The sequence below is a fragment of the Pseudomonas sp. Colony2 genome, from assembly GCF_019382755.1.
Taxonomy (GTDB): Bacteria; Pseudomonadota; Gammaproteobacteria; order Pseudomonadales; family Pseudomonadaceae; genus Aquipseudomonas.
The window spans coordinates 6,773,429-6,829,475 of sequence record NZ_CP080030.1; the positions used below are offsets into that span (position 1 = coordinate 6,773,429).

Genomic DNA, 56,047 nt, shown 5'->3' on the forward strand with positions numbered 1-56,047 from the left:
GGTCAACTGTGGGAGCTGGCTTGCCTGCGATGCTCTTAGGCTTTTTCCCAAACTTCGAAGTTGTACGCCGGCTTGTCACCCTCAGCCGCATTCTCGACATTCGACACCAGCTTCCACTGGTTCAAATCAAACTCGGGAAACCACGCATCCCCGTCCGGGCTCAACGCCACCCGCGTCAAATACAGGCGATCCGCCTGCTCCAGCCCCTGGGCATACAACTGCGCGCCGCCGATCAGCATCAGCTCATCCACGCCCTGCGCCTTGGCCCATTCCTCAGCCCGCTCCACGGCCGCGTCCAGTGACGGAAAAACTTCCGCACCTTCCAGCGCCAGATCGGTCTGACGGCTGACCACAATGTTCAACCGGCCCGGCAACGGTCGCCCCAGGGAATCCCAGGTCTTGCGCCCCATGATGATCGGCTTGCCCAAGGTGGTGGCCTTGAAATATTTGAAATCCCCCGGCAAATGCCAGGGCATGCTGTTGTCGACGCCGATCACACGGTTTTCACCGAGGGCTGCGATCAGGCTTAAAGGGAGAGTTTTTTTCATGGCGACGAGAATACCAGAGCCGCGCGCGGCATACCCCAACCGGCGTTCCAGCGGTTATGCTCCAGACTCACTGGCTCAACAGGACGGCGCGTGACAGCTCTGAACCCCCTGCAAACACTCTGGCTGACCGAGACCGTGCGCCTGCGCGAGGAACACGCGGGCGCCCTGGAAGACCAGGAAGCCAATCGCCTGGCCCGCAGCACCGGCGGCGACCTGCCCACGCGCATTCAAAACCGCGCGCTGTGGCTGGCCGAACGCGATGGCCTGACCGCCGCCCTGACCCGCTGGCTGCAAGGCGCGCGCCTGGCGCTGATCCTGCTGGCGGTAGTCGCCATTATCAGCGGCGCCGGCCTGGCGTTTGCCGCGCTGGGCAACGGGTTGGCGCCGGTTAATGTGTTCTGGGCCCTGGGCAGCCTGCTGGGTTTGAACCTGATCCTGTTGTTGAGCTGGGCCCTGGGCCTGCTGTTTGCCGGTGAACACGGCGCCAGTCTTGGCCGCCTGTGGTTATGGCTCAGCGAAAAACTCGCCCGCGACGCCAAGGCCGCGCAACTGGCGCCCGCCCTGCTGCTGTTGCTGCAACGGCGCAAGCTCAATCGCTGGGCCGTCGGTGTGCTGGTCAACAGCCTGTGGCTGCTGGCCCTGCTCAGCGCCCTGGTGATCCTGCTGACGCTGTTGGCCACCCGGCGCTACGGTTTTGTGTGGGAAACCACCATCCTGCGGGCGGACACCTTTGTCGCCGTGACCCAAACCCTCGGCGCCCTGCCCGCCTTGCTCGGCTTCAATGTGCCCACTGTCGAGATGATCCGCGCCAGCGGCGATGCCGCCCTGAATATCGAAAGCGCCCGCCAGGCCTGGGCCGCCTGGCTGGTGGGCGTGCTGCTGGTGTACGGCATCCTGCCGCGGCTGATCCTTGCGTTGCTGTGCCTGTGGCGTTGGAAACGTGGGCGCGCCGCCTTGAGCCTCGACCTTAACCTGCCCGGCTACAGCCAACTGCGTGAACGGCTGATGCCCAGCAGCGAACGGCTTGGGGTCAACGATGCGGCGCCCGAACAGTTGCACCACGTAACCGGCGGCGTCAGTGAACTGGAAAGCGACGGCGCCCTGCTGGTGGCCATCGAGCTGGACGACCAGCGCCCATGGCCGCCGAAGCTCCCGGCCAGCGTCAAGGACGCCGGCATCCTCGACAGCCGTGAATCCCGCAACAAGCTGCTGGAGCAACTCACCCGCTTCCCGCCCGCGCGCCTGGCCATCGCCTGCGACCCACGCCGCTCGCCGGATCGCGGCAGCCTTGCGCTGATTGCCGAACTGGCCCGCAGCGCCACCGCCACTCGGGTCTGGCTGCTGCAAGCGCCCGCCGGCCAAGCCCTGGATGCTGAGCGCCTGGGTGATTGGCACACGGCCTTGCAACAACTGGAGATACCGTTCGCCGATTGCGCGCCGCTCACCTGGCTGGAGACCGGTCATGACTAAGCCCCTGAAACTTGCGGTGGTCGGCCACACCAACGTCGGCAAGACCTCGTTGCTGCGCACGCTCACGCGAGACGTCGGCTTTGGTGAAGTCTCCCATCGTCCCAGCACCACCCGGCATGTCGAAGGTGCGCGCTTGTCGGTGGACGGCGAAGCCTTGCTGGAGCTGTACGACACGCCGGGCCTGGAAGATGCCATCGCCCTGCTCGATTACCTCGAACGCCTGGACCGCCCCGGCGAACGCCTCGACGGCCCGGCACGGCTGGCGCGTTTTCTGGAAGGCAGCGAGGCCCGGCAACGCTTCGAACAGGAAGCCAAGGTGCTGCGCCAACTGCTCGCCTCCGACGCCGGGCTGTATGTGATAGACGCCCGGGAGCCGGTGCTGGCCAAGTACCGCGATGAGCTGCAAGTGCTGGCCAGCTGTGGCAAGCCGTTGCTGCCGGTGCTCAATTTTGTCAGCAGCGCCGACCACCGCGAGCCGGACTGGCGCGAAGCCCTCGCCCGCCTCGGCCTGCACGCGCTGGTGCGTTTCGACAGCGTCGCGCCGCCGGAAGACGGCGAGCGCCGGCTCTATGAAAGCCTCGCCCTGCTGCTGGAAAACTCCCGTGGGCAACTGGAACGGCTGATCCTTGATCAGGAAGCCCAGCGCCAGGCCCGCCAGCAAAGTGCGGCGCGGCTGATCGCCGAACTGCTGATCGACTGCGCCGCCTGCCGCCGCAGCGTGGTCAGCGAAGCCGAGGTAGAACAGCAAGCCATCAGCGAACTGCGCAAAGCCGTGCGCCAGCGCGAACAGCGTTGCGTGGAAGCCTTGCTCAAGCTGTTCGGCTTCCGCCCGCAGGACGCCGCCGCCAGCGATTTACCGCTGCTGGACGGGCGCTGGGGCGATGACCTGTTCAACCCCGAGACCCTCAAGCAACTGGGCGTGCGGGTCGGTGGCGGTATCGCAGCCGGCGCGGCGGCCGGTGCAGGTGTGGATCTACTCGTAGGCGGCCTGACCCTCGGCGCCGCCGCCCTCGCCGGAGCCATCGCGGGAGGCGCGCTGCAAACTGCCCGCAGTTATGGCAGCCGCCTGCTGGGCAAGATCAAGGGCCAGCGCGAGCTGACCGTCGACGACAGCGTGCTGCGCCTGTTGGCCCTGCGCCAGCGGCAACTGCTCAAGGCCCTGAACCTGCGGGGGCATGCGGCGATCCACAGCATCAAGGTCGACACACCCCAGGACAAGACCTGGCGCGAAGGCAAATTGCCCGAAGCCCTGAACAAGGCCCGCGCCCATCCGCAATGGTCGTCCCTCAACCCGCACCCCAGGTTGAGCCAGGCCGAACGCCAGGAACAGATCGAAGCCCTGGCCCAGCGCCTGGACGAGACCTAAGCCGCCAACAACTGCCGGGCCTTGGATTTCAACACTTCAAGGTCCAGCACCGGCACGTGCATTTCCTTGGCTTGTTCATCCCAGTGACGCATGCGCAGGCTGACGGCACACAACGGGTCCTGCTCAAACGCCCGGGCTTCCTCGGCGGTCATCACGCCGCCCTGGTAACCCAGGGTGCGGCGGCTGGCCTCGCTCAACCGCGCATAGTAGTCCGGCTGGCTGAAGGTCAGGTAACGCTTGGCCTGCACGTGGTATTCCACCAGTTTTGCCAGGCGCTCGCTGAAGCCCGCCCGGCGCAGATAATCGGCGCCCAGCCGTTCATGGCTGACCACACCATAACCGCCCATGTTCTCGCCACCTTGGCCGCAGATATGCCCGATATCGTGGAAGAACGCTGCCAGCACCACTTCATCATCGAAGCCCTCAGCCATGGCCAACTGCGCGGCCTGGGACATGTGTTCGATCTGCGAGACCGGCTCGCCAATGTAATCGGCGGTGCCGTGTTGTTCGTACAGGCCAAAGACCTCGGCGATTGCCTGCTCTGCTGTCATCACGCACTCCCCCACAGCTCATTGATATTGCGCTCGGCCATCGCCGGCCCGACGCTCATGCCCACGCCGGTGTGCATCAACGCCGCGCTCACCCCCGGCGCCGCCCGCAGGAACGAGAACGGCCCCGGCCCACGGGAACCATAGACGCCCTGCCAGCGCTCCACGACCTGGATCTTGCAGCCCAGGGTATGTTCGGCCAGTTCGATCATCCAGTTGTCCACCTGTTCGGCGTTGAACGGTGAAGGATCGCTGCCGTAATGGTGGGAATCTCCGATGATCAGTTCGCCATAGGGTGTCGGGCTGATCAGCAGGTGAATACCGTTTTCATGCAGGTGCGGCACGTCCCGCAGGATTTCGGCCTGTACCGGCGCGGCTTCCGGCAAGTCGGCGAAGGCGCCGTAGTGCACGCAGCTGAGGCCGGTCAGCAGCGCGTGTTGCAGGTTCAACTCCACCACTGGCCGGGCGCGCAGCATTTGCAGGCGGCAGATTTGCGGGTTGAGTTCGGCAATCTCCTCGGCCAGCAGCGTCTGGTAGTCGTGACCGGAGCAGACAATGATCTGCTCGCCGCGAAAGGAGCCGGCCGTGGTGTGTACCTGGCCGGGCTCGATGTCGCGGACCAGCGTAGAGAAATGAAACTCCACGTTCAGTTCGCGGCTCAGGTAGTTGATCAGCGCCGGGATGGCTTCGCGGGAATACAGTTGTTGATCATCCAGGCCGTGAAGCGCAGCGCGGTGATGGGCGAACTGGCCACCGTACAGCTCGTGCAGGGCGGCGCCTTGCAGCAACTTGACGCGATAACCGTGTTCTTGCGCGCGACCGGCGCAGAAGGCTTCAAGCAAGTGTTCTTCGGCTTCGGTGCGGGCGAACAAATAAGAGCCGTTGCGCTTGAGCTGGATGCCGGCGAGTTGCGCCCACTGGCCCCAGATTTCGCGGCTTTCCCGCGCCAGGTCGAGCATCGGCCCCGGCGGCTGGCCGGTGACCAGTGCCTGGCCGAAGTTGCGCACGGAAGCACCTAGCGGTGTGGCGCTGCGCTCGAAGACCTTGACCTTGAGGCCGCGTTTGGCGGCCGCATAAGCGTGGGACAGGCCGAGGATGCCGGCGCCGATGATCAGCAGTTGTGTCATGAAGACCTCTCGTTCCCACGCTCCGCGTGGGAATGCATCCTGTGACGCTCCGCGTCACGACTACAAAAGCGGACGCAGAGCGTCCAGAGCAGCGTTCCCACGCAGAGCGTGGGAACGATCGATGGTTATTGTTTTTCCGACTTGCCGTCATAGCGCTTGCGCCATTCGGTCAGGATGCTGTCGCGGTTTTTCGACGCCCAGGCAAAGTCATTCTTGATCAACCGCTGCTCGTAGTCCGCCGGCAACTCGGTCTGCGGCTTGGCGATGCCCGGCTGGGCCAGTACCGCGAAGTTTTCCTTGTACAGCTCCATCGCCGCGGGGCTGGCGGAGAAGTCGGCGAGTTTCTGTGCCGCGTCTGCGTGGGCAGTGCCCTTGATCACGGCAGTGGCCTCGATATCCCAGCCCAGGCCTTCTTTCGGCAGGATGATGTCCAGCGGTGCGCCCTGGCGCTTCAGCTGAACGGCCGGGTATTCGAAGGAAATGCCGATCGGGAATTCACCCGAGGCCGCCAGCTTGCAGGGTTTGGAACCGGAGTGAACGTACTGGCCGATGTTCTGGTGCAGGTCGTCCATGTACTGCCAGCCCTGCTTCTCGCCGAAGGTCTGCAACCAGGCACTCACATCCAGGAAACCGGTGCCGGACGAGGCCGGGTTGGGCATCACGATCTTGCCCTTGTATTCAGGCTTGGTCAGGTCCTGCCAGCTCACCGGCTTGCTCAGGCCCTGCTTTTCGGCTTCGACGGTGTTGAAGCAGATGGTCGCAGCCCACACGTCCATGCCGACCCAGGCCGGCGGGTTGGCGGCGTCGCGGTAGTTCGCACCGATCTTGCTCAAATCTGCCGGTGCGTAGTTTTGCAGCATGCCCTGCTGATCGAGAATCGCCAGGCTGGAAGCGGCCAGGCCCCAGACCACATCAGCCTGCGGGCGGGCTTTTTCGGCAAGCAGCTTGGCGGTGATGATGCCGGTGGAATCGCGCACCCATTTGATCTCGATGTCCGGGTTAACCTTTTCAAAGGCCTGTTTGTAGGTCTTCAATTGCTCGGCTTCGAGGGCCGTGTACACGGTCAACTCGGTCTTGGCGGCAAAGGCATTCAGGCTGAACGCAGTGAGCACAGCAGCGGCTAACGCCAGGGGCTTGAACATGGTGCAGTTCCTTTATGGATGATTTATTGACCGGGCGCGGTTTGGCGCCAGGCCTGGGAGCGGCGCAACAAGCCGCGTGAGGCCCACGCCAGCAGCAAGGACACGCCCGCCGAGGTGAACAGGATCAGGGTCGACATGGCCGCCGCACCGCCGACGTTGCCGGCGTCGTCCATGTTCAGCACGGCGACGGCGGCGAGAATGGTGTCGGGGCTGTAAAGGAAGATCGCGGCGGAAACGGTGGTCATCGCCGAGACGAACAGGTAGCGCACGATGTCCAGCAGCGCCGGCAGGCAGATCGGCACGGTGACCCGCAGGTAATGGCGGTACAGCGGCGCCTTCAGCGACAGCGCGGCGGCTTCGAATTCCGCGTCCAGTTGGCGCAGGGCCGTGGTGGCGGTCATTTGGGCGGTGGTCAAATAGTGAGCAATGGTGCACACCACCAGCAACGTCATGGTGCCGTAGAGCACATGCAGCGGGTTGCCGTTGAGGTTGAAAAAGAACACGTAGCCCAGGCCGAGCACCAACCCCGGCACCGCCATCGGCACGAAGCTGAGCATGCGCAGCGCCAGGTTCAGGCCCTTCTGGCCCCTGGTCTTTTCCATCAGGTAGGCGCCGGTGAAGATCAGCACGCTGCCGATCAACGCGGTGCACAGGGCCATGGTGATGCTGTTGCGGTAGGCCAGCCAGCCGCCGCCGGCCGTGTCTTCAAACTGGTAGTGGGCCAGGGACAGCGACAGGTTGTAGGGCCAGAATTTCACCAGGGATGAGTAGACCGCCATGCCGAACACCAGCAGCAGGATCGCGCAGATCAGCAGGACGATGGCCAGGTAGCAGCCGTCCCGCAGCTTCGACGGTGCCGGCTGGAACACCTGGGCGCGGCCGCTCATGGAGTCGCCGTGACGACGGCGTAGCCAGGCGTCGACACCGAAGCTGAACAGTGCCGGCAGCAGCAGGACCATGCCGATCAAGGCACCGCGGCCGAATTGCTGCTGGCCGACCACAGCTTTGTAGGCTTCCAGCGCCAGTACTTGATAGTCGCCACCGACTACCACGGGCACGCCAAAGTCAGTGATGGTCAGAGTGAACACCAGGCAAAACGCGGCAAACACGGCCTGGCGCGTCGCCGGCCAGGTGATGCTGCGAAACGCCCGGGCGGGACTCGCGCCCATGCTCGATGCGGCGTCAAACAAACGTGCATCCGCCAGGGAAAGCGCCGACAACAGGATCATCAAGGCATGGGGAAAGGTGTAGATCACTTCACCAAGGACAATGCCCCAGAAGCCATAGATGTTGTCCGACAGCAGCCCGCGCAGCATGCCCTGGTTACCGAACAGGTAGACCAGCGCAATCCCGGGCAACATCGACGGCGCCATCAACGGCAGCAGCGACATGCCGCGCCAGATCGCCTTGCCCGGAATAAGCGTGCGTTGCAAAGCGTAGGCAAACAGATAAGCCAGTGGTACGACGATGGCGGCAACGCTGCCGGAAACCTTCAGGCTGTTACCGAGCAACCAGTGGAAATTGTCGCTGGTGACCAACTCCCGCGCCGCCACCAGGCCACCGCCCTGCCCGGCTTCACTGCTGAAGCCGCGCCAGAAGATCGCCAGCAGCGGCAGCAGTACCGCAACGCCCAGTAGGCACAGCCATAACAGCTTGCCGCCGACCACAAAAATACGGTCGCCGACTTCGGCACGGGAAACCTGACGAGCCACGTTATCGGGTATCGGCAGAGTCATATCGCGGGCCATCTCAGGCAAACACCTGCAGGCTGCGCGGGGGCAGCGCGACCCAGATGTCCTGGGCGCCGAGGCGCGGCATGGCTTCCGGGGCCAGCTCGGCCAGCAGCGGATGGCCGGGCAGTTGGTCCAGCTCGAAGCTCATGCGGCAGCGGTTGCCGAGGAAAGTGATCTCGCGGACCTTGGCCGGGAACAGGTTTTCTTCATGCACCGGCGGGTTGACGCTGATGGCTTCCGGGCGGCAGAACAGACGGCCCGATTTCGCGACGCCTGCGTTGTCCGCCAGGCGCATATTCATGCCGCCAACCTGGGCGTGGCTGGCGCTGTTGCGACTGAACGGCAGCCAGTTGCCCTGGCCGACAAACTCGGCCACGAACGGTGTGGCCGGGCGGTCGTAGATTTCCTGGGGCGTGGCGTACTGCTCGACCTTGCCGTTGTTCATCACGGCAATGCGGTCGGCCATCAGCATGGCCTCGTCCTGGTTGTGGGTGACCATCAGGGTGGTGATGCCCAGGCGACGTTGCAGTTGGCGCAGCTCGGTGCACAGATGCTCGCGTACCCGGGCGTCGAGGGCCGACATGGGTTCGTCCAGCAACAACAAGGACGGCGCCGGCGCCAGGGCGCGAGCCAGTGCCACACGCTGTTGTTGGCCGCCGGAAAGTTGGCCGGGGTATTTCTTTTCGCTGCCCACCAGGCCTACGAGTTCCAGCATCTGCCCGACGCGCTTGCGCACTTCATCGCGGCCACTGCCGGTGAGGCCGTAGCCGATGTTCGCTTCCACGGTGAGATTGGGAAACAGCGCGTAGGACTGGAACAGAATGCCGTAGTCCCGAGCCTGGGGTGCCAGTAGGGAAACATCGCGGTCGCCGAGGTACAACTCGCCGCTGTCCTGGCGCTCCAGGCCGGCGATGCAGCGTAGCAAGGTGGTCTTGCCGCAGCCCGACGGGCCCAGCAGGCACACCAGTTCGCCAGCGGCGACGTCCAGGGACACGTTATCCAGCGCGGTGAAGGCGCCGAAGCGTTTCTGTACACCGCGCACCTTCATTGGCGCGCCGGGGTTTGTCATGGCGGTGTTCATGGAGGCACCTCATCAAACTGATGAAGGTCATCCTAGGCAGGCAATGCGTCCCTCTTGTGGCAGAAAGGCAAAACGTGGCGATAGTGGTATTGGTGGATTTGGGTTGTGCCGACAGATTGTTCCTACGCTCTGCGTGGGAATACATCCTGTGACGCTCCGCGTCACGACCTTAAGAGCGGACGCGGAGCGTCCAGGCCAGCATTCCCACGCAGAGCGTGGGAACGATCAGCTTTAGAGCGGCGACATTTCCTGCGCCAACCCCAGGAACGCCGCCGGCAATCGGGCGCCCTTTCGCTCTTTGAGGCAGTACAAATACTCGGGAATCTGCGGCGCATTTTCGATGGTCAGCACGCGCAATTGCGGGTCGTGGGGCACTTCCTGGCGGGCAATGATGCTGATGCCGATATTGCGCAGCACTGCCTCACGGATCGATTCCCGGCTGCCGATCTCCAGCAACGGCCCGTAACTCACGCCGGCGCCCTGCAACATCTCTTCGGTCAATCGACGGGTGGTCGACCCCGGCTCGCGCATCAGCAAGGTATGCCCGGCCAGCGCGGTCAGCGGTACATGTTCAAGTACCGCCAGCGGATGATTGCGATGCACCGCCAGCACCAGCGGGTCCATGCCCAGTACCCGCCGGATCAGGCGCGGGTCTTCAAGCAATTGGGACGAGGCGGCGACGTCGACGCGGTAGTCATCCAGCGCTTCCAGCACCTGCTGGGAGTTGCCGATCTCCACCGAAACCTCGACCTGCGGCAGCCGCTCGCGGAAGGTCTTGACCAGGTCGAGGATGTAATAAGGTGCCGTCGCGGCAATCCTCAAGGCCCCTTGTACCTGGCCACTGTTGCGCAGGAAAAACTCGATGTCCGCTTCCTGCTGCAGCAGCGCCTTGACCATCGGCAACAGCCGCGCGCCTTCGTCGCTGACGGTCAGGCGGCGCCCGCCACGGTAGAACAATTCCACCGAGTACTGGCTTTCCAGGTGACGAATCTGGGTGGTCACCGTGGGCTGGCTGAGCCCGAGCTTTTTCGCCGCCTGGGTAATGCTGCCCAGGCGGGCGACCATGTAAAACGCCTTCAGCTCGGCACTCAGCACACCACCCTCTCATCGACTATTTGCGCAGCAGGCGCAGACCATTGAATACCACCAGCAGGCTCACGCCCATGTCGGCGAACACCGCCATCCACATGGTGGCCATCCCAAGGAAGGTCACCGCGAGGAAGATCGCCTTGATCACCAGGGCCAGGGCGATGTTCTGCTTGAGGATACTCGACGTTTGCCGCGACAGCCGAATGAATGCTGGAATCTTGCGCAGGTCGTCGTCCATCAGGGCCACGTCGGCGGTCTCGATGGCGGTATCGGTACCCGCAGCAGCCATGGCAAACCCGATCTCGGAACGGGCCAGCGCCGGGGCGTCGTTGATGCCGTCGCCGACCATGCCGACCCGGTGGCCCTTGGCGTAGAGCGCTTCGATGGCTTGCAGTTTGTCGGTGGGCAACAAGTCGCCCTGGGCCTGGTCGATGCCCACCTGATCGGCGATCGCCTTGGCCGTGTGGGTGTTGTCGCCGGTCAGCATCAGGGTCTTGATGCCCAGGTCATGCAACTGCTGGATGGCTTCGCGGCTGGTGTCCTTCACGGTGTCGGCCACGGCGAACAGCGCCAGCGGGCCGGACTTGTCCAGCAGCAGGACCACGGACTTGCCTTGTTTTTCCAGGGCGAAGAGCTTCTTCTCCAGGGCCGGCGAGCACAGGTTCAGCTCTTCCACCAGACGGTGGTTGCCCAGGTAATAGACCTCTCCATTGATCTCGCCCTTCACACCGCGCCCGGTCAGGGCCTCGAAGTTATCCACAGTGTGCACGGTGAGGTTTTTGTCCACAGCCGCGTTCGCGATGGCCAGGGACACCGGGTGATCGGAGCGCCCGGCCAGGCTTGCAGCCAAAGCCGGTGCGCTGTCTTCCATGTTCGGGAACAGCGCCAGGTAATCGGTTTGCACCGGCTTGCCGTGGGTGATGGTGCCCGTCTTGTCGAGGGCCAGGTAGTCGAGTTTGTAGCCACCCTCCAGGTACACACCGCCCTTGATCAGGATGCCTTTGCGCGCCGCGGCGGCCAGGCCGCTGACGATGGTCACCGGGGTGGAAATCACCAGTGCACATGGGCACGCGACCACCAGCAATACCAGTGCGCGGTAGACCCATTCAAACCACACACCGCCCATGAACAGCGGCGGGATCAACGCCACACCCAGGGCAAAGATGAACACCGCCGGGGTGTAGACCTTGGCGAAGGTGTCGACAAAACGCTGGGTTGGCGCGCGGGCGCCCTGGGCCTGTTCCACGGCGTGGATGATCCGCGCCAGGGTGGAGTTGTTGGCGGCTGCAGTGACTTTGTATTCCAGGGAGCCGGCCTGGTTGATGGTGCCGGCGAAGACTTTGTCGCCCACGGTCTTTTCGATTGGCAGGCTTTCACCGGTAATCGGCGCCTGGTCGATGGTGGACTGGCCGGAGGTGACTTCACCGTCCAGGCCAATGCGCTCGCCGGGACGAACCCGCACGATGGCGCCCAGTTCAATGACTTTAACCTCCTGTTCAACCCAACTGCCATCTGCCTGACGGACCGTGGCCTGTTCCGGCGTCATCTGCATCAAGCCGCTGATGGCGTTACGTGCGCGGTCCAGGGACTTGGCCTCGATCAACTCGGCCACGGTGAACAGGAACATCACCATCGCCGCTTCCGGCCACTGGCCGATCAGGATCGCGCCGGTGACGGCGATGCTCATCAGGGCGTTGATGTTCAGGTTGAGGTTTTTCAGGGCGATCCAGCCCTTTTTGTAGGTGGTGAGGCCGCCGCTGAAGATCGAGATCAGCGCGACCAGGGCAATCACCCACGTCGGGGCTGCATTGGTGAAGTGCAGCACTTCAGCACCTAGCGCACCCACGCCGGACACAGCCAGCGGCCACCAGTGCTTCTTCGCCGGCGGCTCAGCCGGGGCGACGCCTTCTTCAATGGGGTCCGCCTGCATGCCCAGGGACTTGATGGCGTCGATGATCGGCGCGGTCGTCGGCAGGTCGTGAGTGACGCCGAGAATGCGGTTGATCAGGTTGAATTCCAGCTGCTGCACACCCGCAAGCTTGCCCAGTTTGTTCTGGATCAGCGTCTGCTCGGTGGGGCAGTCCATGGCTTCGATGCGGAAGGTGCTCAGCCGCGAGCCCGCTGTCGGGGCTTCGGTCAGCTTCACCAGCGCCGGCGCGGCCTTGCTGGAACAGCAGGAATCGCCACGGCTGCCATGGTCGTGCTTCTGCACAGGTTTGAGCTTGGGGCCGTGATCGTGCGCGTGGTCATGATCATGGTCGTGCTTGTGCGGGGTGTGGAGGGAATCGCTCATTCTGTCGCGTCCGTAAAGGTGCCTGTTGCCAAGTAAAGACCCTGTAGCCACTATAGGGTCAAGCATCCTTTTGGAGATTGCTGCGATGAAGATCGGCGAATTGGCAAAATTGACGGATTGCCAGGTGGAAACCATCCGTTATTACGAGAAAGAAGGCCTGCTGCCGCCGCCTGCGCGCAGTGACGGTAATTACCGGCTGTACACCCAGGCGCACACCGAACGGCTGGTGTTTATCCGCAACTGCCGTAGCCTGGACATGACCCTTGAGGAAATTCGCAGCCTGCTGGGCCTGCGTGACAGTCCTCAGGACCAGTGCGAAAGCGTGAACGCATTGATCGACGAGCATATCCACCACGTCAAGGCGCGGATCGACGGGCTGCTGGCGTTGCAGGAACAGTTGCTCGACCTGCGCCAGCGCTGTGGCGGCGGGCCGGATCTGGATCAGTGCGGGATTTTGCAGCGGTTGGAAGTCAGCGGGAGTGTCGCGGCCAGCGAGGCTGAGCCCTCACATGTGGGCAGAAGCCACGGGCATTGAATGTGTACACAAAAAAATGTGGGAGCGGGCTTGCTCGCGAAAGCGGAGTGTCAGYCACTKAATGTGTTTCTGAKACACCGTATTCGCGAGCAAGCCCGCTCCCACATTTGGACCGAGATCGCTTTTAGATCGCTACATCGGCCTTGATGCTTGGATCAGCGTCATAGCCCACGATTTCAAAATCTTCGAATTTGTAATCGTAGATCGACGCGGGTTTGCGCTTGATCACCAGTTCCGGCAGCTTCTTCGGCGTGCGCGCCAGCTGGGTCTGGATCTGTTCCATGTGGTTGCTGTAGGCGTGGGTGTCGCCCGTGGTGACGATGATCTCGTGAGGGATCAGGTCGCACTGCTGGGCCAGCATATGGGTGAGCAACGCCAGGGCCGCGGTGTTGTACGGCAGGCCGAGGAATACATCTGAGCTGCGGATGTACAACTGCATCGACAGATGACCGTCATGCACAAACGCCTGGTACAGCAGGTGGCAAGGTGGCAGCGCTTGCTTGCCGTCCCGGGCGTTCTGCTGCGGGCTTTTGGTCTCGTCCGGCAGGTACTCGACGTTCCAGCCGTGAAACAGGATGCGGCGGCTGTTGGGGTTGGTCTTCAACGTCTCGACCATGTAGTCGATCTGGTTGATCTTGCCGCCGTCCTTGGTGGGCCACGCGGTCCACTGCTCGCCGTAAACCGGGCCCAGGTCGCCGTCTTCGGTGGCCCATTCGTCCCAGATACGCACGCCATTTTCGTTCAGCCACTTGATGTTGGTGTTGCCACTCAACATCCAGATCAATTCGTTGGCGATGCTTTTGAAGTGAAGCTTCTTGGTGGTCAGCAGCGGGAAGCCGTCGGCCAAGCTATGCCGAAACTGACGGGCAAACACGGCCTTGGTGCCGGTGCCGGTGCGGTCGCCCTTGGTCAGGCCATTGGTCACGACATCGTTCAGTAGTTCGAGATATTGCTTCATGTGTATACCTGTATCGTTGAAGCCGGGACCCTCGGGCCCCGGCGTTCGAATTTAAAGCGCGGTGTTCTTGATGCCTTGCGGGCGATTGTAAGCCCACCACAGCAGGCCCAGGCCGGCGATGATCATCGGCAGGCTGAGAATCTGACCCATGGTCACCCAGCCCCACGCCAGGTAGCCCAGTTGCGCATCCGGCACCCGTACGAACTCGACGATAAAGCGGAAGATCCCGTAGAACAACGCGAACATCCCCGAAACGGCCATGGTTGGGCGTGGCTTGCGCGAGAAGATGTAGAGGATCAGGAACAGCGCCACGCCTTCCAGGGCGAACTGGTACAGCTGCGACGGGTGGCGCGGCAATTGCGCCGGGTCGCTGAACGGCGGGAACACCATGGCCCACGGCACGTCAGTCGGCTTGCCCCACAATTCAGCGTTGATGAAGTTGCCGATGCGCCCGGCACCCAGGCCAATCGGCACGAACGGCGCGACGAAGTCCATCAACTGGAAGAACGACTTGCCGTTACGCCGGCCAAACCACCAGGCGGCGATCATCACCCCCACAAACCCGCCGTGGAACGCCATGCCGCCCTTCCACACCTCGAAGATCAGCGTCGGGTTGGCGATGTAGGCTGGCAGGTCGTAGAACAGCACATACCCCAGGCGTCCGCCGACGATGACCCCCATCGACATCCAGAACACCATGTCGGAGAGCTTCTCCTTGGTCCAGGTCGGGTCGAAACGGTTCAGGCGCCGGGAAGCCAGCAGCCAGGCACCGCCGATGCCGATCAGGTACATCAACCCGTACCAGTGGATTTGCAGCGGACCGATGGCCACGGCCACCGGGTTGATCTGCGGGTAAGGCAGCATTGCGACTCCTCGTTAAATCAATAGTCATGGCGCATCGGACCATGCCGGTGCGCGATTAAGCCTGCGTTACAGCAAAAAATTCAGCCCTACGCAAAACAGCAGCCCGGCGAACAGCCGCTTGAGCAAGCGCGGCGACAACCGGTGCGCCAGGCGCGCGCCGAAACGGGCCGCCACCATGCTGGTCAGGGCGATGCCCAGCAGCGCCGGCAAGTACACAAAGCCGAGACTATGATCGGGCAGCAGCGGATCATGCCAGCCCAGAATCATGAAACTTAACGCACTGGCCAGGGCGATCGGCAAGCCGCAGGCCGACGAAGTGGCCACTGCCTGCTGCATCGGCACGCTGCGCCAGGTCAGGAACGGCACGGTCAACGAACCGCCGCCGGTGCCGAAAATTGCCGACGACCAGCCGATCACGCCACCCGCCAGGGTCAGGCCAAGCTTGCCCGGCACCTGGCGGCTGGCCTTGGGCTTGAGCTCCAGAGTCATCTGCACGGCGATCACCAGGGCGAACACACCGATGATCTTCTGTAGATGCGGCCCGGAGATCGCCTCGGCGGTCAGCGCGCCAACGCCCGCGCCCAGCAGGATACCCACGGCCATCCATACGAAGATCGGCCAGCGCACGGCGCCGCGCCGATGATGCTCACGCACCGCATTCACCGACGTGAAGATAATAGACGCCAGGGACGTGCCGACAGCGAGGTGGGTCAGCACCGCGGGATCGAAGCCCTGCAAGGTGAAGCTGAACACCAGCACCGGCACAATAATGATGCCGCCGCCCACGCCGAACAGCCCGGCGAGCATGCCCGCGCAGGATCCCAGCAGCAAATACAGCAGAAATTCCATGGGAGCCCCCGAAAACAGACCGGCATGTTAACGGATGCAAAGCACAGGGTTCTATGGGTAGAGTGGGCAAAACACAAAGGGATCGCCTTATGTGCCTGATTGTTTTCGCCTGGCGGCCGGGCCACGCCCAGCCGCTGATCGTCGCGGCCAACCGTGATGAATTTTATGCCCGGCCCAGTTTGCCGTTGGCCCAGTGGCTGGATGCGCCCCATGTTTACGCGGGCAGGGACCAGGAAGCGGGCGGGACCTGGCTGGGAGTTGGCGCAGACGGGCGCTTTGCGGCGCTGACCAATATCCGTGACCCGCACCAGCCGCCGGCGCGCAAGTCGCGGGGTGAGTTGGTGGCGCGCTTTCTCAGCGGTTCGCTGTCGATTGACGACTATTTGGCCGACGTTAATGGCAGATCGATTGAATATGCCGGGTTTAACCTGCTGGTCGGGACGCGGGACGAGCTTTGGCATTACAACGCCAAGGAATCTGCGCCGACACCATTGGTGGCGGGGGTTTATGGGTTATCCAATGCAGGGCTGGATACGCCGTGGCCGAAGTTGTTGAAGGCCAAGGCGGCGCTGACAGAAGTGCTGGACGATCCGCAGCCTGAAGCCTTGCTGGGGATTTTGAGCGACCCGCAGACCGCGCCGTTTGCTGACTTGCCGGACACCGGCGTGGGCTTGGCGACGGAGAGTTTGCTGTCGAGTGTGTTTATTGCCAGCCCCAGTTATGGGACGCGGGCGAGCACGGCGCTGATTGTGAATGCCGACGGTACGCGGCATATCGTGGAGCGCAGTTTTGGGCCGTATGGTGGGCAGTTGGGTGAAGTTGAACTCAAAATCTGAACCTCACGCAAATCAAATGTGGGAGCGGGCTTGCTCGCGAAGGCGGCGTGTCAGCCAATACATAAGCTGACTGATGCACCGCTTTCGCGAGCAAGCCCGCTCCCACATTTCGATTGGGCACAGGCTCTGAAATCCGGTTAGAGGCTCTTTGCAGACGCCGGGTTGATCATCCGCGCCAACCCAAGGTTCTTCAGCGCCAATTGCAGCGAGCTGTGGATAACTTGCGGGTTGTCGATAGTCATCAACTCCGCCAGCAGCTCCTTGGCCCGGCTCAGGTTGATCTGGCGCAGCATCCATTTCACCTTCGGCAAGTTGGTGGCGTTCATCGACAGGCTGTCAAAGCCCATCGCCATCAACAGTACGGCCGCCGCCGGGTCACCGGCCATCTCGCCGCAGATACTCACCTGCTTGCCTTCGGCATGGGCATCGCGCACCACGTTCTGCAAGGCTTGCAGCACCGCCGGGTGCAGGTAGTCGTAGAGGTCGGCCACCCGCGGGTTGTTGCGGTCCACGGCCAGCAGGTACTGGGTCAGGTCGTTGGAGCCCACCGACAGGAAGTCCACCTGCCGCGCCAGCTCTTTAGCCTGGTACACCGCCGCCGGAATCTCGATCATCACGCCAATCGGCGGCATCGGCACGTCGGCGCCTTCGTCGCGCACTTCGCCCCAGGCCCGGTGGATCAGGTGCAGGGCTTCCTCCAGCTCGTGGGTGCCGGAGATCATCGGAAGCAGGATGCGCAGGTTGTTCAGGCCTTCGCTGGCCTTGAGCATCGCGCGGGTCTGGACGAGGAAGATTTCAGGATGGTCGAGGGTAACGCGAATACCGCGCCAGCCAAGGAAGGGGTTGTCTTCCTTGATGGGGAAATACGACAGTGACTTGTCGCCGCCAATGTCAAGGCTGCGCATGGTCACCGGTAACGGATGGAAGGCGGACAGTTGCTCGCGATAAATCGCCAGCTGCTCCTTCTCACTCGGAAAACGCTGGTTGATCATGAACGGCACTTCGGTGCGATACAGGCCCACCCCTTCGGCGCCGCGCTGTTGTGCACGTGCCACGTCCGCCAGCAGGCCGGTGTTGACCAGCAGCGGTACGCGGTGGCCGTCGAGGGTCACGCACGGCAGTTCCCGCAGGGCGTCGAGGCCCTGGGACAGCTGGCGTTCTTCTTCCACCACTTCGGCGTATTGCTTGCGCAGCACTTCGCTGGGGTTGGTGTAGACCTCGCCGTGGTAGCCGTCGACGATCATTTCGATGCCGTCGACCTTGGAATACGGCAGGTCCACCAGACCCATCACCGTCGGAATGCCCATGGCCCGAGCCAGGATCGCGACGTGGGAGTTGCCCGAACCCAGTACCGAGACCAGGCCCACCAATTTGCCTTCCGGCACTTCGCCGAGCATGGTGGCGGTGAGTTCTTCACTGATCAGGATGGTGTTGTCGGGGTACACCAGGGTGGTCGAGCGTTCTTCCTGCAGGTAGGCCAGCAGACGGCGACCGAGGTCCTTCACGTCCGAGGCGCGCTCGCGCAGGTAGGCGTCGTCCATCAATTCAAAACGGTTGACGTGATCGGTGACCACCTGGCGCAGCGCGCCCTGGGCCCACTGGCCGGTCTTGATCACGTCCTTGACTTCGCTGCCCAGGGACGCGTCGTCGAGCATCATCAGGTACACGTCGAACAACGCCCGCTCTTCAGGCCGCAGCTGGGTGGCCAGCTTGGTCGAGAGGGTGCGCATGTCATTGCGTACGCCTTCGAGGGCGGTCTTGAACAGGATGATTTCAGCGTCGATGTCGGTGACGGTCTTGTCCGGCACCACGTCCAGGTCGGCGGGCGGCAGCATGACCACGGCGGTACCGACAGCAGCACCCGGCGAACCCGGCACGCCGACGAACTTGGCTTCCTGGATGCCCTTGCCCTGGCGCCCCAGGCCGCGAATCGAACCGGTGGCCTCGGCGTGGGCGATAACCCCGGCGAGCTGCGCGCTCATGGTCACAAGGAAGGCTTCTTCACCTTCGTCGAACTGGCGGCGTTCTTTCTGCTGGATGACCAACACGCCGACAACGCGGCGGTGGTGAATGATCGGCGCACCGAGGAACGAGGCGTAGCGCTCTTCACCGGTTTCGGCAAAGTAGCGATAACGCGGGTGATCGGCCGCGTTTTCGAGGTTCAGGGGTTCTTCACGCGTCCCCACCAGGCCCACCAGACCTTCATTGGGCGCCATGCTGACCTTGCCGATGGAGCGCTTGTTCAAGCCCTCGGTGGCCATCAGGACAAAACGGTTGGTCTCGGGGTCCAGCAGGTAAACCGAGCAGACCTGGCTGCCCATGGCTTCCTTGACGCGCAACACAATAATCCCCAACGCCGCCTTGAGATCCTTGGCGGAGTTAACTTCCTGGACGATCTTGCGCAGCGTATTGAGCATGGCTCGGGGTCGAACTCCGTCGTCAGTCGCGCGCTAAAAGGCGCGGGGCAAGCTCTTTAAGAGCGCGACGATAAACCTCGCGCTTGAATGTCACCACCTGGCCCAACGGATACCAATAACTGACCCAGCGCCAGCCATCGAACTCCGGTTTACCGGTCAAATCCATCCGCACCCGCTGCTCGTTGGAGATCAGGCGCAGGAGAAACCATTTCTGTTTCTGGCCGATGCACAGCGGTTGGCTGTGGGTACGCACCAGACGTTGCGGCAAACGATAGCGCAACCAGCCTCGGGTGCAGGCCAGAATTTGCACATCTTCACGTTCAAGGCCTACTTCTTCGTTCAACTCACGGTACAAGGCGTCTTCAGGGGTTTCGTCGGGGTTGATTCCGCCTTGAGGAAACTGCCAGGCATCTTGGTTGATACGGCGAGCCCATAGCACCTGTCCGGCATCATTCGTAAGAATAATCCCGACATTAGGACGGAAACCATCGGGGTCGATCACGGCAACAACCTCGCAAACGCATGTCACCGCATTGTTCCACAAAGATTGATACAGCGGCAACGAGGCTGCTTACCTTATGTGCACTCTTGTGAAAAGACCGTATTCTGGACGCCTTTTTACAGACTTTTCAGCGAGTAACTGCAATGCGCCTGGCTTTATTCGACTTGGACAACACGCTTTTGGGGGGTGACAGCGATCACGCCTGGGGCGATTACCTCTGTGAACGCGGGATTCTCGACGCGGTGGCCTACAAGGCCCGCAACGACGAGTTCTACCAGGACTACCTGGCCGGCAAGCTGGATAACGCCGAGTACCTGAACTTCTGCCTGGAAATCCTCGGCCGCACCGAGATGGCCCAGCTGGATGAATGGCACCGCGACTACATGCGCGACTGCATCGAGCCGATCATGCTGCCCAAGGCAGTTGAGTTGCTGGCCAAGCACCGGGCGGCGGGCGACAAGCTGGTGATCATCACCGCGACCAACCGTTTTGTGACCGCGCCGATTGCCGAGCGACTGGGGGTTGAAACCCTGATTGCGACGGAATGCGAGATGCAGGATGGCCGTTACACCGGGCGCAGTACGGATATCCCGTGCTTTCGCGAAGGCAAGGTGACGCGCTTGAATCGCTGGCTGGAAGAGACCGGGTTTAGCCTGGAGGACAGTTACTTCTATAGCGATTCGATGAATGACCTGCCGCTGCTGGAGCAGGTGACGCATGCAGTGGCAGTGGATCCGGATCCGAATCTGCGGGCTGAGGCTGAGAAGCGTGGTTGGCCGGTGATTAGCCTGCGCGGCTGATAAAGCTTTCGCGAGCAAGCCCGCTCCCACATTTGCTCGAGTTCCACCTTTGGAATGCAGTCAAATGTGGGAGCGGGCTTGCTCGCGAATGGAGGCAACTCGGTCTCAAGCCTTAAACCGGCTTGGCCCCCATCAACCCGGCAATCGCCACAAACCCCACCAGGCTCACCACCGCCAGCGCCACAGTAAAGTTCAAACTCCCCGCCCCGCCCAGCCGCAGCCGATTAAGCCGCACCACCAGCCAGAACCAGCTCAGCGCCGCCACGGTGTAGATCACGCTGGAACCCAGGATCCAGGTTTGCCCCAGCGGCCAGCCGATCAGGTGCGCCAGCCACCAGCCGGTGAACGGCATGCTCACCACGCAAATGCCCATCAACAACCACACAAACACCCACGGCCGCTGCACGGTATGGGCCGGCCCCGCGCTGCGTTTGCGCCAGGCCAGCACTGCCAGGGCGAGGCCGCTGAGCAGCAGCAACACCGTGGCCGCGATGTGGATAACTTTAAGGGTGGTTAGCGTTTCCATGTTCTCGATTCCTTGAAGGCCGCCCAGTCAGCGTAGTCGCTCAACCGAGGAACAGCTGGTAGGCCGGGTTATCACTTTCATCCCAGTACGGGTAGCCAATGGCCTCCAGCGCCGCCGGCACCAGGTGACGCTCGTCCGCCGGTACTTGCAGGCCCGCCACCACGCGCCCATCGGCGGCGCCGTGGTTGCGATAGTGGAACATCGAGATGTTCCAGCGCCCGCCCAATTTGTTAAGGAAGTTGAACAGTGCCCCCGGACGTTCCGGGAATTCGAAGCGGAACACCACCTCGTCGCTGACGTGCGCCGCATGGCCGCCGACCATATGGCGGATGTGCAGCTTGGCCAGTTCGTTTTCCGTCAGGTCCAGCACCGGGAAACCCTGGCTGGTGAGGCTGGCGATCAGCGCGCTGCGCGGGTCGTTTTCCGGGTGGGTCTGCACGCCGACAAAGATGTGCGCCTCGCGGCCTGAGTGGTAGCGGTAGTTGAATTCGGTAATCTGGCGCTTGCCCACGGCTTCGCAAAAGGCCTTGAAGCTGCCCGGTTTCTCGGGGATGGTCACGGCAATGATGGCTTCGCGGCCTTCCCCCAGCTCGGCGCGCTCGGCCACATGGCGCAGGCGGTCGAAGTTGACGTTGGCCCCGGAATCGATGGCCACCAGGGTTTGCCCGGTGATGCCACGGGTCTCGACGTATTTCTTGATACCCGCCACGCCCAGGGCGCCAGCCGGCTCCGTGATGGAGCGGGTGTCGTCGTAGATGTCCTTGATCGCCGCGCAGATTTCATCGGTGCTGACGGTAATCACTTCATCCACGTAATCCTTGCAGATGTCGAAGGTGTGCTGGCCGATCTGTGCCACCGCCACGCCGTCGGCGAAGATGCCCACGGTCGGCAGTACCACGCGCTCGCCCGCCGCCATGGCGGCTTGCAGGCAGTTGGAGTCGTCCGGCTCGACGCCGATGATCTTGATCTCGGGCCGCAGGTATTTCACGTAGGCCGCGATACCGGCAATCAGGCCGCCGCCGCCCACCGGGACGAAAATCGCGTCCAGCGGCCCCGGGTGCTGGCGCAGGATCTCCATCGCCACGGTGCCCTGCCCGGCAATGGTGTGCGGATCATCGTAGGGGTGAATGTAGACGTAGCCTTTTTCGTCGACCAGCTTCAGCGAATACGCCAGGGCTTCCGGGAAAGAATCCCCGTGCAGCACCACTTTGCCGCCACGGGAACGCACGCCTTCGACCTTGATCTCGGGGGTGGTCTTGGGCATCACGATGGTGGCCTTGACCCCCAGCACCTTGGCCGCCAGGGCCAGGCCCTGGGCATGGTTGCCCGCCGAGGCGGTGACCACGCCGCGCGCCCGTTCTTCGGCGCTCAGTTGGGTCAGCTTGTTGTAGGCACCGCGAATCTTGAACGAGAACACCGGCTGCAAGTCTTCGCGCTTGAGCCAGACCTTGTTGCCCAGCCGCTCGGAGAGCTGGCGGGCGGTCTGCAGCGGGGTTTCTACGGCAACGTCGTAAACGCGCGAGGTGAGGATCTTTTTGACGTACTGTTCAAGCATCGGAAAGCATCACTGGGCGGGTTGGGCAGGGCCAAGGAGTCTAACCCAGCGTTTGGCCGGGCGACCACACGAAAACCGAGGTTTTGTTGGGTTATACTCGCGCCCCTCTTTACTCCCCGCCCGTTCCGGAGCCCGCATGACCCAGGATCAACTCAAACAGGCAGTGGCCCAGGCCGCCGTCGATTTAATCCTTCCTAAACTCGACGATAAAAGCATCGTCGGTGTCGGCACCGGTTCCACCGCCAATTGCTTTATCGATGCGCTGGCCCTGCACAAGGGCGCGTTCGACGGCGCGGTTGCCAGCTCCGAAGCCACCGCTGCGCGGCTCAAGGGCCACGGTATTCCGGTGTACGAGCTGAACACCGTCAGCGACCTGGAGTTCTACGTCGACGGCGCCGATGAAAGCGACGCACATCTGAACCTGATCAAGGGTGGCGGCGCAGCCCTGACCCGCGAGAAGATCGTCGCGGCCGTGGCCAAGACCTTCATCTGCATCGCCGACGCCAGCAAACTGGTGCCGGTACTCGGCGCGTTCCCGCTGCCGGTGGAAGTGATCCCGATGGCCCGCAGCCACGTGGCCCGCGAACTGGTGAAACTGGGCGGCGACCCGGTGTACCGCGAAGGTGTGCTGACCGACAACGGCAACATCATCATCGACGTGTTCAACATGCAGATCACCAACCCTGTGGAACTGGAGCGCCAGATCAACGCGATCGTCGGCGTCGTCACCAACGGTTTGTTTGCGGCCCGTCCGGCTGACGTACTGCTGCTGGGCACCCCGGAAGGCGTAAAAACGCTTAAGGCGTAATGCAAAACCCGTGTGGGAGCGGGCTTGCTCGCGAATGCGCAGTGTCAGTCACTGAATATGGCGCCTGATACACCGCATTCGCGAGCAAGCCCGCTCCCACATTTGTTCTGCACATGACTCAAGACTTGGTTTTTTTGAATACATAGAAAAGATTGGGCTCACTGACCATGTACAACGTGCCGTCGTTGTCCATGGCGATCCCCTCGGCCTGAGGCACGCGCTGCTTCAGGCCATGGCGCCCCTTGAGCAGCGACAGGCTGCTCAGGGGGCGACCGTCGATATCCAGTTCCAGCACCAAAAATGACTCATCCGACAGCGCCAGCAGATGACCGCTACGCTCGTCGTATTGCAGGCTCGACAGGTCGCGCACAAACAACCCGGCATCGCGCTTGGGGTTGTTGATCACGTGCACCGAGTAGGTTTTTTCCGGTTTGAAATGCGGAAAGCCGTGGACCTCGTAGATCAGCATCGGGTCGCGTTCCTTGGCCACAAACAGGCGCTTGCCCACCGAGTCATAGGCCAGGCCTTCGAAGCCCTTGTTGCCGCCCAGGTGCACGCCGAGGGTCATTTGCTCGGCGTCGGCGGCATCGAGGAATTGGGTGTCGTCATCCACGTGGACCTTGATCAGCCGCTGCTGGCGTTCGTCGCTGATCACGTAGGTGTTGTCGCTGATGTACTCCACGGCCTCGGCATCGCCAAACCCCACCAGCGCAATGCGCCGCAGGATTTTGCCGTCCAGGGACAGTTCGACCAGCTCAGCGTTCTTGTTGGTCACGGTAAACAGGCTGTTGCGCACCGGATCAAAGGTCAGTGCCGAGACATCATCGTTGAGGCCGTCGATCACCTGCGCCTCCAGGGCCACCCGGTAATCCCCAAGGCCAATGGAGTGCTCCCCGGCGGGATTGCGCCAGGATTGCCAGTTGAACCAGGCACGCTCAAACAGGCGCAATTGCTGGGCAACCACACCGCACGCCACCAGGGCGATCAGGATCAGGATAAAAAAAGCAGGTTTGGGGCGGGCAAGTCGACGCATCGGGCGGGGCTCAGAGTAAAAACTGGCGAATGAATATCACGGTCGCCTGAATTTAAACTTAAACGCCCCGGGTGTCTGGCGGATGCCGCAGATAGAGAGAATTCTGACGTAATCGAACTACTGCGCCTGCTTCTCGAAGCGATAGAACAGGTTCGGCTCGCTGACCATGTACAGCGTGCCGTTCTCATCCATCGTCACGCCTTCGGCACGCGGGATGGTCTTTTTCAAGCCATTGAAGCCACCCAGCAAGGTCATGAAGCTGACCTGCTCGCCCTTCTCGTCCAGTTCCAGCAACAGATGGGAGTCCGCCGACAGCGCCAGCAGGTGGCCGGTACGTGGGTCGACGGTCAGCGCCGACAGGTTACGCATGTCCAGTTCAGTGCTGGCGAGCTTTTGCTTGGCGCCGGAGAGGGTCTGGCTGCCGTCGCTTTTCCAGGTGAACAGGGCCGGTGGGCGTTCTTCGCCGAGGATCAGCTGTTGGTTGCGCTTGTCCCAGGTCACCGCCTCAAAGGCTTTGTTCTGGTCCTTGGACGGGCCCAGGTCATAGGACGGGAAGTCGGCTTTGTTCAACTGCTGGGTCTGCGGGTCGACCTTGACGATGGTCAGGCTGTGCTGGCGCTCATCGACCACGGCCATCAGGCCGTTTTCCATCATGGTCACGCCTTCCGGGTTGTTCCAGCCGTTGAGCGGCATCTTGCGCAGCACGTCGCCTTGCAGGGTCAGTTCAACCAGGAACGGGTTCTTGCCCATCACCGAGAACAGGGTCTTGGTCAGCGGGTTGTAGGTGAGGTCCGAGGCTTCGTCCTTCTCCATGCCAGGCAGCAGCTTGGCGTCGATCACCGCGTGGTAGTCCGGGAGCCAGACGCTTTCCAGGCGCTCGGCCGGGGTTTCGAAGCCCTCCGCCACCCACAGCACGCCACGGTCGTCCCAATGCATCGCCCAGGCCACGCCGTAAATGATCGCGCCGGCGAGGAACAGCCAGGAATACCAGCGCATGGCAAGGCGTGAACGAAACGTGGGTTTTACGGATGGGAGAGGCACGGCCATTACGCTTTCCAGAAAGTCAGCTTTAGGGGATAGCACAGGATCAAAAGGTCCGCGCGCAGGAGGCTGAGGATTATCCGGATGGGGTGTGAAAAAAATGCAAAAACACGATTGGGTGGCAGTACACAGATCAAATGTGGGAGCGGGCTTGCTCGCGAATGCGGAGTATCAGTCACTGAATCTGTCACTGATACACCGCTTTCGCGAGCAAGCCCGCTCCCACATTTTTGACCGCGTTTCGCCAGGTATTCAGCGAACGCTGCTTTCGAAGCGGCTCACACCCGGCAATTCCAGCACCAGCTCGTCACCCACATTCAGCGGGCCCACGCCTGCCGGCGTACCGGTGAGGATCACATCCCCGGCCTGCAACGAGAAGCAGCCGGCCATGTACTGGATCATCGGGATGATCGGGTTGAGCATGATCGCGCTGTTGCCGTCCTGGCGCACTTCGCCGTTGATGGTCAGGCGGATGCCGATATCCGTCACATCCGGGAAAGTGCTGCCGACCACGAACGGGGCAATCACCGCCGCACCGTCAAACGACTTGGCGATTTCCCACGGCAGGCCCTTGGCTTTCAGCTCGGCCTGTTTGTCCCGCAGGGTCAGGTCCAGGGCCGGGGCGAAGCCGGAGATGGCGTCCAGCACTTCCTCGCGGCTCGGTTTGGCCGACAACGGCTTGCCGATCAACACCGCGATTTCCGCTTCGTAATGCACCGAACCGCGCTCGGTAGGGATGGCAAAACCGCCTTCCAGTGCCACTACGCAACTGCCGGGCTTGATAAACAGCAGCGGCTCGGTCGGTACCGGGTTATCCAGTTCCTTGGCGTGTTCGGCGTAGTTACGCCCGATGCACACCACCTTCCCCAGGGGAAAGTGAATATTGGTGCCGTCGACATACTTGTGCTGGTAGCTCATGGACCGACTCCTTCAGGGACTGTTAAACAGCGAAAATCTTGCCCGGGTTCATGATCCCGTTCGGGTCGAACACCGCTTTCACTGCCTTCATGTATTCAATTTCAACCGGCGAGCGGCTGTAGGTCAGGTAATCGCGCTTGGTCATGCCCACGCCGTGTTCGGCGGAGATCGAGCCGTTATATTTCTGTACGGTCTCGAACACCCACTTGTTGACGGTGGCGCACTTGGCGAAGAACTCGTCCTTGCTCAGGTTTTCCGGCTTGAGGATGTTCAGGTGCAGGTTGCCGTCGCCGATGTGGCCGAACCAGACGATTTCGAAGTCCGGGTAGTGTTCGCCGACAATCGCGTCGATTTCCTTCAGGAAGGCTGGCACTTTCGACACAGTCACCGAAATGTCGTTCTTGTACGGCGTCCAGTGGGAGATGGTCTCGGAGATGTACTCGCGCAGCTTCCACAGGTTGTGCAGTTGGGTTTCGCTCTGGCTCATCACGCCGTCCAGCACCCAGCCCTGCTCGACGCAGTGTTCGAACGTGGCCAGGGCATCGTTGGCCACTTCTTCGGTGGTCGCTTCAAATTCCAGCAGCGCGTAGAACGGGCAGTCGGATTCGAACGGCGCCGGCACGTCGCCACGACCGAGGACTTTGGCCAGGGCCTTGTCGGAAAAGAATTCGAAGGCGGTCAGGTCCAGCTTGCTCTGGAAGGCGTGCAGCACCGGCATGATCGAGTCGAAGTCGGTGGTGCCGAGCACCATCGCGGTAAGGTTTTTCGGCGCACGGTCCAGGCGCATGGTCGCTTCGACCACAAAGCCCAGGGTGCCTTCAGCGCCGATGAACAGCTGGCGCATGTCGTAGCCGGTGGCGTTCTTGATCAGGTCTTTGTTCAACTCCAGCAGGTCGCCCTTGCCGGTGACGACTTTCATACCGGCCACCCAGTTACGGGTCATGCCGTAGCGAATGACCTTGATCCCGCCGGCATTGGTGCCGATATTGCCGCCAATCTGGCTGGAACCCGACGAGGCGAAATCCACCGGGTAGTACAGGCCTTTTTCTTCGGCGACGTTCTGCAATTGCTTGGTGACCACACCCGGCTGGCACACGGCGGTGCGGTCGGTGAGGTTCACGTCGAGAATCTGGTTCATATAGTCGAACGACACAACCACTTCGCCATTCGCAGCGACGGCAGCGGCCGACAGGCCGGTACGACCACCGGACGGCACCAGCGCGACCTTGTGCTCATTGGCCCAACGGACGATGGCCTGCACCTGCTCGGTGGTCTTCGGGAAGACGATGGCCACCGGGGCCGGCGCAAAATGCTTGGTCCAGTCCTTGCCATAAGCCTCAAGGGAGTCAGCATCGGTCAGGACCTTGCCAGGCTCAACCAGGGTCTTCAGCTCATCAATCAGGGCAGGATGGGTCATCGACAGAACTCTCGAACAATTCATGGTCATCCTGAGAACGCTTCACGTCGCAGGAATGGGTGTTTAGCGGGGCACGTATGCTAGCATACCGCCCCCGCAGGATAGTGCCCAAGGGCGTTCTGCGGTGACGGCTTTCCTGCCGTCCGGGTCAGCTTACGTGATCCGATTCCCTGCCATTTTTCTCCGGGATACAGGTTTACGCAGATGAGCAAGACTTCTCTCGATAAGAGCAAGATCAAGTTCCTTCTTCTGGAAGGCGTCCACCCATCGGCCGTCGAAGTCCTGAAGGCCGCCGGGTACACCAGCATTGAGTACATCACCAGTTCTCTGCCGGAAGCCCAGCTCAAGGAAAAGATCGCCGACGCGCACTTTATCGGCATTCGCTCCCGCACTCAGCTGACCGAAGAGATCTTCGATCACGCCAAGAAGTTGGTAGCTGTCGGCTGTTTCTGCATCGGCACCAACCAGGTCGACCTCAACGCAGCGCGCGAGCGCGGCATCGCGGTGTTCAACGCACCGTACTCCAACACCCGCTCCGTTGCTGAGCTGGTATTGGCCGAGGCGATCCTGTTGCTGCGCGGTATTCCCGAGAAGAACGCTTCCTGCCACCGTGGCGGCTGGATCAAGAGCGCAGCCAACTCCTTCGAAATCCGCGGCAAGAAGCTGGGTATCGTCGGTTACGGCTCGATCGGCACGCAGTTGTCGGTACTGGCCGAAGGCCTGGGCATGCAGGTGTTCTTCTACGACACCCTGACCAAGCTGCCATTGGGTAACGCCACTCAGGTGTCGAGCCTGACCGAGCTGCTGGGCATGTCCGACATCGTGACCCTGCACGTACCGGAAACCGCTGAGACCCAGTGGATGATCGGCGAGAAGGAAATCCGCGCCATCAAGAAGGGCGGGATCCTGATCAACGCTGCACGCGGCACCGTGGTCGAGCTGGACGCCCTGGCCGACGCGATCAAGGACAAGCACCTGATCGGCGCCGCCATCGACGTGTTCCCGGTAGAGCCGCGCTCTAACGACGACATCTTCGAAAGCCCGCTGCGTGGCCTGGACAACGTGATCCTGACCCCGCACATCGGCGGTTCCACCGCTGAAGCCCAAGCCAACATCGGCCTGGAAGTGTCGGAGAAACTGGTCAAGTACAGCGACAACGGTACGTCGGTGTCCTCGGTCAACTTCCCGGAAGTGGCTCTGCCGGCTCACCCTGGCAAGCACCGTCTGCTGCACATCCACCAGAACATCCCTGGCGTGATGATGGAGATCAACAAGGTCTTCGCGGAAAACGGCATCAACATTTCCGGTCAGTTCCTGCAGACCAACGAGAAAGTCGGCTACGTGGTTATCGACGTAGACGCCGAGTATTCGGACCTGGCGCAAGAGAAGCTGCAGCACATCAACGGCACTATCCGTAGCCGCGTGTTGTTCTAATCGCTAAACGCGCATAAAAAAGGGAGACCCTCGGGTCTCCCTTTTTTTGTCTGAACAAATCTTACTTGACGTTAACCGTGATGACTTTCGAGGCTACAGTCGGGTTGAACTGCATGTGCAGTTTGTCGCCGGCTACCAGTTGCAGCGTGTGCTTGCCTGGGGTGAGGGTCAGCTCGGTTTCGGTCTGTGCCTTGCCGTAGTGGATCACGGTATCGGTGGCCGGGATCGGCACGCTGGCATCCGGCAATTCTTTCTGGTCGATCAGCAGGTGGTGGTGGCCGGTGCCCGGGTCCTGGCTAGTGGCCGGGGCCAGTTTCAGTCCTTCCATGCCGAATTTCACGGTGAAGGTTTTATCGACGGTGGCGCCATCTTTGGGCGACACGATGAACACTTTGGCACCTTCTGGTGGAGCGCTGCGCGGGATGCCATCAGCAGCGGTCGCCAGCATCGAAGCGCCCAGCAATAGGCTGGCCAGGGTTGCACGGGTCAAAAAGGCTTTCATTCACTTCTCCAGTTTTTCCGGGAAATCTGTAGGGTTATGACAACTTCGCGACAAATTGCTGTCCAAGGCATTCAACACCATAGCAAAGCGAGCCTGAACAACGCTTCGCTCATTCGAATTCTTTAGGAGCGACCATGCGTTTCCTGCCTGGCCTGTTACTTTTACTGCCCCTTGCAAGTCCCTTGGCCCATGCCGAACTGATCGACGATGTATTTGACCGCGGGGAACTGCGCATCGCAATGGAAGCCAACACCCCGCCCTTCAACTTCAAGGAAGGCGACAAACTCACCGGTTTTGAAGTGGAGCTGGGTGAGTTGCTGGCCAAGGAAATGGACGTACGCCCCTCCTTTATCACTGTCGATGCCGCCGAGTTGCTGCCCGGCGTGGAAAGCGCCAAGTACGACGTGGCCATCAACCATATCGCTATGACTCCTGAACTGGCGGATCGTTTCGACTTCAGCGAGCCCTACAGCTACTCCAGCGCACAGCTGATCGTGCGCAAGCAGGAACAGCGCCCGTTGGGCAGCTTTGCGGCGCTCAAGGGCAAGGCGTTGGGCGTGGCCCAGGGCAGCCAGTTTGTGGAGCAGGCGCGAACCGCCGAGGGCGTTGATTTGCGCAGCTATGCCGATGCCAGGCAGCCGATCAAGGACGTTGCCGATCAACAGATCGATGCCGCCATCAGTGATCGGCTGCTGATTCCCTACGCGATTCGCGACAGCCAGCTGCCAGTGAAGGAAGGCGCAGACGTCGGCCCGACGCTGAGCCTGGCGATTCCGTTCCAGAAGGGTAACCCGGCGTTCAAGGCCAGCCTGGACAAGGCCCTGCAACGAGTGAAGGCCGATGGCCGGCTGGCGGCGCTGTCGGAGAAGTGGTTCGGGATGGATGCGAGCAAGCCGGTGAAAAAGGCCGAATAAACGACTCGGTCAATGTGGGAGCGGGCTTGCTCGCGAATGCGGTGGCTCGGCTTGAGCATCGGGTGACTGACACTGCGCTTTCGCGAGCAAGCCCGCTCCCACATGTTGATCTATGTCGGGCTTGAGCATTTTGCCAGGGCCACTGCCGCTTCAGGCAACTCCAGCTCACTGAACACCAGTACCCCATGGCGCTTGAGCAACGCCGCCGTCACGCCTTCGCCGGTGACCTTTACGCCGGTGAAGGTACCGTCATAGGTCAGCAGATTGCCGCACGACGGGCTGTTGGCCTTGAGTACGGCGACGCGGATATTGTGACGCTGTACCAGCGCCAATGCCTGGCGGGCGCCATCGAGGAAGGCTTCGCTGAAGTCTTCCCCCTGGGCCGTCAGCACCTGGGCGCGGCCTTCCCACACGTCAATCCCCTGCCCGCCCGGGATTTCGGCAGACGGCCGTGGCGTCGGCAAGCCACCCGCCACTTCCGGGCACACGGCAACCACCCGGCCTTCGGCCTGCCACGCGGCCAGTTGGTCGAAAGGCCCGCTGGCCCCTCCGTCGTAGCGTACCCGGTGCCCCAGCAGGCAGCGGCTGACCAGAATCTTTTGCATCATCAAAACGGCTCGTTGCCCCGCCGGCGAAACCAGCCGGTGAGGGACAGGCGTTCGCGGGTGGCGGGCATGACTTCATGGGGGATTTCCCCCGACAGGAATACCACCAGGCAACCGCCGGTGGGCACCACATCGTATTCGACGTCGCCCTTGAGGTACATGCGCAACTGGCCGCCATGTTCCGGCAGCCAGGCGTTGTTCAAGTAGATCACCGCCGACACCATGCGCCGGTCGTCATCGCGAAAACGGTCCACATGCTTGAGGTAAAACGCCCCCGGCGGGTACATCGCGAAGTGGCTTTCGAAGTCTTCCAGGCCCAGGAACAGGCCACGGTTCATCGCCACCCGCAGGCTGTCCATCAGCTCCAGGTAGTTATCGCAGGCCACCACCTCGCCCGGCTCCAGCCACTGGATATGGTCACCCCGGATGCCCTCGCGAATCTCCTGGGAAGGCCCCCGTCCGACCGCCGCGGGCGCCAATTCACCTTCGGCGGCGCGTTTTTGGCACTCAGCCGCCAGTTCGAGGGTCAGAGCCTCGGGCAGGAAGATATTCTGCTGCGACCAGCCTTGTGCGGCCAGGTCATCGACAATGCGTAACAGCAGCGGGTGATCGGAGGGTATGGGCATGGCGCGCATAGTATCCATACGCCTGTGAATCCGACAGAGCCGCCGAGCGTCTGAATACACTTTAGTCAGGTGACCGATAGGATTTCTCGACAAATCCTACGCCCGACACGGACAATAGTGGCCGACTGACAGGAGTCCATATGCGTCGTTTGTTTTTTTCCTTGCTGATGTTCTGCGTTTTGCCCGCCTGGGCAGACAGCCATGACCAGTTGTACAAGGTCGCCGGCTGGGCAGACCAGCGCGCGCATTTTAATGACGCCCTCAGTGCCGCCCAGCAACGCTACCGCAACAGCCTGCCGCCGGCGGTGTATCAGGCGCTGGTGGACAACAGCAATAAACGCTTCGCGCCCCAGTCGGTAGACCAGCGCGCCGAAGCGCAACTGCGCAAGAATTTGGCGGACCCTAAGCCGGCACTGGCCTTCTTCCAGTCGCCGCTGGGCCGCAAGATTGTCGCCGCCGAGTTGCTGGCCACCCGCCGCGATCAACTGGCGAAGAACGCCCAGGGCTTGCCGCACATGGAAGCCGATGCCACCCGCAGCCTGATCATCGGCCACCTGGCCCAGGCCCTGCCTGCGCGGGAAGCCGGGGCTGAAGTCAGCCTGGCGATTGCCGGCGTGGCGGCCGACAGCTTGAGCCAGATGATCCCCGGGCTGTTGGGCGGCGGCCAGGCGCAGGGCATGTTGAACGGCCAGCGTGAGCGCCTGATGCAGCAGATTGGCAATGATCTGAACAACACGCTGTTGTACGTCTACCGGGATTTGTCCGACCCGGAGCTGGAAGAGTTCGCGACGTTCGCGGAGTCGCCGGAGGGCAAGGCGTACTACAAGGCGGCACTGGCGGCGATTCGCGCCGGGCTGGCGGTCGGCCAAAGCACCTCGAGCCTGGCGCAGTAACCCTGTGGGAGCGGGCTTGCTCGCGAAGACGGTGTGCCAGTCACTGGTTATGCTAACTGATCGACCGCCTTCGCGAGCAAGCCCGCTCCCACATTTGGATTGCGTTATTTCAGGTGGTCGGTGAGAAACCCGAAGTATTGCTGCCGAATCTCCGGAATCTCATTCGCCAAGTGATGCCTGCCGCGCGGCAGCATCAACACCTCCGGTTGGTCGAACTTGCTGCGCAGCACCTTCAGGTTGTGCTGCCAGTCCACCGTCATGTCTTCCTCACCCTGCACGATCAACGGCCGCCGCGTGCTGCGTGGCGCCGCTTCAACACGTTTGATCCAGCGCGCCAGGGCGCCCACCCAGGCAGTCGGCAACTGCCGTGGCTGCAACGGGTCGGCCTCCAGGAACGGCTTGAACTGCGGGTCGTTGGTGTTATCGCTGAAGCGCCGGGCAATGCCTTTGACGAAAGGCCTGAGCAGGTAATAGCTGAGCTGCGACCAACCCCAGGCGCGGGGCCGCACCAGCGGTGACAACAGGAACGTCTTGCCCTGGGCCGGGCTGTCGACGCCATGGCTAAGCAGGTGATCCACCACAATCGCGCCGCCGGTGCTTTGCCCGAACAAGTGCCACGGCTGCGGCAATTGCAGCGCCCTGGCCTGTTCAAACAACGCCTGCACCACGTCCTGGTACACCGCAAAGTCATCAATGCTGGCCCGCTCGCCGCTGGACAGGCCATGGCCCGGCAAGTCGCAGGCGATCACCACAAAACCCTGGTCCAGCGCCCAGTCCACGGCATGCCGGTACAGGCCCATATGGTCGTAGAAGCCATGGAACAGGAACATCGTCGCCACCGGCACCGGTGGCCACCACACCTGGCAGACCACGTCGAACCCATCCACCGCAAACCGCCCCAGGCGGCTTGTCGCGGGCACCTTGCGGGCAGCGAGGTCCAGGCCGTAGAAGCGCTGGTAGACCCGGGCCTCGGCTGAAAGCGGCTGCGCGTCCACCAGTGGGCGCAAGCTTTCGCGTAGATGATCAGGGTCAAACGTAACGGGCATAAGAACTTCCAGACTGTGGCTTCAACGCATTGAACAGATGAATATCGAGCCGCGATATTCATCTGTCAGGGCAAGCATGGCAAGCTACGCGTCCTCCGAGGATTGATCCAAATGCGACAGCCCTACCGCACCACCCTCTTCGCCAGCCTGATCGTGATCATTTGCGCCGGGGTGTTGTGGGCGGCGTATGACTGGTTCCAGGGACGCTACCTGCGGGCATTCAGTGAACATACGGCGGTGTTTTCCGGTGACAGCCTGAGCCTGCCGGCCGAGCTTGCCGGCCCGGGCCCGATCCGCCTGGTGCACTTCTGGGACCCCGCCTGCCCGTGCAATGTCGGCAACCAGCAGCACCTTGGCGAGTTGATCGAGCAGTACGCCCCCCAGGGCGTGGAGTTCTATTCCCTGCAGAAAGCCGGCAGCCACGGCCAGTTGCCCGCCACCCTGGGCTCGATGAAGGCCCTCAAGGCCGTGCCCGGTGCCCAGCATCTGCCGGCCAGCCCTGCCGTGGGCATCTGGGACCGCAGCGGCAAGCTGGCGTATTTCGGGCCCTACAGTGAAGGGTTGACGTGTAACTCCAGCAACAGCTTTATCGAGCCCATCCTGCAAGCCCTCGAAGGCGGACGCGAGGTCAATGCGACCCACACCCTGGCGGTCGGCTGTTATTGCGAGTGGAACGGGGAAACGTCTCCACCCTGACTCGGCAAGCTGAACAGACGCTGTTCGTTCGACAAACTCGAACAACTGTATCGGCACGCTCCTGTATCGTAAGCAACTAGCCGTACAAGCAGACGACACGGGAACACATGAGCCAATTAACCATCATCCTCTGGATACTCAACGTCATCGTTGATACGTCCGGCCAGTTGGCGTTCAAAGCCGCAGCCTCAGCCAGCGCCGAGCATGACGGCATGGCCCACTGGCGCCATATGCTCAAGCGTCCGTGGATCTGGCTGGGCATCATCTGCTATGTGTTCGAATTCGTGCTGTGGCTGGCCTTTCTGACACTGGTGCCGTTGTCGGTCGGGGTGATGCTGGGCTCCATCAATATTGTCGTGATCATGATTGCCGGGCGTTTCCTGTTCAAGGAAAGCCTGAGCAAATGGCGGTTGATCGGCATCATGCTGATCGCCTGTGGCGTGACCGTCGTGGGGTTCGAGTAATGAAACGGTTTTATATCCTGGGTTTTCTGTCGCTGATCATTTTCGATACCTTGGCGCAGGTCAGTTTCAAGTTCGCCTCGATTCATGCCGAACCGCTGACGATGGACGCCGCCTGGTTGATCCGCGTGTTCGGTGCGCCATGGATCTACGGCGCATTCGTGGGCTACATCGGCGCGTTTTTCACCTGGATGACGCTGTTGAAATACGCCCCGGTGGGCCCGGCGTTTGCGGCGTCACACCTGGAGCTGATCAGCGTGACGCTGATCTCCGTCTGGCTGTTCAACGACACCCTTACCCTGCCCAAAATCGTCGGTGGCGCGCTGATTATCGCGGGCATACTGTGCCTGGCGCGCAGCGAAGACAAAGAAAGCAAGACCGTCGAGGCCGAACCCTCGCAGACGCTGGCGTCATGACGCCCGTTGTCAGCCAGCGGGAGATTCCGCCAACGGCGGGGCTTCCCCTGCGCTGGCAGGACTTGTTCAACCGCTCGGGCGACCTGGCCCGCGACCTGGCCCGACAGCTCGACATCCCGCTGCCGGCCCTGCCCTGCTCCGGCACCGCCGCGCTGATCATGGCGCTGCGGGTGTTGCAGCAGCGCACGCCGGGGCGCACCGAGCTTATCGTGCCGGCCTATACCTGCCCGCTGGTGGCCCTGGCGGCCCATCACTGCCCGCCTTTGCGCGTGGTGGCGTGCGATCTGCAGCCCGGCAGCATCGACCTGGACGAACACCAGCTGGCGCAGCTGTGCAACCAAAACACCTTGGCGATCGTCGTCACTCACCTGGCCGGGCGTGTGGCGGATGTGGAGGCTGCCAAGCGCATTGCCGAGCCACTCGGCATTGCGGTGATCGAAGACGCCGCCCAAGCCATGGGCGCACTGGATGATGAAAAAAGCGTCGGACTGAAAGGCGACATCGGCTTTTTCAGCATGGCGCTGGGCAAAGGCCTGACGACGGCTGAAGGCGGTGTGTTGTTCAGCCGGGATCCGGCGCTGCATCAGGCGTTGCACCAGCAATGCCGGCAGGACTTGCCCTTCAGCCTGCGCTGGGAAGTGCAACGCAGCGCCGAGCTGTGGGGCTATGCCGCGGCGTATCAGCCCCGCGGGCTGAAGTACGTGTACGGCAAGCCGCTGCGGGCGGCGTTGGCGCGGGGCGATGAAGTGGCGGCGGTAGGCGACGACTTTTCCGTCAACGATATTCCGTTGCACCGCCTCGGCGGCTATCGCCAGAAGGTCGGCGCCGCAGCCCTGGCCCGCTTGCCCGAGCATTTGCAGCAAGGCCGCCTGCGGGCCTTGCGTCGCGTGGCGCAGTTGAGCAGCTTGCCCGGCGTGTCGGTGTTGACCGACAGCCCGGGCCAGCAAGGCACCTGGCCGTTCTTGATGGTGGTGATGCCCAGCGCACAAACCCGCGATACCGCGATGGCGCAGCTGTGGACGGCAGGCCTGGGCGTCACCCGCCTGTTCATCCACGTATTGCCGGGCTACCCGGCACTCACCCCGCTGTTACAGCAAGGCGCCGATATCCCCCGCGCGCAAAGCTTCGCCGCCCAGACACTGTCGATTAGCAACAGCCACTGGCTGACGGACGAGCTGTTCGAGCAAGTGCTGGATCATCTGCGGCGGATTCTCAAACGCTAGGCCCAGCTTTGATCGATACGGGTCAACAAGCGCGCATTCAGCTCATTCTGCTGCTGTTGCCAGATCACCACCTGGTTCTCCGGCAGCTCTTCCTGGCCATCCGACGCACTCAGCCAGCGCTTGAACTTGCTCTGGTAGTGGTAGGCGGACACGTCGCCGGTAATGTCCGCGCCAATAATGCTGCCGTGGCAGGCATCGATCAGCGCATTCAAATGCTTCTCCAGAAACTCGCCCTGGTCCCAGTTGGTATTCACCACCTGCGGGCTCAGCACGTCTTTGTCGATGGAGAGATACACCGGCAGCGAAGGGTCGAGCTGCGCCAGGAACGCGCTCATCAACTCGTCCGCGCTGGTGAATGCACGATTGCTGCGGCCTGCGCCGATCCAGTTCAACCAACGAGTATCGACGTTGGTGTTCCAGTAGGTCAGCTTGCGTTTCACCAGCGGCGACCAGTGATTCTCCCAGGCGTGCTTGAGGGAAATGTCCGGCGAGCCAATGCCCAGCACGTGAACGTGCTCGACCTGCGGCAGGCGGCTGGCCCAGTAGACCCAGGACCCACAATGGATACCAAACGGATAACGCATGTTGTCCGGGTGGTTATCGCAAATGATCAGCTGGATCTTTTGCTGGGTGGGAAGACGGTTCAACAACAGCTGGCTGAGGTGGTGATAATCACCGCTGCCGGTAAACACACAGCCGTAATCGCTGGGCATCTGCGCGTGCAGGGCGCTCTCCAGCTCCTTGAACTGCGCCCAGCGGCAGCCGAAACGGATTTTCTCCTGCCAGGCTTGCAACGGCAGGGTAAGGGCGCCGGGAATGTTATTCACGGCCCCGTCAAAATCGAGGATCAATGCGGGACGGGCCTGGCTCATGCGGTTTGCTCCTGCTGCCACTGGGTATCGCTTTCAAAATGGTGCCGGAAACGGTTCATCACTTTGCGCAGCAGCGGGTTCCTCACCCACACCAGATGGCGGGTAAACGTGAACTTGGCGCCGAGGCTGGATTTGACCTGCGGATCGGTCCACCCCGCGACATAAAACTGCAGGCCCTTTTCCAGGGCGAACTCCAGGTTCACAAACCAGCTGACGAAGTACAGGTTGTGCTCCAGCGCCAGCGGGTAGTTCAGGCCGATGTACTTGTCGAGCAACTTGCCGTCTTGCTGGTAGCACAGGTTATAGCCAACCAGTTCGTCCTCGTCCCAGTAGCAGAACACATGCCCGCCGCTGTCGGCATCGGTGAGCAACTGGATGAAGAACTCGGGCGTGAGCAAGTCGAAGTGGATTTCGCTCTGTGCGTACACCGCCTTGTACAGCCGATACAGTTCCTGCTGCCATTGCTCATCGCTGAAGCGGGCATCGCCGGTGTCCAGGATCTCGATGCGCAGCTCATCACGGCTGCGCAGCTTGCGGCGGATATTGCGGCGACGGCTGTGGGACAACCGCGACAGATACTCATCGGTCGAGCTGAAGTCGATCGGTACATAGGCCAGCGCCTGGCCCTCTACATTGATGAATCCGCGCTGGGTGCAAGCCTCGATCAACGCGTGTGCGTAGCGATTGTCCTCAATGCTGAGCAGCGGAGAATCCAGTGGCACGTCCTTGACGATGGTGAGTTTGCGTTGCGGTGCACATTCCTCTTGCAGCCATCGCGCCATGTCCTGTGGCGGTACGCTCAGCGGGAACGGGGAATATTCGCTGACCGTGGTGCCGATAAAACAGGTGTCGATATGCAGCCATGACTGCCACAAACGGTACCCGGGCCAACTGCGCAGGCGGGTACGCAGCTCATCGTCGGCGGTGGTCTGCAGATCGAACCGGGTGAAAAAGTACGGCAGTCCCTGTGCTGACAGCTGGGCAGTGAAACCCACCGGCGGGTATCGCAAAAAATTGCTGATCAGCGATGGCGTTTCCATGCAGCAGGCATAAGGCACCTGTGCACGGCTGGGATCTGTCATAAATTGCATTCCGAAAGTGATAGCAAAGGCGCGCCCGGATGACGGGGTGAATCATCGCGCCGCTGGTTTCATGTAACAGAGTAAACATAATACTCCGCCTACCCGCGGCCCACTTCAGAACCCCCACTTCATGCAGCTCAGGTTCAGGGAGCACGAACCCGAGAGCATTTTCCGCAGCGCTCGCCAAACCCACTAAACTGCCCGAATCTTCACGGTGACCGACTAATAAGGGACAACCCATGAAACGCATCCTGACCGCGCTGGCCATCCTGCTCGTAGCCCTTATGGTTGGCGCCGGCTGGTACGTGTACAGCAAGCAGCCGACCCGCCAGGGCACGGTGGAGCTGGCCCATCTGCAAGGTTCGGTCACGGTGCGCTACGACGACCGAGGCGTGCCGCATATCCGCGCCGAGAACGAGACCGACCTGTACCGTGCTCTCGGCTACGTGCATGCCCAGGACCGGTTGTTCCAGATGGAAATCATGCGGCGCCTGTCCCGTGGCGAGCTGGCCGAGGTGCTGGGACCCAAGCTGCTGGAGACCGACAAGCTATTTCGCAGCCTGCGCATTCGCGAGCGCGCCTTGAGCTACGTCGAGCACATGGACCATGAGTCTGCGTCCTGGAAGGCCCTGCAAGCCTACCTGGACGGGGTGAACCAGTATCAGGACAGCCACGCCAAACCCATGGAGTTCGACGTACTGGGCATCCCCAAGCGCCCGTTCACCGCCGAAGACACCATCAGCGTCGCCGGCTACCTGGCCTACAGCTTTGCCGCAGCCTTTCGCACCGAACCCTTGCTGACCTACGTACGCGATCAGTTGGGCAACGACTACCTGAAGGTCTTCGACCTCGACTGGCAGCCCAAGGGCGCGCTGAACCTGGCGGCCGGTGACTGGAAAGACCTCGGCACCATTGCCCAGTTGAGCGAACAGGCCATGGCCGACAACGGCCTGCCGCAGTTCGAAGGCAGCAACGCCTGGGCCATCAGCGGCAGCCGCACCAAGAGCGGCAAGCCGTTGCTGGCGGGTGACCCGCACATCCGTTTCTCGGTGCCGTCGGTGTGGTACGAGGCGCAGCTGTCGGCGCCGAGCTTCGAGCTTTACGGCTATCACAACGCGCTGGTGCCGGTGGCGTTCCTGGGCCACAACAAGGATTTCGGCTGGAGCCTGACCATGTTCCAGAACGATGACCTCGACCTGATCGCCGAGAAGGTCAACCCGGACAACCCCAACCAGGTCTGGTACCACGACAAGTGGGTGGACATGACCAGCAGCGAGCAACAGATCGCGGTCAAGGGCCAGGACCCGGTAACCTTGACGCTGCGCACCTCGCCCCACGGTCCGATCATCAATGACGTGCTCGGCGAGAATGCCGGCAAGACGCCGATTGCCATGTGGTGGGCATTCCTGGATACCGAAAATCCGATCCTCGACGGTTTCTATCAGCTCAACCGTGCCGATACCCTCGCCAAAGCGCGTGCGGCGGCGGCCAAGGTCCAGGCGCCTGGCTTGAACATCGTATGGGCCAATGCCAAGGGCGATATCGGTTGGTGGGCGGCGGCGCAATTGCCGATCCGCCCGGCCGGGGTCAACCCGGGCTTTATCCTCGACGGCAGTACCGCCCAGGCGGACAAGCTCGGTTTCTACCCATTCAGCGCCAACCCCCAGGAAGAAAACCCGGCCCGCGGTTATGTGGTGTCCGCCAATGCCCAGCCCGCGTCACCCACCGGCATGCCGATCCCCGGGTATTACAACCTGGCAGACCGTGGCCAGCAGTTGAACGCGCAACTGAGCGACAACAGCGTGAAATGGGACGTGGAAAACAGCCAGGCCTTGCAGCTCGGCACCACCACCGCCTACGGCCCACGGCTGCTGGCACCGCTGCTGCCGGTGCTGCGTGAGGTGGTCAAGGACCCGGCGCAGTTGAAGCTGGTGGAGCAACTGGCAGCCTGGAAAGGCGATTACCCGCTGGACTCCACCAGTGCCACGCTGTTCAACCAGTTCCTGTTCAACCTCACTGACGCGGCGTTCCACCCGAAACTGGGCGATGGGATGTTCAAGACCTTGCTCACCACTCGGGTAGTGGACGCAGCCTTGCCGCGCCTGGCCGCTTCAGCGGATTCGCCGTGGTGGGATGGCCACCGCGCCGAGACCGTCAAGCTTGCCTGGGACAACAGCCTGCAACACCTCAAGGCGACCTTTGGTGAGGATCCATCGCAGTGGCAATGGGGCAAGGCCCACACCCTGACCCACGGCCATCCACTGGGCTCGCAGAAGCCGTTGGACAAGATCGTCAACGTGGGCCCGTTTGCCGCTCCCGGCACCCATGAAGTGCCCAACAACCAATCCGCACAGATCGGCCCGGCGCCGTGGCCGGTGACGTACGGGCCGTCGACCCGGCGCCTGATTGATTTCGCCGATGCCGCACATGGGCTGACCATCAACCCGGTCGGGCAGAGTGGAGTGCCGTTCGACAAGCACTATTCCGATCAGGCGGAAACGTACATCGAAGGCGGGTATGAGCAGGCGCATTTCAATGATGAGGAAGTGACGGCGAATACCCGCAGTACGCTCAAGCTATTGCCGGCCCGGACACCGCAATAACTGAAGAAACAAAAAATCAATGTGGGAGCGGGCTTGCTCGCGAATGCGGTGGATCAGTCAATACATCTGGTGACTGACACTCCGCATTCGCGAGCAAGCCCGCTCCCACATTTTGATCTGCGTTGTTGCGTCTACCGTGCTCGCAGCCGCCCCGGCGCCTCACCGTAGGTTTCCTTGAATTTCTTGCTGAACGCCGCCTGGGATTGATACCCCGCCCGAGCGGCAATATCCGTCAGGCTCAGCCGCGACTGATGCAGCAGGTTGAACGCCAGCTCCATGCGCAACTGCGTCAGCAATACCCACGGCGACACGCCCGCCACTTTGACAAACCCACGCATGAACGTCGCCCGGGACATCGACGCGGCGCTGGCCAGGCTGTCGATGGTCCACTCATGCCCGGGATCCGCCAGCATCGCCCGCCAGGCCTTGCCCAGGCGTTTGTCGGTCAACAAGGCAAAGGTGCCCGCCACCGGCGCTTGCTGCGTCAGCCATGCCCGCAGGATCAGGGTGAACAACGCCGACGACAGCGCATCAATGAAAAACCGCGCCCCCAGCCGCTGCCCGTCCGCCTCGCTGCGCAGCAGTGCGATCAATGCCGCCAACTGTCCATCGGCCTGCCACTGCCGGCTGGACACCACCAGGTAGTCCGGCAACGCACTGAACAGCAACGACTGGCGGTTGTAGCGAAAACTGCCGCAGAGCATGTCCACGTCCGGTTGCTCACCGCCCAGGCGATGGATCGGCAGCAAGCCGCCTTCGATCACGGTCTGCGCCACCGGCTTTACCCGCGCGCCCTGGCTGCGCACCAGGTGCGTCGCGCCACCGGGCATTAACAGGATGTCGCCCTCCTCCAACGTCACCTGCTGCCCGCCGGACAATTCGGCGCGGCACGTGCCCGCCAGCACAATGTGATACGGCGCCACGCCCATCGGCTCGGGCTCGTGGTCCATGGCCCAGGCGCCCTGGAACTGGCAACGCAAGTCCAGGCTGCCCCGCAGGTTGGCCAACGCGATGAAGGTGTCGATGGAGTTCATTTGCGAGCATCGGTCAAAAAGGTGAGTGGATCGAACAAAAGTGCCAAACCTGAACCGCGCACACTGGCTTCACACCCAACCCGTTCAGGAGTTAACACGATGTTCAATAACTGGTCCGACTTGCTGCCTACCGTGAAGAAAGCCTTTGGCACGCTGGGCAAGAGCAACCCGAAGATGGTCAAAGCCTACATGGCGCTGGGGGAAGCAGCCGAGGAAAATGACGTCCTCGATGCCAAGACCCGTGAGCTGATTTCCATCGCCGTGGCCATCACCACCCGCTGTGACGGCTGCATCGGCGTGCATGCCGACGCGGCGATCAAGGCCGGCGCCACCCGCGAAGAAGTGGCCGCGACCCTGGCCACCGCGATCTCGCTGAATGCCGGCGCGGCGTATGTCTACTCGCTGCGCGCCCTGGAAGCCTATGACACGCTCAAACCGGCGCCGCAAAGTTAAGCCGGAATTGTTGCGGCGTCACGCCCAGCCGGCGATTGAACACACTGCGCATGTGCTGGGCATCGCGAAAGCCGCATTGATACGCCACGGTCTTGAGCGGTGCGTGGGTGCTTTCGAGCATCACCCGCGCCGCATCCACCCGCGCCCGCTCGACGAACTCCGCCGGAGTGATCTGCGCCTCCCGGGCAAATACCCGCGAGAAGTTGCGCGCGCTCATGTTGGCGGCTTTGGCCAGGTCGGCGATGGTCAGGTCGCCCGTCAGGTTGGCCAATACATACAGCTGCACCAGCGCCACCGCCGAGGTGGCTTGCGCGTGGGGTGTCAGGAACGGGCTGAACTGCGACTGCCCGCCGGAACGCTGGGTGAACACCACCAGGCGCTTGGCCACGCTGAGGGCGACTTCCGGGCCGTGGTCCTGGGCCAGCAGGTACAGCGACAGGTCGATGCCCGCCGTCACCCCGGCCGAGGTGTAGAGGTTGCCGTCCTGCACATAGAGGCGGTCGGCTTCGACCTGGGCCGATGGGCACAAGCTGGCCAGATCGGCAGCGTCGCCCCAGTGGGTGGTGACGGTGCGCCCGTCCAGCAACCCGGCGCGGGCGAGCATGAAGGCACCGTTGCAGATGGAGCCGAAGCGCCGGGCTCGCGCACTGGCGTCACGCAGCCATTGATTGAACACCGGGCCGAAATCCTCGAAGGGCAGCTGCGGCCCGCCGGCCATCAACAGCAAGTCGTAAGGCTCGAGGGCCTCGCTGAAATGCCGGTGTGCCTGCAACGACAAGCCGTTGGAACAGGCCATGTTGCCGTGCCCCAGGCCAATCACCTCCAGCTGGTAATGCGCCTCGGGCGGCAGAAAACGGTTGGCCTCGCAGAACACATCCAGGGGCCCGGTCACGTCCAGTGACTGGACGCCGGGGAAGATCAGGATGGCGACGGTTTTGCCCATGGATAGAAACACCTTTTTCCAACTGAATAAACAAAACCCCTGTGGGAGCTGGCTTGCCTGCGATACAGGCGACGCGGTCCATCAGGTATACCGAGGTGATGCTATCGCAGGCAAGCCAGCTCCTACATTTGATCGCGCATAGCCTTGGCGCGATATCGCGGCACATTGGCCGGGATCGCATCCTCGCCGCGATGGCCCCTTCGCGGGCGCGCGACCAGACTGGACTCATCGGCGCCAACCCCGGCGCTTTCTTGAGGAGAACGACCATGAGCACCACCATCGCCGGCATCAAGATCCCGGACAGCGCCCTGGCCAAGGCCACCACCGAATACATCCGCGACATCGAATCCGACCTGCTCTACCACCACTCCCGCCGGGTGTTCCTGTTCGGCGCATTGAGCGGCGAGCGCCAGCAGTTGGCCTATAACCCGGAGTTGCTGTACGTCGGCGCGATGTTCCACGACCTGGGCCTGGTGGAAGGTCACCGCAGTGACGACGAACGCTTTGAAGTGGACGGCGCCAACGCGGCGGCGGACTTTCTCAAGCCTTACGGGTTGAGCGATGACGACATCGAACAGGTGTGGTTGTCCATCGCCCTGCACACCACACCGGGGGTGCCCAAGCACTTGCGTCCAACCGTGGCGTTGGTGACGGCGGGCGTGGAAATGGACGTGCTGGGAATGGAGTACGCGGCGTTTACCAGCGTGCAGCGCGAAGCGGTGGTGCATGCGCATCCACGGGGTGAAGGGTTCAAGGAGTGCATCATCTGCGCGTTTGCCGACGGCCTGCGCCATCGCCCGCAGACCACGTTTGGCAACGTGAAGACCGATGTGCTGGTGGATCAGGAGCCGGGGTTCAAGCCGATGAACTTCGTCGAGGTGATTCGCAAGTCGCCTTGGACTGCTTAACCCGAATTGGAATGCAATCAAAATGTGGGAGCGGGCTTGCTCGCGAAGGCAGTGGATCAGTCAATACATCCGGTGACTGACACTGCGCTTTCGCGAGCAAGCCCGCTCCCACATTTTTGATCCGGTTTCTTCAGGGCTACCTGATTAGACCGGTGCTGGAGCCCGACGCGAATCCGCCGGCTTCTCCCAACCATCCGCAGCCGCTTCTTCAATCGCCTGCTGGATCGCTTTCTTGCGGTGCTCTTCCGCACGACGGCTGAAGAACCACACCAGGAAGGTCACGATCGACACCGCCAACAGAATCAGGCTGGCCACGGCGTTGATCTCGGGTTTAACCCCCAGGCGCACCGCCGAGAATACTTCCATCGGCAACGTGGTCGAACCCGGCCCCGACACGAAGCTGGCCAACACCAGGTCATCCAGCGACAGCGCGAACGACATCATGCCGCCCGCCGCCAGCGACGGCGCGATCATCGGGATGGTGATCAGGAAGAACACCTTCCACGGCCGCGCACCCAGGTCCATGGCTGCCTCTTCAATCGACAGGTCCAGCTCACGCAAGCGCGCCGACACCACCACCGCCACATACGCCGAACAGAACGTGGTGTGGGCGATCCAGATGGTCACCAGGCCACGTTCCTGCGGCCAGCCGATCATCTGCGCCATGGCCACGAACAGCAGCAACAGCGACAGGCCGGTGATCACTTCCGGCATCACCAGCGGCGCCGTCACCAGGCCGCCGAACAGCGTGCGGCCCTTGAACTGGCTGATGCGCGTCAGCACGAACGCCGCCAATGTACCGAGTGCCACCGCCGCAATCGCGGTGTAGCAGGCGATTTCCAGGGAGCGACCGACCGAGCCCATCAACTGGGTGTTGTCCAACAGGCCGACGTACCACTTGATCGACCAACCGCCCCACACCGTCACCAGTTTGGATTCGTTGAACGAGTAGATCACCAGGATCAGCATCGGCAGGTAGATGAACAGCAACCCCGCCACCAGCATGAAGCTTGAGAAACTGACGCGCTTCATATCTTGCCCTCCATCTCTTTGGCTTGGCTGCGGTTGAACAGGATGATCGGCACGATCAGGATCGCCAGCATCACCACCGCCAGGGCAGACGCCACCGGCCAGTCACGGTTGTTGAAGAATTCTTGCCACAACACTTTACCGATCATCAGGGTTTCCGGACCGCCCAGAAGTTCCGGGATCACGAACTCGCCCACCACCGGGATAAACACCAGCATGCAGCCGGCGATGATGCCGTTCTTGGACAGCGGCACGGTGATTTTCCAGAAGCTGTTGAAGGTACTCGAACCCAGGTCCGATGCGGCCTCCAGCAGGCTCTGGTCGTGCTTCACCAGGTTGGCGTACAGCGGCAGGATCATGAACGGCAGGTACGAATAGACCACGCCGATATACACCGCGATGTTGGTGTTGAGGATCTGCAGCGGTTCGTTGATCAACCCGATGGACATCAGGAAGCCGTTGAGCAACCCGTTATTGCTGAGGATGCCCATCCACGCATAGACCCGGATCAGGATCGCAGTCCAGGTCGGCATCATGATCAGCAGCACCAGCACGGTCTGGATTTCCTTGCGTGCGCTGGCAATGGCGTAGGCCATCGGGTAGCCGATCAGCAGGCAGAGGATGGTGCTGAAAAACGCCATCTTCAGCGAGCCCAGGTACGCCGCGATGTACAACTCGTCATCGCCCAGCATCCCGTAGTTGGCCAGGTTCAGCACCAACTGCAGTTTCTGTTCAACGAAGGTGTAGATCTCGGTGTAAGGCGGGATCGCTACGTCGGCTTCGGCAAAGCTGATCTTCAAGACGATGAAGAACGGCAGCATGAAGAACAGGAACAACCAGAGGAAAGGGATCCCGATGACCACATGCCGGCCACCGGGGGTTATTCGTTGCAGCTGGCGTTTGAACTTCTTCATGTTCATGAGCGAAGTACCACGCCGCTGTCGTCTTCCCACCACACGTACACCTGGTCGCCCCAGGTAGGGCGCTGGCCACGGCGTTCGGCGTTGGCCACGAAGGATTGCACCAGCTTGCCGCTCGGCAATTCGACGTAGAACACCGAATGGCCGCCGAGGTAGGCGATGTCATGCACCTTGCCGCTGGACCAGTTGTGCTCGCAGGTCGGCATTTCGGTGGTCACCAGCAGCTTTTCAGGGCGGATGGCGTAGGTCACCGACTTGTCTTCCACCGAAGTGGCGATGCCGTAGCCGACGTAGATATCGCGGTCCAGGTCCGGGCACTTGAGTACCGCGTGGCCTTCGGCGTCGTCCACCACCTGGGTGTCGAAGATGTTGACGTTGCCGATGAACTCGCACACCAGGCGGCTGGTCGGCGTTTCATAGATGTCGATCGGGCTGCCGATCTGGGCGATCCAGCCCAGGTGCATGATCGCGATGCGCTCGGCCATGGTCATGGCCTCTTCCTGGTCGTGGGTCACCATCACGCAGGTCACGCCCACGCGCTCGATGATCTCCACCAGCTCCAGTTGCATCTGCGAACGCAGCTTCTTGTCGAGTGCGCCCATCGGCTCATCGAGCAGCAGCAGTTTCGGACGCTTGGCCAGGGAACGCGCCAGCGCCACCCGCTGACGCTGGCCGCCGGACAGCTGGTGCGGCTTGCGCTTGGCGTACTGGCTCATCTGCACCAGCTTGAGCATCTCGGCCACACGGGCGTCGACCTCGGCCTTGGGGATCTTGTCCTGCTGCAGGCCAAACGCGATGTTCTGGGCCACGGTCATGTGGGGGAACAAGGCGTAGGACTGGAACATCATGTTGATCGGCCGCTCGTACGGCGGCATGTCGGTGATGTCCACACCGTCGAGGTAAATGCGTCCTTCCGTTGGGCGCTCGAAGCCTGCGAGCATGCGCAGCAAGGTGGATTTGCCCGAACCCGATCCGCCGAGCAAGGCAAAGATTTCGCCTTTCTTGATTTCCAGGGACACATCGTCCACCGCAATCGTCTCGTCGAACTTCTTCGTGACCCGGTCGATTTTGACCAGCACCTTTTTCGGTGTCTGGTCGCCCTCGAGGGCTTTCTTATAGGCGCCGGAGGCAACTGCCATTTACGAAACTCCCAGAATAAAAAGAGTGCAGCTCGCCCAATACGGGCCAGCCTTGGATAGTTTGAGCGTTAAGCCTTACTTGCCCGTCTTGACCTTGGTCCAGCTACGGGTCATCAAACGTTGCACTTTCGGGGGTAGCTCGAAGTTGACAAAAGTCCGGTCGAGAACCGCCTGCGGTGGGTAAACCGCTTCGTCGGTGCGTATCGATTGCTCCATCAGTTTGTCCGCCCCTGGGTTAGGGTTGGCGTAACCGACGTAATCACTGACCTGAGCGATCACTTCAGGTTTCAGCAAATAGTTGATGAAGGCGAGGGCCTCTTTGACGTTGGTGGCATCCTTGGGGATGGCCAGCACGTCGAACCACAGGTTGCCGCCTTCTTTCGGAATCACGTAGGCGATGTTCACGCCCTTGCCCGCCTCGGCTGCACGAGCCTTGGCCTGGAACACATCACCGGAGAAGCCGGCCGCCACGCAGATGTTGCCGTTGGCCAGGTCCGAGATGTATTTGGAAGAATGGAAGTAGGTCACATAGGGACGCACTTTCAGGAGTTTCTCTTCAGCCTTCTTGTAGTCTTCAGGGTTGGTGCTGTTGGGGTTGAGGCCCATGTAGTTGAGCACCGCCGGCAGCATTTCATCCGCCGAGTCCATGAACGACACACCGCACGTGGCCAGCTTCTTCATGTTTTCCGGCTCGAACAGCACGGCCCAAGAGTCGATATGGTCGACGCCCAATACTTCCTTGACCTTGTCGACGTTGTAGCCAATGCCGTTGGTGCCCCACAGATACGGCACGGCGTACTGGTTGCCCGGGTCGTTCTTTTCCAGACGCTTGAGCAGCGCCGGGTCGAGGTTGGCGTAGTGGGTCAGTTGCGACTTGTCGAGCTTCTGGAACGCGCCGGCCTTGATCTGCTTGCCGAGGAAGTGGTTCGACGGCACGACCACGTCATACCCGGTACGCCCGGCGAGCAACTTGCCTTCCAGGGTTTCGTTGGAATCAAACACGTCGTAGACCGGCTTGATGCCGGTGGCCTTTTCAAAGTTGGCCAGGGTGTCCGGGCCGATGTAGTCCGACCAGTTATAAATATGCACAGTCGGCGCGGCCTGCACGCTGACAGCCAGCGTGATACCTGCACCCACCAGCAAGGCTTTGCGAAATAAAGAAATTGGCAAGTGGAGGTCCTCTTAAATAGTTGGGCCCGAAGTTGTTGCCCGGCAACAAAACCGGCGCGCAACTTACCCTCGATAAACCGATCCGGCAAAACTTTCTGTCATTTAATTGTTTCGCTAACCACCGCGCGCATCGCGGCAGTTAGCAAAACAGGTATCAAAGCGGCTTTACTTGCCCGATTTGATTTTGGTCCAGCTGCGGGTCATTTCCCGCTGAGTAGCAGCCGGCAAGTCAGCAATGGCATACAGCTTGGCTTGCACGTCCGCTGGCGGATAAATGCCTGGGTCGCTGGTGATGTCTTTGTCGACCAACGCGGTAGCTTTCTCGTTACCGTTCGGGAAACGTACGCTGTTGGTAATGCCCGCCATGACTTCCGGCTTCAGCAGGTAGTTCATGAACTTGTAGGCAGCGTCGACGTTCTCGGCATCTTTAGGGATGGCGACCATGTCATAGAAGCTGCCGGCACCTTCTTTCGGAATGTCATAGGCAACCTTGACCTTGCCACCGGCTTCAGCCGCGCGGGACTTGGCCTGTTGCACGTCACCCGAATAACCCACGGCTACGCAGATGTTGCCGTTGGCCAGGTCGGAAATGTACTTGGACGAGTGGAAGTAGCCGATCGAAGGACGCAGCTTGAGGAACAGGGCCTCGGCTTGCTTGAGGTCTTCCTTCTTCTGGGTGTCGGTCGGCAGGCCCAGGTAATGCAGTGCCACTGGCAGCATTTCGGTTGGCGAATCGAGGAAGCTCACACCGCAGCCTTTGAGCTTGGCGAGGTTTTCCGGCTTGAGGATGGTGTCCCACGAGTCGATCTTGTCGATGCCCAGTGCGGCCTTGACCTTCTCCGGGTTGTAGCCGATGCCGATCGAGCCCCACATGTACGGGAAGGCGTGCTTGTTGTCCGGGTCGCTGATGGACACGGCTTTAAGCAGGGACTTGTTCAGGTTGTCGTAGTTCGACAGCTTGGACTTGTCCAGTTCCTGGTAAACACCGGCCTTGATCTGCTTGGCGAGGAAGTTGTTCGACGGCACGACAATGTCGTAGCCGGACTTGCCTGCCAACAACTTGGCTTCCAGGGTTTCGTTGGAGTCGAACACGTCATAGACCACCTTGATCCCGGACTCTTTTTCAAAGTTCGCGATGGTGTCCGGTGCGATGTAGTCGGACCAGTTATAAACGTGCAGCACTTTATCGTCGGCGTGTGCCGCGCCTGCCATGGCCCCCATCAGGGACAAGGCCAGGAGGGTCTTGCCAGCGTTCTTCAAACCTAATGCCTTCATTCGGTCATGCTCCAATTTTTTCTTTTTTGGGCCACGTTCGTTCTTTAATTACAACGTGTTTCGCAGCCCGTCTAAGGGCGACAAAACAGGGCGACAGTCTGGCAAGTTCAGGGGCCGGCTTTCAACCAATGCCCCGCTTTTCTAACACCCCAGAAGCAGCGCCCGACAGGCGCTGCGTTCTGAGCCTAGCATTTAGCCCTGCAATGCCGCCAAAGTCAGGTCCAGGCAGTGCCGCGCCTTGGTCACCAACTCGTCTATCTCGGCCTTGCTGATCACCAACGGTGGCGAAATGATCATGGTGTCGCCGACGGCGCGCATGATCAGGCCATTCTCGAAGCAGAACGTGCGGCAGATCATGCCAACACCACGGCCTTCATAACGCTTGCGCGTTGCCTTGTCCTGAACCAGTTCGATGGCACCGAGCATGCCCACACCGCGAACTTCCCCCACCAGCGGGTGATCAGCCAGTTCCCTCAAACGCTTTTGCAAATAGGGTGCCGTTTCGTCGTGCACGTGCTTAACAATTTGTTCATCGCGCATGATGCGGATGTTTTCCAGGGCTACCGCTGCCGCCACCGGGTGACCGGAATAGGTGAAGCCGTGGTTGAAATCACCGCCTTCGTTCAGCACGGCGACCACTTCGTCGCGCACGATCAGGCCGCCCATCGGGATGTAGCCGGAGGTCAGGCCCTTGGCGATGGTCATCATGTCGGGCTTGAGGCCGTAGAAATCGCTACCGAACCACTCACCGGTGCGGCCAAACCCACAGATCACTTCGTCAGCCACGAACAGGATGTCGTACTTGGCGAGGATTTCCTTGATGCGCGGCCAGTAGCTGTCTGGCGGCACGATCACCCCACCGGCACCCTGGATCGGCTCGGCAATAAAGGCACCGACGTTGTCCACGCCCAGTTCCAGGATCTTCTCTTCCAACTGGTTGGCCGCCCACACGCCGAATTCTTCCGGGCTCATGTCGCCGCCTTCGCCGAACCAGTAAGGCTGGGCGATGTGGACGATGCCCGGGATCGGCAAGTCGCCTTGTTCATGCATATAAGTCATGCCGCCCAGGCTGGCGCCGGCCACGGTTGAACCGTGGTAGCCATTCTTGCGGCTGATGATGGTTTTCTTGTTCGGCTGGCCTTTGATCGCCCAGTAGTGGCGGACCATACGCAGCATGGTGTCGTTGCCTTCGGAGCCGGAGCCGGTGAAGAACACGTGGTTCATGCCCTGCGGGGCGATATCGGAGATGGCTTTGGCCAGTTCCAGCACCGGCGGGTGGGCGGTCTGGAAGAACAGGTTGTAGTAAGGCAGTTCTTTCATCTGCTTGGCGGCCGCATCAGCCAGTTCATCGCGACCGTAACCGATCGCCACGCACCACAGGCCGGCCATGCCGTCGAGAATCTTGTTGCCTTCGCTGTCCCACAGGTAAACGCCGTGGGCTTTGGTGATGATCCGTGGGCCTTTCTCTTTCAATTGCTTGAAGTCGCTGAACGGCGCCAGGTGGTGATCGCTGCTCAAGGCTTGCCATTCACGGGTTTGCGGGTTGTTGCTGGACATACCAATCTCCTAGATGTTTCAGGTGAGGACGCGCCGTTTGAAGGGCGCGCCCGGCGCATCAGACGGCGAAGAGCAGGAATTCCCGCTCCCACGAACTGATCACGCGCTTGAAGTTTTCATGCTCGGCCCGCTTGACCGCGACGTAGCCTGTGATGAATTTTTGACCCAGGTATTTCTCGATGGTCTTGCTGTTTTCCATGCGTTCCAGGGCGTCTTCGATGGTCAGCGGCAGGCGCAGGTTGCGGCGCTCGTAACCACGGCCCACCACCGGCGCGCTTGGGCTGATGCCTTCGACCATGCCGATGTAGCCACACAGCAAGCTGGCGGCAATCGCCAGGTACGGGTTGGCGTCGGCGCCCGGCAGGCGGTTTTCCACTCGACGGTTTTGTGGGCCGGCGTCCGGTACGCGCAGGCCTACGGTGCGGTTCTCTTCGCCCCACTCCACGTTGACCGGCGCCGAGGTGTCGGGCAGGAAGCGGCGGAACGAGTTGACGTTAGGGGCGAACAGCGGCAGCAGCTCGGGGATGAACTTCTGCAGGCCGCCGATGTGGTGCAGAAACAGCTCGCTCTTGGTCCCGTCTTCATTGGAGAACACGTTCTTGCCGGTGGCGATATCGATGATGCTCTGGTGCAGGTGCATCGCGCTGCCGGGCTCGCCGGTCATGGGCTTGGCCATGAAGGTGGCCGCCACGTCGTGCTTGAGCGCCGCTTCGCGCATGGTGCGCTTGAACACCAGGATCTGGTCGGCCAGGGACAGTGCGTCGCCGTGACGGAAGTTGATTTCCATCTGCGCCGTGCCGTCTTCGTGGATCAACGTGTCGAGGTCCAGTTCCTGCAATTCGCACCAGTCGTAGACGTCTTCGAACAACGGGTCGAATTCGTTGGCCGCTTCTATAGAGAAGGACTGGCGGCCGGTCTCCGGGCGACCGGAACGGCCAATCGGCGGTTGCAGCGGGAAGTCCGGGTCTTCGCAGCGCTTGGTCAGGTAGAACTCCATCTCCGGCGCCACGATGGGCTGCCAGCCCTTGTCGGCGTAGAGCTTGAGGACTTTCTTGAGCACGTTGCGCGGCGACAGCTCGATCGGGTTGCCTTGCTTGTCGTAGGTGTCGTGGATCACCTGGGCCGTAGGCTCTATGGCCCAGGGCACGAGGTACACCGCGTTCTCGTCCGGGCGGCAGATCATGTCGATGTCGGCCGGGTCGAGCAATTCGTAATAGATGTCGTCTTCGACATAGTCGCCGGTCACGGTCTGCAACAGAACGCTTTCGGGCAGGCGCATGCCTTTTTCGGCGATGAACTTGTTGGTCGGCGAGATCTTGCCCCGGGTGATGCCGGTGAGGTCGCCAATCATGCATTCGACTTCTGTGATCTTGTGGTCTTTCAACCAATCGGTGAGCTGGTCGAGGTTGTTACTCATAAATGCCTCTGGGCTGTGTTTCCTGACATCCATTAAAGGTCAGGCGTAAGTTGACGCAGCATCCGCGTCGCGTTGCATCACCCGCTTTCGACAGGCATTGCCAAATGCCTGGAAGATTGCGAGGTAGTGCGGGTTAGAGCTTACCTGCCATTCGGGGTGCCATTGCACTCCTAAAGCAAAAGCCTTGCCCGCGGGCACTGAAAAGCCTTCGATCAGGCCATCCGGCGCGGTGGCCTCGACCTGGAAACCGGCCGCCAGGCGATCAATGCCCTGTGAATGAATCGAGTTGACCTGGATCGTCGACGGCAAGCCCAGGCTTGCCAATACCCCATTCGGGGAGATGGTTACCGGATGTGCCGGACCGTACTGGATGTCCAGCGGCTGGGTGTCGTCTTCGCGGTGATCCATCATGCCCGGCACTTCATGAACCTTCTGGTGCAGGCTGCCGCCAAACGCCACGTTCATTTCCTGGAAGCCACGGCAAATCCCAAGTACCGGAACGCCGGCCGCTATGGCTGCACGCAGCAGCGGCAGGGTGGTTTGGTCCCGTGCAGAATCATGAGCAGTCCCGGGCGCGCTGGCCGGACCGTCGTAGTGAAAGGGTTCGATATTGGAAGGTGAGCCGGTAAATAGAATGCCGTCCAGGCCGTCAAGAATATTGGCCGGGTCGAGCAGATCCGCCAGGGACGGAATAATCAACGGCAAGCCCTTGGCAGCGGTGGCCACTGCACGGACGTATTTGTCGCCACTGATGTGATAAGCATGCAGACCGACCTGTTTGGAGCAGGCGGTGACGCCGATTAACGGCAGGCGAGACATGAAGCACCCCGGTATTATTGCTGTTATGGGTTTGAATCGAGCTTAGCCTTGTTCATTTTTTTACACAACACCCCCGTAAAAAATACAACACGGCCCGCTCAAACGTGCTGGTTCCAAGAGCCCCAATCCCAAAAAATTGCCCCAAAAAGCCCCAAAAAAGCCCTCACGGCGCTTTTTTAGGGCAAAAAAGGCCTCGCTTGACTTCGGCATGCCGTTCGGGTTGACTGAAACCCGAAGAGATCAATGATTGATATTTTTAACAACAAAGGTGTTGCATCATGTCGGTACCCCCGCGTGCCGTTCAGCTTAACGAAGCGAACGCGTTCCTTAAGGATCATCCTGAGGTTCTGTACGTAGACCTTCTAATTGCGGATATGAATGGTGTGGTGCGCGGCAAGCGCATCGAACGCACCAGCCTCCACAAGGTTTACGAGAAGGGCATTAACCTGCCTGCCTCTCTATTTGCCCTGGATATCAACGGCTCAACGGTGGAAAGCACCGGCCTGGGTCTGGACATCGGTGATGCTGACCGAATCTGTTATCCAATCCCCGACACCCTGTGCAATGAACCCTGGCAAAAGCGCCCAACCGCGCAACTGCTGATGACCATGCACGAACTCGAAGGTGAACCTTTCTTCGCCGATCCTCGCGAAGTACTCCGCCAAGTTGTAAGCAAATTTGACGACCTCGGTCTGACCATCTGCGCCGCATTCGAGCTGGAGTTCTACCTGATTGACCAGGAGAACGTGAATGGCCGGCCACAACCGCCCCGCTCGCCGATCTCCGGCAAACGCCCGCACTCGACACAGGTCTACCTGATCGACGACCTCGACGAATATGTCGACTGCCTCCAGGACATTCTGGAAGGTGCAAAAGAGCAAGGCATCCCTGCCGACGCCATCGTCAAGGAAAGTGCCCCGGCGCAGTTCGAAGTGAACCTGCACCACGTTGCCGACCCTATAAAGGCCTGCGACTACGCGGTACTGCTCAAGCGCTTGATCAAGAACATCGCCTACGACCATGAGATGGACACCACCTTCATGGCCAAGCCTTACCCGGGCCAGGCAGGCAACGGCCTACACGTGCACATTTCGATCCTGGACAAGGACGGCAAGAACATCTTTGCCAGCGAGGATCCCGAGCAGAACGCCGCATTGCGTCACGCGATCGGCGGTGTGCTGGAGACCCTACCCGCCCAAATGGCGTTCCTGTGCCCTAACGTCAACTCCTACCGTCGTTTCGGCGCACAGTTTTACGTGCCGAACTCGCCGTGCTGGGGCCTGGATAACCGCACCGTGGCGATTCGCGTACCGACCGGCTCGTCCGACGCTGTACGTATCGAACACCGTGTGGCCGGGGCTGATGCCAACCCTTACCTGCTGATGGCTTCGGTATTGGCGGGCGTGCATCACGGCCTGACCAACAAGATCGAGCCTGGCGCACCGGTGGAAGGCAACAGCTACGAGCAGAACGAACAGAGCCTGCCGAACAACCTGCGTGATGCCCTGCGCGAGTTGGACGACAGCGAGGTGATGGCCAAGTACATCGATCCTAAATACATCGATATCTTCGTCGCCTGTAAGGAAAGTGAGCTGGAGGAGTTCGAACACTCCATCTCCGACCTTGAGTACAACTGGTACCTGCATACCGTGTAAGCGGTTGCCGGGCTAAAAAGAACGCCGCAGGCCTTTGGCCTACGGCGTTTTTTTATGGCTGTGGTGGCGAGGGAGCTTGCTCCCGCCGGGCTGCGAAGCGGCCCCAATAAGAACACCGGGTTCTTTCAGGCGGAACCGAGGTGCAGGTCTTGGGCCTGCTGCGCAGTCCAGCGGGAGCAAGCTCCCTCGCCACAGGGTATGGATCATCCAGTGGCTCTGCGTACAATGCCCGCTGCCCTGTAGGAGACTTCAATGAATCGCCCTGCCACTCCTCGCAAACCCCGCGCCCGCAGCCAGGCCCGGATCGACGCGATCCTCGATGCCGCCCGCACCTTGCTGGCCGCCGAAGGCGTGGCCAGCCTGTCGATCTACAGCGTGGCCGAGCGGGCGCAGATTCCACCGTCATCGGTGTATCACTTCTTCGCCAGCGTGCCGGCGTTGCTGGAGGCGCTGACCGCTGACGTTCATGCGGCCTTTCGCGCGGCCATTCAGGCGCCCATCGATCATGATTCACTCAAGCACTGGCGCGACCTGTCCTGCGTGGTGGAGCAGCGCATGCTCAGCATCTACAGCAACGACGCCGCCGCCCGCCAATTGATCCTGGCCCAGCACGGGTTGACCGAAGTGACACAGGCCGACCGCCAGCACGACCTGGAGCTGGGAAACCTGATGTTTGAGGTGTTCAACCGGCACTTTGAGGTGCCGAGCCTGCCCGCCGATGTCGACGTGTTTGCCCTGGCCCTGGAACTGAGCGACCGCGTCTACGCGCGCTCGGTGCATCAGCACGGGCAAATCACCCCGCGCATGGCCGAGGAAGGCATGCGGGTGTTTGATGCGTATGTGGGGCTTTATCTGCCGGCGTTCTTGCCCAAGCGGGTGGCTGCGCTCTGATTTTTTGT

At 61.5% G+C, this 56,047-nt stretch carries 53 protein-coding genes; 18 read left to right on the top strand and 35 right to left on the bottom strand.

Features of this window, described 5'->3' with window-relative positions; all coding sequences use genetic code 11:
* Positions 1-35 precede the first annotated feature (35 nt).
* Complete coding sequence (locus JV201_RS27780) at positions 36-548, bottom strand: dihydrofolate reductase (protein WP_008438965.1); 513 nt, start codon at positions 546-548, stop codon at positions 36-38.
* A 90-nt stretch (positions 549-638) separates the two neighbouring features.
* On the opposite strand from JV201_RS27780, the gene JV201_RS27785 reads away from it, so the two are divergent.
* Together JV201_RS27785 and JV201_RS27790 are read left to right on the top strand one after the other, a co-directional pair.
* Positions 639-2,018: a DUF2868 domain-containing protein gene (locus JV201_RS27785; RefSeq protein WP_219406267.1), complete on the top strand. Its 1,380-nt coding sequence runs from the start codon at positions 639-641 to the stop codon at positions 2,016-2,018.
* Complete coding sequence (locus JV201_RS27790; RefSeq protein WP_003213808.1) at positions 2,011-3,384, top strand: DUF3482 domain-containing protein; 1,374 nt, start codon at positions 2,011-2,013, stop codon at positions 3,382-3,384. Before JV201_RS27785 ends, JV201_RS27790 begins: the two co-directional genes overlap by 8 nt.
* Here the strand turns inward: JV201_RS27790 and JV201_RS27795 are convergent.
* The 7 genes from JV201_RS27795 to JV201_RS27825 form a co-directional block, all read right to left on the bottom strand.
* Complete coding sequence (locus JV201_RS27795; protein ID WP_003213809.1) at positions 3,381-3,935, bottom strand: phosphonate degradation HD-domain oxygenase; 555 nt, start codon at positions 3,933-3,935, stop codon at positions 3,381-3,383. The two genes, JV201_RS27790 and JV201_RS27795, sit on opposite strands and share 4 nt — an antisense overlap.
* A complete protein-coding gene (locus tag JV201_RS27800) occupies positions 3,935-5,059 on the bottom strand; it encodes a TIGR03364 family FAD-dependent oxidoreductase (RefSeq protein ID WP_219406268.1) in 1,125 nt (374 codons plus the stop codon). Before JV201_RS27800 ends, JV201_RS27795 begins: the two co-directional genes overlap by 1 nt.
* 125 nt (positions 5,060-5,184) lie before the next feature.
* Positions 5,185-6,201, bottom strand: a complete 1,017-nt coding sequence (locus JV201_RS27805) for a putative 2-aminoethylphosphonate ABC transporter substrate-binding protein (RefSeq protein WP_003213811.1) — start codon at positions 6,199-6,201, stop codon at positions 5,185-5,187.
* A gap of 23 nt (positions 6,202-6,224) precedes the next feature.
* Positions 6,225-7,949, bottom strand: coding sequence for a putative 2-aminoethylphosphonate ABC transporter permease subunit (locus JV201_RS27810; protein ID WP_219406269.1), 1,725 nt, complete (start codon positions 7,947-7,949; stop codon positions 6,225-6,227).
* A gap of 1 nt (position 7,950) precedes the next feature.
* A complete protein-coding gene (locus tag JV201_RS27815; protein ID WP_023659299.1) occupies positions 7,951-9,015 on the bottom strand; it encodes a putative 2-aminoethylphosphonate ABC transporter ATP-binding protein in 1,065 nt (354 codons plus the stop codon).
* A 231-nt stretch (positions 9,016-9,246) separates the two neighbouring features.
* Entirely contained in the window at positions 9,247-10,110 is an 864-nt protein-coding gene (locus JV201_RS27820) for a LysR family transcriptional regulator (protein WP_008438952.1), read from the bottom strand.
* A gap of 16 nt (positions 10,111-10,126) precedes the next feature.
* Positions 10,127-12,397 carry a heavy metal translocating P-type ATPase gene (locus tag JV201_RS27825; protein WP_219406270.1) on the bottom strand — a complete coding sequence of 757 codons (2,271 nt, stop codon included), beginning with the start codon at positions 12,395-12,397 and terminating at the stop codon, positions 10,127-10,129.
* Between the two features lie 85 nt (positions 12,398-12,482).
* Here JV201_RS27825 and cadR point away from each other — a divergent pair, with 85 nt between their 5' ends.
* Positions 12,483-12,932 carry a Cd(II)/Pb(II)-responsive transcriptional regulator gene (gene cadR, locus JV201_RS27830; protein WP_017476559.1) on the top strand — a complete coding sequence of 150 codons (450 nt, stop codon included), beginning with the start codon at positions 12,483-12,485 and terminating at the stop codon, positions 12,930-12,932.
* Between the two features lie 124 nt (positions 12,933-13,056).
* Here the strand turns inward: cadR and JV201_RS27835 are convergent, their stop codons facing one another.
* The 3 genes from JV201_RS27835 to JV201_RS27845 all read right to left on the bottom strand — a co-directional run bounded on the left by JV201_RS27835 (position 13,057) and on the right by JV201_RS27845 (position 15,603).
* Positions 13,057-13,890 (bottom strand): thymidylate synthase, encoded by an 834-nt coding sequence (locus JV201_RS27835; RefSeq protein WP_003213821.1) that lies wholly within the window; start codon positions 13,888-13,890, stop codon positions 13,057-13,059.
* Between the two features lie 51 nt (positions 13,891-13,941).
* Complete coding sequence (gene lgt, locus JV201_RS27840; RefSeq protein ID WP_003213823.1) at positions 13,942-14,754, bottom strand: prolipoprotein diacylglyceryl transferase; 813 nt, start codon at positions 14,752-14,754, stop codon at positions 13,942-13,944.
* 66 nt (positions 14,755-14,820) lie between these two features.
* Entirely contained in the window at positions 14,821-15,603 is a 783-nt protein-coding gene (locus JV201_RS27845; RefSeq protein WP_003213825.1) for a sulfite exporter TauE/SafE family protein, read from the bottom strand.
* A gap of 89 nt (positions 15,604-15,692) precedes the next feature.
* Here JV201_RS27845 and JV201_RS27850 point away from each other — a divergent pair, with 89 nt between their 5' ends.
* On the top strand, positions 15,693-16,439 hold the full coding sequence (locus tag JV201_RS27850) for an NRDE family protein (protein WP_003213826.1): 747 nt from the start codon (positions 15,693-15,695) through the stop codon (positions 16,437-16,439).
* 137 nt (positions 16,440-16,576) lie between these two features.
* Here JV201_RS27850 and ptsP read toward each other — a convergent pair whose 3' ends face one another.
* Together ptsP and JV201_RS27860 are read right to left on the bottom strand one after the other, a co-directional pair.
* Positions 16,577-18,856 carry a phosphoenolpyruvate--protein phosphotransferase gene (gene ptsP / locus JV201_RS27855; protein WP_003213828.1) on the bottom strand — a complete coding sequence of 760 codons (2,280 nt, stop codon included), beginning with the start codon at positions 18,854-18,856 and terminating at the stop codon, positions 16,577-16,579.
* 22 nt (positions 18,857-18,878) lie between these two features.
* Positions 18,879-19,358: an RNA pyrophosphohydrolase gene (locus JV201_RS27860; RefSeq protein ID WP_003176750.1), complete on the bottom strand. Its 480-nt coding sequence runs from the start codon at positions 19,356-19,358 to the stop codon at positions 18,879-18,881.
* 143 nt (positions 19,359-19,501) lie between these two features.
* Here JV201_RS27860 and JV201_RS27865 point away from each other — a divergent pair, with 143 nt between their 5' ends.
* Positions 19,502-20,158, top strand: coding sequence for an HAD family phosphatase (locus JV201_RS27865; protein WP_177080614.1), 657 nt, complete (start codon positions 19,502-19,504; stop codon positions 20,156-20,158).
* A gap of 112 nt (positions 20,159-20,270) precedes the next feature.
* On the opposite strand, the gene JV201_RS27870 is transcribed toward JV201_RS27865, so the two are convergent.
* The gene (locus JV201_RS27870) at positions 20,271-20,684 is read right to left on the bottom strand and encodes a DUF2269 family protein (RefSeq protein ID WP_008438937.1); all 414 of its coding nucleotides are present in this window, start codon (positions 20,682-20,684) and stop codon (positions 20,271-20,273) included.
* Between the two features lie 40 nt (positions 20,685-20,724).
* The gene (ilvA, locus tag JV201_RS27875) at positions 20,725-22,239 is read right to left on the bottom strand and encodes a threonine ammonia-lyase, biosynthetic (RefSeq protein ID WP_003213834.1); all 1,515 of its coding nucleotides are present in this window, start codon (positions 22,237-22,239) and stop codon (positions 20,725-20,727) included.
* Between the two features lie 136 nt (positions 22,240-22,375).
* On the opposite strand from ilvA, the gene rpiA reads away from it, so the two are divergent.
* Positions 22,376-23,047, top strand: a complete 672-nt coding sequence (gene rpiA, locus JV201_RS27880; protein ID WP_008438935.1) for a ribose-5-phosphate isomerase RpiA — start codon at positions 22,376-22,378, stop codon at positions 23,045-23,047.
* A gap of 118 nt (positions 23,048-23,165) precedes the next feature.
* On the opposite strand, the gene JV201_RS27885 is transcribed toward rpiA, so the two are convergent.
* The 4 genes from JV201_RS27885 to JV201_RS27900 all read right to left on the bottom strand — a co-directional run bounded on the left by JV201_RS27885 (position 23,166) and on the right by JV201_RS27900 (position 27,456).
* Positions 23,166-24,080 (bottom strand): SdiA-regulated domain-containing protein, encoded by a 915-nt coding sequence (locus tag JV201_RS27885; RefSeq protein ID WP_003213837.1) that lies wholly within the window; start codon positions 24,078-24,080, stop codon positions 23,166-23,168.
* Positions 24,081-24,197: 117 nt separating this feature from the next.
* Complete coding sequence (locus tag JV201_RS27890; RefSeq protein ID WP_134327490.1) at positions 24,198-25,127, bottom strand: SdiA-regulated domain-containing protein; 930 nt, start codon at positions 25,125-25,127, stop codon at positions 24,198-24,200.
* A 246-nt stretch (positions 25,128-25,373) separates the two neighbouring features.
* On the bottom strand, positions 25,374-26,039 hold the full coding sequence (locus JV201_RS27895) for a fumarylacetoacetate hydrolase family protein (protein ID WP_003213842.1): 666 nt from the start codon (positions 26,037-26,039) through the stop codon (positions 25,374-25,376).
* Positions 26,040-26,061: 22 nt separating this feature from the next.
* Positions 26,062-27,456 carry an FAD-binding oxidoreductase gene (locus JV201_RS27900; protein ID WP_003213844.1) on the bottom strand — a complete coding sequence of 465 codons (1,395 nt, stop codon included), beginning with the start codon at positions 27,454-27,456 and terminating at the stop codon, positions 26,062-26,064.
* Positions 27,457-27,660: 204 nt separating this feature from the next.
* Between JV201_RS27900 and serA the strand changes: the two genes are divergently transcribed.
* Positions 27,661-28,890: a phosphoglycerate dehydrogenase gene (gene serA, locus JV201_RS27905; protein WP_003213846.1), complete on the top strand. Its 1,230-nt coding sequence runs from the start codon at positions 27,661-27,663 to the stop codon at positions 28,888-28,890.
* Between the two features lie 61 nt (positions 28,891-28,951).
* On the opposite strand, the gene JV201_RS27910 is transcribed toward serA, so the two are convergent.
* Positions 28,952-29,392, bottom strand: a complete 441-nt coding sequence (locus JV201_RS27910; protein WP_003213848.1) for a DUF4399 domain-containing protein — start codon at positions 29,390-29,392, stop codon at positions 28,952-28,954.
* 134 nt (positions 29,393-29,526) lie between these two features.
* On the opposite strand from JV201_RS27910, the gene JV201_RS27915 reads away from it, so the two are divergent.
* Positions 29,527-30,306, top strand: a complete 780-nt coding sequence (locus JV201_RS27915; protein ID WP_003213851.1) for a transporter substrate-binding domain-containing protein — start codon at positions 29,527-29,529, stop codon at positions 30,304-30,306.
* Positions 30,307-30,416: 110 nt separating this feature from the next.
* On the opposite strand, the gene JV201_RS27920 is transcribed toward JV201_RS27915, so the two are convergent.
* Together JV201_RS27920 and JV201_RS27925 are read right to left on the bottom strand one after the other, a co-directional pair.
* Positions 30,417-30,911 carry a DUF523 domain-containing protein gene (locus tag JV201_RS27920; protein WP_043226180.1) on the bottom strand — a complete coding sequence of 165 codons (495 nt, stop codon included), beginning with the start codon at positions 30,909-30,911 and terminating at the stop codon, positions 30,417-30,419.
* A 2-nt stretch (positions 30,912-30,913) separates the two neighbouring features.
* Positions 30,914-31,546 carry a 2OG-Fe(II) oxygenase gene (locus tag JV201_RS27925; protein ID WP_003213854.1) on the bottom strand — a complete coding sequence of 211 codons (633 nt, stop codon included), beginning with the start codon at positions 31,544-31,546 and terminating at the stop codon, positions 30,914-30,916.
* Positions 31,547-31,677: 131 nt separating this feature from the next.
* On the opposite strand from JV201_RS27925, the gene JV201_RS27930 reads away from it, so the two are divergent.
* Positions 31,678-32,430: a DUF2059 domain-containing protein gene (locus JV201_RS27930; protein WP_008438922.1), complete on the top strand. Its 753-nt coding sequence runs from the start codon at positions 31,678-31,680 to the stop codon at positions 32,428-32,430.
* Positions 32,431-32,534: 104 nt separating this feature from the next.
* On the opposite strand, the gene JV201_RS27935 is transcribed toward JV201_RS27930, so the two are convergent.
* On the bottom strand, positions 32,535-33,476 hold the full coding sequence (locus JV201_RS27935; RefSeq protein ID WP_008438921.1) for an alpha/beta hydrolase: 942 nt from the start codon (positions 33,474-33,476) through the stop codon (positions 32,535-32,537).
* A gap of 111 nt (positions 33,477-33,587) precedes the next feature.
* Between JV201_RS27935 and JV201_RS27940 the strand changes: the two genes are divergently transcribed.
* The 4 genes from JV201_RS27940 to JV201_RS27955 all read left to right on the top strand — a co-directional run bounded on the left by JV201_RS27940 (position 33,588) and on the right by JV201_RS27955 (position 36,272).
* Complete coding sequence (locus JV201_RS27940; protein ID WP_003213861.1) at positions 33,588-34,172, top strand: DUF6436 domain-containing protein; 585 nt, start codon at positions 33,588-33,590, stop codon at positions 34,170-34,172.
* A 107-nt stretch (positions 34,173-34,279) separates the two neighbouring features.
* Positions 34,280-34,636: an EamA family transporter gene (locus JV201_RS27945; RefSeq protein WP_003213864.1), complete on the top strand. Its 357-nt coding sequence runs from the start codon at positions 34,280-34,282 to the stop codon at positions 34,634-34,636.
* Positions 34,636-35,049 (top strand): multidrug efflux SMR transporter, encoded by a 414-nt coding sequence (locus JV201_RS27950; protein WP_008438917.1) that lies wholly within the window; start codon positions 34,636-34,638, stop codon positions 35,047-35,049. Before JV201_RS27945 ends, JV201_RS27950 begins: the two co-directional genes overlap by 1 nt.
* Positions 35,046-36,272, top strand: a complete 1,227-nt coding sequence (locus JV201_RS27955) for a DegT/DnrJ/EryC1/StrS family aminotransferase (RefSeq protein WP_219406271.1) — start codon at positions 35,046-35,048, stop codon at positions 36,270-36,272. The genes JV201_RS27950 and JV201_RS27955 overlap by 4 nt, the downstream gene beginning before the upstream one ends.
* On the opposite strand, the gene JV201_RS27960 is transcribed toward JV201_RS27955, so the two are convergent.
* Positions 36,269-37,144 carry a hypothetical protein gene (locus JV201_RS27960; RefSeq protein WP_003213870.1) on the bottom strand — a complete coding sequence of 292 codons (876 nt, stop codon included), beginning with the start codon at positions 37,142-37,144 and terminating at the stop codon, positions 36,269-36,271. The genes JV201_RS27955 and JV201_RS27960 overlap by 4 nt on opposite strands.
* On the bottom strand, positions 37,141-38,226 hold the full coding sequence (locus JV201_RS27965; protein ID WP_219406272.1) for a GNAT family N-acetyltransferase: 1,086 nt from the start codon (positions 38,224-38,226) through the stop codon (positions 37,141-37,143). The genes JV201_RS27960 and JV201_RS27965 overlap by 4 nt, the downstream gene beginning before the upstream one ends.
* Positions 38,227-38,465: 239 nt before the next feature.
* Here JV201_RS27965 and JV201_RS27970 point away from each other — a divergent pair, with 239 nt between their 5' ends.
* Positions 38,466-40,829 (top strand): penicillin acylase family protein, encoded by a 2,364-nt coding sequence (locus JV201_RS27970; RefSeq protein ID WP_219406273.1) that lies wholly within the window; start codon positions 38,466-38,468, stop codon positions 40,827-40,829.
* Between the two features lie 131 nt (positions 40,830-40,960).
* On the opposite strand, the gene JV201_RS27975 is transcribed toward JV201_RS27970, so the two are convergent.
* Complete coding sequence (locus JV201_RS27975; protein WP_219406274.1) at positions 40,961-41,863, bottom strand: AraC family transcriptional regulator; 903 nt, start codon at positions 41,861-41,863, stop codon at positions 40,961-40,963.
* Positions 41,864-41,962: 99 nt separating this feature from the next.
* On the opposite strand from JV201_RS27975, the gene JV201_RS27980 reads away from it, so the two are divergent.
* Positions 41,963-42,316 (top strand): carboxymuconolactone decarboxylase family protein, encoded by a 354-nt coding sequence (locus tag JV201_RS27980; RefSeq protein WP_219406275.1) that lies wholly within the window; start codon positions 41,963-41,965, stop codon positions 42,314-42,316.
* Here JV201_RS27980 and JV201_RS27985 read toward each other — a convergent pair.
* The gene (locus JV201_RS27985) at positions 42,294-43,259 is read right to left on the bottom strand and encodes a GlxA family transcriptional regulator (protein ID WP_219406276.1); all 966 of its coding nucleotides are present in this window, start codon (positions 43,257-43,259) and stop codon (positions 42,294-42,296) included. The two genes, JV201_RS27980 and JV201_RS27985, sit on opposite strands and share 23 nt — an antisense overlap.
* A 266-nt stretch (positions 43,260-43,525) precedes the next feature.
* Here JV201_RS27985 and JV201_RS27990 point away from each other — a divergent pair, with 266 nt between their 5' ends.
* Positions 43,526-44,167, top strand: coding sequence for an HD domain-containing protein (locus tag JV201_RS27990; RefSeq protein WP_003213877.1), 642 nt, complete (start codon positions 43,526-43,528; stop codon positions 44,165-44,167).
* A 144-nt stretch (positions 44,168-44,311) separates the two neighbouring features.
* Here JV201_RS27990 and JV201_RS27995 read toward each other — a convergent pair whose 3' ends face one another.
* From JV201_RS27995 to JV201_RS28030, 8 genes are all read right to left on the bottom strand, one after another.
* The gene (locus JV201_RS27995) at positions 44,312-45,199 is read right to left on the bottom strand and encodes an ABC transporter permease subunit (RefSeq protein ID WP_008438909.1); all 888 of its coding nucleotides are present in this window, start codon (positions 45,197-45,199) and stop codon (positions 44,312-44,314) included.
* Positions 45,196-46,116, bottom strand: coding sequence for an ABC transporter permease subunit (locus tag JV201_RS28000; protein ID WP_003213882.1), 921 nt, complete (start codon positions 46,114-46,116; stop codon positions 45,196-45,198). Before JV201_RS28000 ends, JV201_RS27995 begins: the two co-directional genes overlap by 4 nt.
* A complete protein-coding gene (locus tag JV201_RS28005; RefSeq protein ID WP_003195240.1) occupies positions 46,113-47,255 on the bottom strand; it encodes an ABC transporter ATP-binding protein in 1,143 nt (380 codons plus the stop codon). The genes JV201_RS28000 and JV201_RS28005 overlap by 4 nt, the downstream gene beginning before the upstream one ends.
* 75 nt (positions 47,256-47,330) lie before the next feature.
* The gene (locus tag JV201_RS28010) at positions 47,331-48,425 is read right to left on the bottom strand and encodes a polyamine ABC transporter substrate-binding protein (RefSeq protein WP_003213885.1); all 1,095 of its coding nucleotides are present in this window, start codon (positions 48,423-48,425) and stop codon (positions 47,331-47,333) included.
* Positions 48,426-48,590: 165 nt separating this feature from the next.
* The gene (locus tag JV201_RS28015) at positions 48,591-49,685 is read right to left on the bottom strand and encodes a polyamine ABC transporter substrate-binding protein (protein WP_003213887.1); all 1,095 of its coding nucleotides are present in this window, start codon (positions 49,683-49,685) and stop codon (positions 48,591-48,593) included.
* Positions 49,686-49,892: 207 nt separating this feature from the next.
* Complete coding sequence (locus JV201_RS28020) at positions 49,893-51,257, bottom strand: aspartate aminotransferase family protein (protein ID WP_003213889.1); 1,365 nt, start codon at positions 51,255-51,257, stop codon at positions 49,893-49,895.
* 58 nt (positions 51,258-51,315) lie between these two features.
* Entirely contained in the window at positions 51,316-52,674 is a 1,359-nt protein-coding gene (locus JV201_RS28025) for a glutamine synthetase family protein (RefSeq protein ID WP_177054904.1), read from the bottom strand.
* Positions 52,675-52,713: 39 nt separating this feature from the next.
* On the bottom strand, positions 52,714-53,493 hold the full coding sequence (locus JV201_RS28030; RefSeq protein WP_003213893.1) for a gamma-glutamyl-gamma-aminobutyrate hydrolase family protein: 780 nt from the start codon (positions 53,491-53,493) through the stop codon (positions 52,714-52,716).
* Between the two features lie 278 nt (positions 53,494-53,771).
* Here JV201_RS28030 and JV201_RS28035 point away from each other — a divergent pair, with 278 nt between their 5' ends.
* Positions 53,772-55,148, top strand: coding sequence for a glutamine synthetase family protein (locus JV201_RS28035; protein ID WP_003213894.1), 1,377 nt, complete (start codon positions 53,772-53,774; stop codon positions 55,146-55,148).
* Between the two features lie 252 nt (positions 55,149-55,400).
* Positions 55,401-56,039, top strand: a complete 639-nt coding sequence (locus JV201_RS28040; RefSeq protein ID WP_003213896.1) for a TetR/AcrR family transcriptional regulator — start codon at positions 55,401-55,403, stop codon at positions 56,037-56,039.
* Positions 56,040-56,047 lie beyond the last annotated feature (8 nt).

Excerpts from the sequence above, each read along its gene's own strand:
- JV201_RS27780 (WP_008438965.1), bottom strand. The coding sequence starts at position 548 with ATGAAAAAAACTCTCCCTTTAAGCCTGATCGCAGCCCTCGGTGAAAAC.
- JV201_RS27790 (WP_003213808.1), top strand. The coding sequence starts at position 2,011 with ATGACTAAGCCCCTGAAACTTGCGGTGGTCGGCCACACCAACGTCGGC.
- JV201_RS27795 (WP_003213809.1), bottom strand. The coding sequence starts at position 3,935 with ATGACAGCAGAGCAGGCAATCGCCGAGGTCTTTGGCCTGTACGAACAA.
- JV201_RS27800 (WP_219406268.1), bottom strand. The coding sequence starts at position 5,059 with ATGACACAACTGCTGATCATCGGCGCCGGCATCCTCGGCCTGTCCCAC.
- JV201_RS27805 (WP_003213811.1), bottom strand. The coding sequence starts at position 6,201 with ATGTTCAAGCCCCTGGCGTTAGCCGCTGCTGTGCTCACTGCGTTCAGC.
- JV201_RS27810 (WP_219406269.1), bottom strand. The coding sequence starts at position 7,949 with ATGGCCCGCGATATGACTCTGCCGATACCCGATAACGTGGCTCGTCAG.
- JV201_RS27815 (WP_023659299.1), bottom strand. The coding sequence starts at position 9,015 with ATGAACACCGCCATGACAAACCCCGGCGCGCCAATGAAGGTGCGCGGT.
- JV201_RS27825 (WP_219406270.1), bottom strand. The coding sequence starts at position 12,397 with ATGAGCGATTCCCTCCACACCCCGCACAAGCACGACCATGATCATGAC.
- cadR (WP_017476559.1), top strand. The coding sequence starts at position 12,483 with ATGAAGATCGGCGAATTGGCAAAATTGACGGATTGCCAGGTGGAAACC.
- JV201_RS27835 (WP_003213821.1), bottom strand. The coding sequence starts at position 13,890 with ATGAAGCAATATCTCGAACTACTGAACGATGTCGTGACCAATGGCCTG.
- lgt (WP_003213823.1), bottom strand. The coding sequence starts at position 14,754 with ATGCTGCCTTACCCGCAGATCAACCCGGTGGCCGTGGCCATCGGTCCG.
- JV201_RS27845 (WP_003213825.1), bottom strand. The coding sequence starts at position 15,603 with ATGGAATTTCTGCTGTATTTGCTGCTGGGATCCTGCGCGGGCATGCTC.
- JV201_RS27850 (WP_003213826.1), top strand. The coding sequence starts at position 15,693 with ATGTGCCTGATTGTTTTCGCCTGGCGGCCGGGCCACGCCCAGCCGCTG.
- ptsP (WP_003213828.1), bottom strand. The coding sequence starts at position 18,856 with ATGCTCAATACGCTGCGCAAGATCGTCCAGGAAGTTAACTCCGCCAAG.
- JV201_RS27865 (WP_177080614.1), top strand. The coding sequence starts at position 19,502 with ATGCGCCTGGCTTTATTCGACTTGGACAACACGCTTTTGGGGGGTGAC.
- JV201_RS27870 (WP_008438937.1), bottom strand. The coding sequence starts at position 20,684 with ATGGAAACGCTAACCACCCTTAAAGTTATCCACATCGCGGCCACGGTG.
- ilvA (WP_003213834.1), bottom strand. The coding sequence starts at position 22,239 with ATGCTTGAACAGTACGTCAAAAAGATCCTCACCTCGCGCGTTTACGAC.
- rpiA (WP_008438935.1), top strand. The coding sequence starts at position 22,376 with ATGACCCAGGATCAACTCAAACAGGCAGTGGCCCAGGCCGCCGTCGAT.
- JV201_RS27885 (WP_003213837.1), bottom strand. The coding sequence starts at position 24,080 with ATGCGTCGACTTGCCCGCCCCAAACCTGCTTTTTTTATCCTGATCCTG.
- JV201_RS27890 (WP_134327490.1), bottom strand. The coding sequence starts at position 25,127 with ATGGCCGTGCCTCTCCCATCCGTAAAACCCACGTTTCGTTCACGCCTT.
- JV201_RS27895 (WP_003213842.1), bottom strand. The coding sequence starts at position 26,039 with ATGAGCTACCAGCACAAGTATGTCGACGGCACCAATATTCACTTTCCC.
- JV201_RS27900 (WP_003213844.1), bottom strand. The coding sequence starts at position 27,456 with ATGACCCATCCTGCCCTGATTGATGAGCTGAAGACCCTGGTTGAGCCT.
- serA (WP_003213846.1), top strand. The coding sequence starts at position 27,661 with ATGAGCAAGACTTCTCTCGATAAGAGCAAGATCAAGTTCCTTCTTCTG.
- JV201_RS27910 (WP_003213848.1), bottom strand. The coding sequence starts at position 29,392 with ATGAAAGCCTTTTTGACCCGTGCAACCCTGGCCAGCCTATTGCTGGGC.
- JV201_RS27915 (WP_003213851.1), top strand. The coding sequence starts at position 29,527 with ATGCGTTTCCTGCCTGGCCTGTTACTTTTACTGCCCCTTGCAAGTCCC.
- JV201_RS27920 (WP_043226180.1), bottom strand. The coding sequence starts at position 30,911 with ATGCAAAAGATTCTGGTCAGCCGCTGCCTGCTGGGGCACCGGGTACGC.
- JV201_RS27925 (WP_003213854.1), bottom strand. The coding sequence starts at position 31,546 with ATGCGCGCCATGCCCATACCCTCCGATCACCCGCTGCTGTTACGCATT.
- JV201_RS27930 (WP_008438922.1), top strand. The coding sequence starts at position 31,678 with ATGCGTCGTTTGTTTTTTTCCTTGCTGATGTTCTGCGTTTTGCCCGCC.
- JV201_RS27935 (WP_008438921.1), bottom strand. The coding sequence starts at position 33,476 with ATGCCCGTTACGTTTGACCCTGATCATCTACGCGAAAGCTTGCGCCCA.
- JV201_RS27940 (WP_003213861.1), top strand. The coding sequence starts at position 33,588 with ATGCGACAGCCCTACCGCACCACCCTCTTCGCCAGCCTGATCGTGATC.
- JV201_RS27945 (WP_003213864.1), top strand. The coding sequence starts at position 34,280 with ATGAGCCAATTAACCATCATCCTCTGGATACTCAACGTCATCGTTGAT.
- JV201_RS27950 (WP_008438917.1), top strand. The coding sequence starts at position 34,636 with ATGAAACGGTTTTATATCCTGGGTTTTCTGTCGCTGATCATTTTCGAT.
- JV201_RS27955 (WP_219406271.1), top strand. The coding sequence starts at position 35,046 with ATGACGCCCGTTGTCAGCCAGCGGGAGATTCCGCCAACGGCGGGGCTT.
- JV201_RS27960 (WP_003213870.1), bottom strand. The coding sequence starts at position 37,144 with ATGAGCCAGGCCCGTCCCGCATTGATCCTCGATTTTGACGGGGCCGTG.
- JV201_RS27965 (WP_219406272.1), bottom strand. The coding sequence starts at position 38,226 with ATGACAGATCCCAGCCGTGCACAGGTGCCTTATGCCTGCTGCATGGAA.
- JV201_RS27970 (WP_219406273.1), top strand. The coding sequence starts at position 38,466 with ATGAAACGCATCCTGACCGCGCTGGCCATCCTGCTCGTAGCCCTTATG.
- JV201_RS27975 (WP_219406274.1), bottom strand. The coding sequence starts at position 41,863 with ATGAACTCCATCGACACCTTCATCGCGTTGGCCAACCTGCGGGGCAGC.
- JV201_RS27980 (WP_219406275.1), top strand. The coding sequence starts at position 41,963 with ATGTTCAATAACTGGTCCGACTTGCTGCCTACCGTGAAGAAAGCCTTT.
- JV201_RS27985 (WP_219406276.1), bottom strand. The coding sequence starts at position 43,259 with ATGGGCAAAACCGTCGCCATCCTGATCTTCCCCGGCGTCCAGTCACTG.
- JV201_RS27990 (WP_003213877.1), top strand. The coding sequence starts at position 43,526 with ATGAGCACCACCATCGCCGGCATCAAGATCCCGGACAGCGCCCTGGCC.
- JV201_RS27995 (WP_008438909.1), bottom strand. The coding sequence starts at position 45,199 with ATGAAGCGCGTCAGTTTCTCAAGCTTCATGCTGGTGGCGGGGTTGCTG.
- JV201_RS28000 (WP_003213882.1), bottom strand. The coding sequence starts at position 46,116 with ATGAACATGAAGAAGTTCAAACGCCAGCTGCAACGAATAACCCCCGGT.
- JV201_RS28005 (WP_003195240.1), bottom strand. The coding sequence starts at position 47,255 with ATGGCAGTTGCCTCCGGCGCCTATAAGAAAGCCCTCGAGGGCGACCAG.
- JV201_RS28020 (WP_003213889.1), bottom strand. The coding sequence starts at position 51,257 with ATGTCCAGCAACAACCCGCAAACCCGTGAATGGCAAGCCTTGAGCAGC.
- JV201_RS28025 (WP_177054904.1), bottom strand. The coding sequence starts at position 52,674 with ATGAGTAACAACCTCGACCAGCTCACCGATTGGTTGAAAGACCACAAG.
- JV201_RS28030 (WP_003213893.1), bottom strand. The coding sequence starts at position 53,493 with ATGTCTCGCCTGCCGTTAATCGGCGTCACCGCCTGCTCCAAACAGGTC.
- JV201_RS28035 (WP_003213894.1), top strand. The coding sequence starts at position 53,772 with ATGTCGGTACCCCCGCGTGCCGTTCAGCTTAACGAAGCGAACGCGTTC.
- JV201_RS28040 (WP_003213896.1), top strand. The coding sequence starts at position 55,401 with ATGAATCGCCCTGCCACTCCTCGCAAACCCCGCGCCCGCAGCCAGGCC.